The sequence below is a fragment of the Micromonospora sp. NPDC048843 genome (assembly GCF_040649965.1).
In the GTDB taxonomy this organism is placed as follows: Bacteria; Actinomycetota; Actinomycetes; order Mycobacteriales; family Micromonosporaceae; genus Micromonospora; species Micromonospora hortensis.
In genome coordinates this window covers 1-44,679 of the sequence record NZ_JBEZGJ010000042.1, presented here as the reverse complement: position 1 = coordinate 44,679, position 44,679 = coordinate 1, and the positions used below count along the sequence as shown (strand labels likewise).

31 protein-coding genes and 5 pseudogenes are annotated in these 44,679 nt (G+C 70.3%); 13 read left to right on the top strand and 23 right to left on the bottom strand.

Features of this window, described 5'->3' with window-relative positions; genetic code table 11:
- Window positions 1-34 precede the first annotated feature (34 nt).
- Entirely contained in the window at window positions 35-2,833 is a 2,799-nt protein-coding gene (locus tag AB0C20_RS13190; protein ID WP_357568032.1) for an AAA family ATPase, read from the top strand.
- A 71-nt stretch (window positions 2,834-2,904) separates the two neighbouring features.
- Window positions 2,905-3,900, top strand: a complete 996-nt coding sequence (locus tag AB0C20_RS13185; protein WP_357568031.1) for a hypothetical protein — start codon at window positions 2,905-2,907, stop codon at window positions 3,898-3,900.
- A 159-nt stretch (window positions 3,901-4,059) separates the two neighbouring features.
- On the opposite strand, the gene AB0C20_RS13180 is transcribed toward AB0C20_RS13185, so the two are convergent.
- Together AB0C20_RS13180 and AB0C20_RS13175 are read right to left on the bottom strand one after the other, a co-directional pair.
- Window positions 4,060-5,433: a caspase family protein gene (locus AB0C20_RS13180; protein WP_357568030.1), complete on the bottom strand. Its 1,374-nt coding sequence runs from the start codon at window positions 5,431-5,433 to the stop codon at window positions 4,060-4,062.
- Window positions 5,430-5,576: a hypothetical protein gene (locus tag AB0C20_RS13175; RefSeq protein WP_357568029.1), complete on the bottom strand. Its 147-nt coding sequence runs from the start codon at window positions 5,574-5,576 to the stop codon at window positions 5,430-5,432. The genes AB0C20_RS13180 and AB0C20_RS13175 overlap by 4 nt, the downstream gene beginning before the upstream one ends.
- Window positions 5,577-6,447: 871 nt before the next feature.
- Between AB0C20_RS13175 and AB0C20_RS13170 the strand changes: the two genes are divergently transcribed.
- Entirely contained in the window at window positions 6,448-7,488 is a 1,041-nt protein-coding gene (locus AB0C20_RS13170; RefSeq protein ID WP_357568028.1) for a hypothetical protein, read from the top strand.
- Window positions 7,489-7,706: 218 nt separating this feature from the next.
- Here AB0C20_RS13170 and AB0C20_RS13165 read toward each other — a convergent pair whose 3' ends face one another.
- Complete coding sequence (locus tag AB0C20_RS13165; RefSeq protein WP_357568027.1) at window positions 7,707-8,594, bottom strand: pentapeptide repeat-containing protein; 888 nt, start codon at window positions 8,592-8,594, stop codon at window positions 7,707-7,709.
- Window positions 8,595-8,967: 373 nt separating this feature from the next.
- Window positions 8,968-9,180 (bottom strand): annotated as a pseudogene (locus tag AB0C20_RS13160) (pentapeptide repeat-containing protein); the annotation flags it as partial.
- A gap of 302 nt (window positions 9,181-9,482) precedes the next feature.
- Between AB0C20_RS13160 and AB0C20_RS13155 the strand changes: the two are divergent.
- The gene (locus AB0C20_RS13155) at window positions 9,483-12,053 is read left to right on the top strand and encodes a DEAD/DEAH box helicase (RefSeq protein ID WP_357568025.1); all 2,571 of its coding nucleotides are present in this window, start codon (window positions 9,483-9,485) and stop codon (window positions 12,051-12,053) included.
- A 397-nt stretch (window positions 12,054-12,450) separates the two neighbouring features.
- Here AB0C20_RS13155 and AB0C20_RS13150 read toward each other — a convergent pair whose 3' ends face one another.
- A complete protein-coding gene (locus tag AB0C20_RS13150) occupies window positions 12,451-13,530 on the bottom strand; it encodes an IS110 family transposase (protein WP_357568024.1) in 1,080 nt (359 codons plus the stop codon).
- 319 nt (window positions 13,531-13,849) lie between these two features.
- On the opposite strand from AB0C20_RS13150, the gene AB0C20_RS13145 reads away from it, so the two are divergent.
- Window positions 13,850-14,741, top strand: a protein-coding gene (locus AB0C20_RS13145) for an IS5 family transposase (RefSeq protein WP_357568022.1) whose coding sequence is annotated in 2 segments (ribosomal slippage) — window positions 13,850-14,217 and window positions 14,216-14,741 — 894 coding nt in all. Because the reading frame shifts where the segments join, the coding sequence is not laid out codon by codon here.
- Window positions 14,742-14,756: 15 nt separating this feature from the next.
- Here the strand turns inward: AB0C20_RS13145 and AB0C20_RS13140 are convergent.
- The 6 genes and pseudogenes from AB0C20_RS13140 to AB0C20_RS13115 form a co-directional block, all read right to left on the bottom strand.
- The gene (locus tag AB0C20_RS13140; protein ID WP_357568021.1) at window positions 14,757-14,999 is read right to left on the bottom strand and encodes a hypothetical protein; all 243 of its coding nucleotides are present in this window, start codon (window positions 14,997-14,999) and stop codon (window positions 14,757-14,759) included.
- Window positions 15,000-15,069: 70 nt separating this feature from the next.
- The gene (locus AB0C20_RS13135) at window positions 15,070-16,467 is read right to left on the bottom strand and encodes a hypothetical protein (protein WP_357568020.1); all 1,398 of its coding nucleotides are present in this window, start codon (window positions 16,465-16,467) and stop codon (window positions 15,070-15,072) included.
- Between the two features lie 386 nt (window positions 16,468-16,853).
- A complete protein-coding gene (locus tag AB0C20_RS13130; RefSeq protein WP_357568018.1) occupies window positions 16,854-17,054 on the bottom strand; it encodes a hypothetical protein in 201 nt (66 codons plus the stop codon).
- Between the two features lie 79 nt (window positions 17,055-17,133).
- Window positions 17,134-18,447 carry an MFS transporter gene (locus AB0C20_RS13125; protein WP_357568017.1) on the bottom strand — a complete coding sequence of 438 codons (1,314 nt, stop codon included), beginning with the start codon at window positions 18,445-18,447 and terminating at the stop codon, window positions 17,134-17,136.
- Window positions 18,448-18,514: 67 nt separating this feature from the next.
- Window positions 18,515-19,954 (bottom strand): annotated as a pseudogene (locus AB0C20_RS13120) (aminotransferase class V-fold PLP-dependent enzyme); the annotation flags it as partial.
- Between the two features lie 26 nt (window positions 19,955-19,980).
- Window positions 19,981-21,366, bottom strand: coding sequence for an MFS transporter (locus AB0C20_RS13115; protein WP_357191191.1), 1,386 nt, complete (start codon window positions 21,364-21,366; stop codon window positions 19,981-19,983).
- A 98-nt stretch (window positions 21,367-21,464) separates the two neighbouring features.
- Here AB0C20_RS13115 and AB0C20_RS13110 point away from each other — a divergent pair.
- Window positions 21,465-21,650 (top strand): annotated as a pseudogene (locus AB0C20_RS13110) (sigma-70 region 4 domain-containing protein); the annotation flags it as partial.
- 925 nt (window positions 21,651-22,575) lie between these two features.
- On the opposite strand, the gene AB0C20_RS13105 reads toward AB0C20_RS13110, so the two are convergent.
- Window positions 22,576-22,890, bottom strand: coding sequence for an MGMT family protein (locus tag AB0C20_RS13105; RefSeq protein ID WP_357568015.1), 315 nt, complete (start codon window positions 22,888-22,890; stop codon window positions 22,576-22,578).
- A 13-nt stretch (window positions 22,891-22,903) separates the two neighbouring features.
- On the opposite strand from AB0C20_RS13105, the gene proB reads away from it, so the two are divergent.
- Window positions 22,904-24,061, top strand: a complete 1,158-nt coding sequence (gene proB / locus AB0C20_RS13100) for a glutamate 5-kinase (protein ID WP_357191186.1) — start codon at window positions 22,904-22,906, stop codon at window positions 24,059-24,061.
- A gap of 171 nt (window positions 24,062-24,232) precedes the next feature.
- Complete coding sequence (locus AB0C20_RS13095) at window positions 24,233-25,474, top strand: glutamate-5-semialdehyde dehydrogenase (RefSeq protein WP_357191183.1); 1,242 nt, start codon at window positions 24,233-24,235, stop codon at window positions 25,472-25,474.
- 158 nt (window positions 25,475-25,632) lie between these two features.
- On the opposite strand, the gene AB0C20_RS13090 is transcribed toward AB0C20_RS13095, so the two are convergent.
- The 6 genes and pseudogenes from AB0C20_RS13090 to AB0C20_RS13065 form a co-directional block, all read right to left on the bottom strand.
- Window positions 25,633-26,520 carry a prenyltransferase/squalene oxidase repeat-containing protein gene (locus AB0C20_RS13090; RefSeq protein WP_357568035.1) on the bottom strand — a complete coding sequence of 296 codons (888 nt, stop codon included), beginning with the start codon at window positions 26,518-26,520 and terminating at the stop codon, window positions 25,633-25,635.
- Window positions 26,521-26,655: 135 nt separating this feature from the next.
- Window positions 26,656-27,904: pseudogene (moeZ, locus tag AB0C20_RS13085) on the bottom strand (adenylyltransferase/sulfurtransferase MoeZ).
- 56 nt (window positions 27,905-27,960) lie between these two features.
- Window positions 27,961-28,782 (bottom strand): DUF3152 domain-containing protein, encoded by an 822-nt coding sequence (locus tag AB0C20_RS13080; protein WP_357191180.1) that lies wholly within the window; start codon window positions 28,780-28,782, stop codon window positions 27,961-27,963.
- 104 nt (window positions 28,783-28,886) lie between these two features.
- On the bottom strand, window positions 28,887-29,732 hold the full coding sequence (locus tag AB0C20_RS13075) for a DUF3152 domain-containing protein (RefSeq protein ID WP_357191177.1): 846 nt from the start codon (window positions 29,730-29,732) through the stop codon (window positions 28,887-28,889).
- Window positions 29,733-29,737: 5 nt separating this feature from the next.
- Window positions 29,738-30,712 (bottom strand): alpha/beta hydrolase, encoded by a 975-nt coding sequence (locus AB0C20_RS13070; protein ID WP_357191174.1) that lies wholly within the window; start codon window positions 30,710-30,712, stop codon window positions 29,738-29,740.
- 23 nt (window positions 30,713-30,735) lie between these two features.
- Window positions 30,736-33,150 (bottom strand): hypothetical protein, encoded by a 2,415-nt coding sequence (locus AB0C20_RS13065; protein WP_357568033.1) that lies wholly within the window; start codon window positions 33,148-33,150, stop codon window positions 30,736-30,738.
- A 1,034-nt stretch (window positions 33,151-34,184) separates the two neighbouring features.
- Here AB0C20_RS13065 and AB0C20_RS13060 point away from each other — a divergent pair.
- Both AB0C20_RS13060 and AB0C20_RS13055 read left to right on the top strand, forming a co-directional pair.
- Window positions 34,185-34,823: a TetR/AcrR family transcriptional regulator gene (locus AB0C20_RS13060; RefSeq protein WP_030489514.1), complete on the top strand. Its 639-nt coding sequence runs from the start codon at window positions 34,185-34,187 to the stop codon at window positions 34,821-34,823.
- A 64-nt stretch (window positions 34,824-34,887) separates the two neighbouring features.
- On the top strand, window positions 34,888-35,115 hold the full coding sequence (locus AB0C20_RS13055) for a DUF3107 domain-containing protein (RefSeq protein ID WP_088950288.1): 228 nt from the start codon (window positions 34,888-34,890) through the stop codon (window positions 35,113-35,115).
- Window positions 35,116-35,181: 66 nt separating this feature from the next.
- Here the strand turns inward: AB0C20_RS13055 and AB0C20_RS13050 are convergent, their stop codons facing one another.
- A complete protein-coding gene (locus tag AB0C20_RS13050; protein WP_357568014.1) occupies window positions 35,182-35,823 on the bottom strand; it encodes a ferritin-like fold-containing protein in 642 nt (213 codons plus the stop codon).
- Between the two features lie 340 nt (window positions 35,824-36,163).
- Between AB0C20_RS13050 and AB0C20_RS13045 the strand changes: the two genes are divergently transcribed.
- Window positions 36,164-37,852, top strand: coding sequence for a DEAD/DEAH box helicase (locus tag AB0C20_RS13045; protein ID WP_357568013.1), 1,689 nt, complete (start codon window positions 36,164-36,166; stop codon window positions 37,850-37,852).
- An 88-nt stretch (window positions 37,853-37,940) separates the two neighbouring features.
- A complete protein-coding gene (locus AB0C20_RS13040; protein ID WP_357568012.1) occupies window positions 37,941-39,113 on the top strand; it encodes an SAM-dependent methyltransferase in 1,173 nt (390 codons plus the stop codon).
- Here AB0C20_RS13040 and AB0C20_RS13035 read toward each other — a convergent pair.
- Entirely contained in the window at window positions 39,110-39,550 is a 441-nt protein-coding gene (locus AB0C20_RS13035; protein WP_357191162.1) for a hypothetical protein, read from the bottom strand. The genes AB0C20_RS13040 and AB0C20_RS13035 overlap by 4 nt on opposite strands.
- Window positions 39,551-39,798: 248 nt before the next feature.
- On the opposite strand from AB0C20_RS13035, the gene AB0C20_RS13030 reads away from it, so the two are divergent.
- On the top strand, window positions 39,799-40,215 hold the full coding sequence (locus AB0C20_RS13030) for a helix-turn-helix domain-containing protein (protein WP_357191159.1): 417 nt from the start codon (window positions 39,799-39,801) through the stop codon (window positions 40,213-40,215).
- Window positions 40,216-40,325: 110 nt separating this feature from the next.
- Here the strand turns inward: AB0C20_RS13030 and AB0C20_RS13025 are convergent, their stop codons facing one another.
- The 3 genes and pseudogenes from AB0C20_RS13025 to AB0C20_RS13015 all read right to left on the bottom strand — a co-directional run.
- Entirely contained in the window at window positions 40,326-41,252 is a 927-nt protein-coding gene (locus tag AB0C20_RS13025; protein ID WP_357191156.1) for a hypothetical protein, read from the bottom strand.
- A gap of 297 nt (window positions 41,253-41,549) precedes the next feature.
- On the bottom strand, window positions 41,550-43,682 hold the full coding sequence (locus AB0C20_RS13020; protein ID WP_357191153.1) for a DEAD/DEAH box helicase: 2,133 nt from the start codon (window positions 43,680-43,682) through the stop codon (window positions 41,550-41,552).
- Between the two features lie 56 nt (window positions 43,683-43,738).
- A pseudogene (locus tag AB0C20_RS13015) lies at window positions 43,739-44,679 on the bottom strand (transcriptional regulator); the annotation flags it as partial.

Sequence of the window (44,679 nt, the reverse complement as noted above, 5' to 3'; positions counted from 1 at the left end):
GTGACCGAAGATGCTCACCATCGGGCCGAACGGCATGGCCGGGCTGCGCGTTCTCACTCCGCCAGCGCTCGTGCAGTGGGGGCCCAGCCTGCTGCGGGGCAGCGACCGGCACAGCGAATACACCCGGCACCGCGACCTGCAGATGACCACCCACACGGTCCTCGCCGCCGAGAAGGAAGTCCTCACCTACGCCGGCCTCCGCGGAGCCATGCCCGCCCCAGCGGCAGCGGTCACCTCCGCATCGGCGGCGCTACGGTTGTCTCCCGAGAAGGAGGCGGCGCTGCGCTGGCTCGTCGGCGACGACCGGCGGGTCACCGGCGTTGTCGGGCCCGCCGGCACCGGTAAGACCTACCTGCAACGCGCCGTCGTGACCGCCGCCCGCGAGACCGGTGTGCCGGTGCTCGGCCTCACCGTCGGACAGTCCGCAGCGCAGCTGCTTGCCGACGCCACCGCCGCGCCCGGCGGGCAGGTGCTGCGGACCGAGAACATCGCCCGGTGGCTGCACGCCCAACACCGGCCGCCACCCGGCACCACCGCTGCCGACTGGCAGTTCCGCCCCGGGCAATGGGTCATCATCGACGAGGCATCGCAGGTCTCCAGCCACGACCTCGCCCGCCTCGTCACCCACCTCGACAAGGTCAACGGAAAACTCATCCTCGTCGGTGACCCCGAGCAGATCTCCGCGATCGGGCCCGGCGGGCTGTTCCGCTACCTCGACAGCCTCGGCACCACCACCCACCTCTCCCAGGTCTACCGGTTCACCCAACCGTGGGAAGGAGCGGCGTCGCTGCGGCTGCGCGGCGGCGACCTCACCGTCCTCGCCGAGTACGACCGCCGGGGCCGGCTCGTTGGTGGGCACCGGGCGCAGCTCGTCGGCCAGATGCTGGACCGGTGGGCAGGCGACATGGCCAGCGGTCTGCGCAGCATGATGCTCGCCGAGACCGGTGACGAAGCCGCTGACATCGCCCGTCGAGCCCGCGACATCCTCATCCAGGCCGGCCTCGTCCGAGCTGGCCCCGCCGTGCGGCTGCGCGACGGCAACCACGCCAGCGTCGGCGACATCATCGTCACCCGCCGAAACGACCGCCGCATCAGCGCCGGCAGCACCTACGTCGCGAACCGCGACCAATGGCGCGTCGACGCCATCACCCGCGCCGGACAGGTGCAGGTCACCAACCTCCGCACCACCGCGACCGCCATGCTGCCCGCCGCGTACGCCGCACAGCACGTCCAGCTCGCCTACGCCCTCACCGTCGACTCCGTCCAAGGCCAGACCGTGCACACCGCCCGCGCGCTCGTCGACGACAACACCTCGCTGGCCCGCCTCTACGTCATGCTCACCCGCGGAACCACCCTCAACGAGGCGTACGTCGTCACCGACGACCACCCCCGCGAAGGAACCCCACCGCAGCCGCCCACCGCCCGGCTAGCCGTCCTGGCCGACATCATGCGCCGCGCCACACCCGACCGCTCCGCCACCGAAACCGAACAGCAACTCTGGGCCGACGTCGACGCCCTGCACGCCTGGACACCCATCTACGACGACCTGTCCGCCCGCGCCCGCATCCCCGAATACCTCGCCATCGTCCGGCAGATCAGCGGACGGCAGCTGGCCGACCGGCTCGCCCGGGACCTCGCGCTGCCCGCGCTGATTGCCCGCCTCACCACCCTGCGCGACGCCGGCCACGACCCCACCGACGTGCTGCGCCGCGCCATCCGACCCCGCGAAATTAACTCCGCCGACGACATCGCCGCGGTGCTGTCCTGGCGCATCGACCGCATCATCGGCCGCGCCACCGCCGACCCCACCATCGCCACCACACCAGAGCTCGCCGCGACCTACACCGACCGCATGCCCGCCGACCTCACCGGCGACATCGGAGACGCCCTGCGCCAGGTCGCCGGCATCTGCGACCGCCGCGTCCGCGCCCTGGCCGACCTCGCCGCCGAGCAGGAGCCCGCCTGGACCCGCGCCCTGGGCGACGTCCCCAACGACCCCGCGGGCCGCCACCAGTGGCTAGCCCGCGCCGAGGTCGTTGTCACCTACCGCGACCACTACCAGCTCACCAGCGAGCACCCCATCGGACCCGAACCCTCCACCAGTGACATCGCCCGGTGGAACGCCTGGCACCGCGCCCGCGTCGTCGTCGGCGCCGCCACCCTCGCCGGCCACCTCACTACCACCGACGACCCAGAACTCACACGACTGATCACCGCGCAACGCACCGCCGACGCCGCAGCGCCGCCCTACGTCGCCGACCAGCTACGCGACGCGCACCTCACCCTCACCGACGCCGAGCAGCGCCACCACGACCTCGCCCTCCTCCTCACCGCCGTCGACGGAGCCGGCCAACGCGCCACCGCCCACGCACAACAGCTGCGCCCCCGCTGGTGGCAACGCGGGCCATCGCGCACCCGGATCCTCACCGCCCAGCGCGAAACCCAACAGCGGATCGACGCCGCCACCGGCCGGGCTGCCAGTCTGCGCGCGAAGTTGACCAGCTTGCGCGAGGTCATCGACCAGCGCCAGGCGCGGGTCACCGACCTCGAGTCCCAGCACCGTACGTGGAGCCGCTGGTACACCAGCGCCCTGCCCACCCGCTACGCCGGACTCGCCGCCGCAGCCGAACAAGCCCGCCGCACCACAACCCGCCGCACCACCCTGGCCGACGCCATCGCCACCACCACCGCACGAGTCCGAGCGATCGACGAAACCCGCCCGCAGCCTCACACCACACCCATCACCGGGAGCCTGCCCCAGCACGCCAACGCCGCCCGGGAACGCACTACCGCCCGCGACCTGGGGACCTCAGAGGGAGCGGAGATTGACTAATGGCCACTCACCCGAGCGCGTTCGTCGACGAGTCCTGGTTCCAGCATCGCAACTCACCTGGCGCCTACCTGATGGCCGCCGTCATCATCGACCACGACAGCCTCCCCGCCGCCGAGACCGCCGCGACAGAAGCCGCCGGCATCCACGATGGCTACCACTCCACCGCGCTCTACCACCGCGGACACGTCGGCACCATCGAAGCGATGCTCGACGTCGTCGCCGAACACGCCGGCTGGTCCGTCGTCTCCGCCCAAGTACCCATCAACCCAGGCAACATGGCCGCCGTACCGAACAACCCACGCCACGTACACGCACACCTGGAAGGCCAGCGCGAGCAGGCCCGACAACTCAGCATGGAACGGCTCCTGCGCTACCTCAACGGCCAACGAGTCCGCAACGTGTACCTGGAAACCCGGGGCAGTCCTGCAGAGTGGCGCAACGCTCGGGAAACCGGCAGCCGACTGCCCAGCATCGACCGCAACGACATCAGGGCCTACCGCCGACTCCTCGAACAAAGAGCCATCAGCCACCGCATGCGACTCATCCACGTCGAAGGCCGCAACGACCCCGGACTCTGGATGGCTGACGCCGTCGCCTGGTCCGCAGGCCGCGCCATCCGCACCGACGAACCGCAATGGTGGAACCGGATTGCCGACGTCGCCACCATCCTCGAAGCGAACACCGGCACCGAACTTAGCCTCAACGCGAGTGGGGCCGCTCCACCAGATGGCGAACGCGACCCCCACAACCTGAGCCAAAGAGCCCAGACCATGTCCTCACCCGTATTGTACTCCGCGTCGCCAGAGGGCCACCAGGTCGGCGCCATCCTCACAAGCCTCGTTGCACAGGCCGTACACGCGCGAACGCCGTCTACGAATCAGCTCACCCGCGAAGTCCTCGGCTACGTGCAGCAGATCGCCGAACGTGTCGAGCGGTTGACCAACACCGTCAACAACATCATCCCGCAGCCGGCTGGCGAGGCAGTCCCACGGGACACCGCACCTCATCCCCGTAGCACCAAGCACGAGGACCTCACCCCACAACGCTTTCGCGAAGTCGACGATTGACGCCAGCGGCGGCTAATGCACCCAGGACAAAATGCGGAACCGCTTGCTCCGCCGCCCCCGCGCGAGAACAAGCGAACCGCAGTCGCCCCGAAGTTCCCGGCAACGTAGACACCACATCGGCGAGGCCGCGGCCGGTTCAGCAGCCATCGTCGTGACGTTCTACTTACGGTGATTCACGTAGAGCACTCGGCCGATGGCCAGGACAGCGGCCCCAGAAAGCAGATTTGCAGTTACCGCGGTTCCGACGCTGTGGTCGTCCCAGCTGTCCGTAACGGTCACAGCGACCACGACGACTTCAAGTAGCCCGGCTAGGACCCCGAGGGCCCATAGCAGGCCACGCCCGAAAGCCGCCCAGCCGCTGCCCTGAGTCGCCGATGCCTGGAGGACGGGTGGCGGAATTCCGATGGCTGCCTCGATCGCCTCCCGCATCTGCTGCATCTCGCCGTTGGCGGATCTAGCGAAGGAAACTGACGCACCGTCCTCCATCGCAGGTCGTCCCGCGCCCGGCCCGAATCGACTGATCGGTGCTGGCTGCACGCCCTTCTGGATCACTTGTAGGTAGCCAAAGTGCAGGGAGGTCGCCGGTTTGAACGAAACCCCAGCGACGTCGCTGATGTGTAGTCGGCGTTCACCCTTCAGGACAGGGCCGAAGCCATCCTTGCCGATGACGACCGATTGGCCATCGAACGCCGCATAGGCGAGGACACCTCGCACTCGAAGGACCGGTGCGGCGGCTCGGCGTACCGGGGGTGCTGCCTGGAGTGCAGGCACCAGGCCCTTCCGTGCTTCAGCAACAACCATCGTCCCCTCGCCCAGTCCGAGTTTGCGTGGGCGTTGTGGCGATGGCCCGTTCATGACGTGGTAGTAAACGTACTCATAGAGCTCATCGACCGTGATCCGGCCGTCGCGGTCCAAGTCCGCAGCGCCGGTAGCGATGCCGGCCACGACTGCTTCCGTGAAGTAGGAGGCTCGTGGCACGGCTGATTCGATGTCTTCGAAGCTGACCTCGCGCTCGCCAGAAGCGGTCAGCACCGCGACCCCGCTGCCCTCCGGCAACCCGCGGACGAGTACGTCGACGTCAGCCTCGCCGCTGGACCGGGCCTGCATCCCCGTGATGAAACTGCCGCTGAAACAACAGTCGACAAGAACCAGCGTGGACTTCGAGCGGCTGTCGTAGATCCGGTCCCGTACCCACCCAGCGCCCACCGCAGTCGCGCTCAGGTACTGCTTCTCGGTGTCGGTGAACGCGAAGTGCAGCTTGCCTTGTCTGTCCTGTAGGCCGTGCGAGGAAAAGTAGATCAAGTTGAGGGCATCATCAACCCGGGCTCCCTCCAGGAATGCGTCGACAGCCCGTTGCGCCGCGCGGCTGGTGCAGTCAATGTCAGCGAACACCTGCACGTACCCGGCCTCGTACAGCACGCGAGACATCTCCTCGACATCACGACGAGGCGACCTGAGCTGCGCCAGCGACGAGTCGACGAACGTCCCGCAGCCGATCAGCAACGCTCTACGTCGGCGGGGCGCCTCTGTCATGACCCGTTACTCACCCGGGTGAGGTAAGCGGCGACGAGTTCGTCGCGCTGTGCCTTCGATACGCGCCCCTTGAACCGGCGGCCGTCAATCTCAATCTCGACGTCGGTCGGCTGCCGGCTCAACCACGATGCGATGACGCCCATCAGGCTCTCCATCACGATTGGGGCCAGGGTGACAGCCAACGCACCAGCCCCAACCAAGACCCCAGACTTGGCCCCAGCGGGCGCCTCCCCAGCTCCAGCCCACTCGGCGCCGGCTACGTCGGTGGTGAGAACTTCTCGGCGAAGCTCAGCAGCCAGGTCCGCCAAACCATCCGCGTCCAACCCAGAGCAGTGCACTTGCAGGAAGAGTTGAATCTCATTCATCAAAGCGCCAATCCCGCTGACGAGCGTCGGCTTAGGACGACCACGGCCCAATGACCTCCGCGGCGCACACCACCTCTACCAACCGGCGAATACTCCGGCCCCAGTCGCAGCTCGGGGCTACGCGATCGGGAGCAAGCTGACGTAGGCAATTCTCGATGCAGGATACGCAGCATCGCACCGCAGAGCCGCCTTCCCGGAGATCGACATGGCAGCACTCGGGCTCGGAGCACACGATGCACACCCATGCGGTCGCTTCCGCAATCAACACACCGTCCTCCTCTATGATCGGTGATCATCCACCACCACCTCGGCAGGGCTGCGCAAGCCGAGTCCGTTCCGGTGCACTGCGGACTGGATCGCAATCGCCGTCCACGCGGCACCTCCGGTAGAGCAGGCTGGCGCGTCCTGACGATCGGGCAAGAGCGCGGTGCGGCACCCCTGCAACCGCTCTCGGGTAGGTCCCGCGCCTGCCCCTCCGCCTACACCTGGGGTTGGCTGAGCGAAGGTCCGCGAGGTCACTCGCAGATGCGCGGCGTCCGCCGCTCGACAAACAAATAGCAGAAGCCCGGCGGCGCCTGAGCGGAGTATCTTCCCATCAACATGGCATGCCCGGTGGCTTCAACGAGAGGTGCGCGGTGAGGAGATCGACATGGAGGTGAAGGCGATCTTCGAGCTGCCGGTGCACATTTGGGTGACGTGCGCCGCGCTCGATGCGACGTACCTGACCGGTTACGACAAGCTCCGGTTCAACGTCGTGATGCCAGATGCACGGCCACCGGTAGGCGGCCCCCCTCCCGTGCTCGGCGCGGAGTCACGCCTCGAGCTGACCGGCGATCAGCCCATATGGGCGCAGGAGTACAGCGCCCACATTCCCGAGTCGCTTCGGCCAGCCACCGCGCTTCATCGCGTGGTCGTGACCGACGTCGAGGGCCCGACCTACGACCACAAGTCGTGGTTCACCCCCGAGCATCAGCTCGCCGAATACATCAACAGGTGGTTTGACGAGGTGCGCACCTGGACCGAGATCGTGACCGGCCAGGACCTCGATCCCAATCACCGTGTCTACGACGCAGAGTCAGTCGGTGCGGGGCTCTCGTTCATCGAACCACCTCACGACGGCGCCCTGGGAATCAAGATCACAACACCTCACGTCCGTCCATTGCGCGTTGAGGAATGGGCTTACATCCTGGGGCTCGTCCGCGACGGCAACGAACCGCCCCTCGAAGAGGTGCTCAGCCGTGACGCACGCGCCGCGCACAGACGCCACGCAAACCGGCGCGCAATCATCGACGCAGCTACCGCCGTCGAAATTGTCCTTGGCCGGCACGTCCGCAACCACGCCGACCGGCTGCCCGAAAGGCAACAACGACGCATCAACGAGCGGACAGCTCTCGGTGACTACATTTCGATCGCCGAGCACAACCGCCTTCCGCTCGCTGTGCCTGCCGAGCGCCTGCGCACACTAAACAACCTTCGCAACGACGCCGCTCATCGTGGTGCCGCCCCAGGGCACTGGGAAGCGGGCAACGCGGTGCAGGTGATGATCGACTTCCTCAGTGTTCACGGACTACTTCGCAGGAAAGGCACGACTGAGCCTGACGGCGGGGAGTGGGTGCTGGCCATCCCTGAGAGCCGCGATGCCGACGAAACGCGGCCTGTCGAGGAGAGATCAGAGGCTGACGGCGGCTAGTCGATGACCCTGGCGTTCCGCACCAACGACGGGACCATCTGATTCTTGCACCGGCAACAGCGGCTGGCGGCGGCCCCACCTATATGCGGTTCCGCGCGCCTTGAGACTACGGTCGCGTCGATGTAGCTGACCCAATCTTGAGCACCGAATTCATCCTGAGCGGGTGATCCGAGAGGAAGTACACGGGGGAATTTTCGAAGGTCGCCGGCGCGGCGGGATCACAACGGCTCGCAGCGTGGAGGCCGGGTGATGCCGGCGGGCAGTGTGGTCTCGCCGTCGATGTTCATGCATGCCAGAGGCGCGAAGTTCCTCGCATCCGCCAGCTTCACTTTCCTCAAGTCGGCACCGACGAGGTCAACACGGAGCAGGTTGGTGTCCTTAAATTCGGCTCCCATTAGAGATGCTCCGTTGAGGCTGGCGCCGGTCAGGTCTGCGCCCCGAGAGTTAGCGCCATCCGCGTGTACCCAGAGAGCCGCCTGGGTGAGATCAGTTTCGTTCAGCCACGCGTCGTCGAGGCGGCAATCTGTGAACTTCGCGCCTACGGCCTTCGCGGCCGAGATGTTCGACTGGGCCAGGTCTGTGCTGTAGAAGATCGAGCCGGTCAGATTCGCGTGCAGGAACGTTGCGCCGACGAGACTGCTTCGCTGGAAGTTGGCGAACGCAAAGTTCCCCCTCGACAGGTCGGCGGAGGACAGGTCGGTGTCGGAGAGATCCAGCGGTTCCTTCGCTCGAGTGTCGGGTAGGGGGCGTCGGCCCAGCACCGTCACCGCCGCCTGGACGTCGGTCGCTGGCTTTGGCCACGTCGCTCGGTTGCCTTGATCGGGGCGGGGCCACTCGGCAGCGCTTTCATGGCCGAAGGGTGGGCGCCTGTTCTTGGCACGCTCTCGCACAAAACCGCACAGCACCTGTGCGATCGTCGAGCGATCTTGCGGAGAGTCGTGCATCAGGCGCTCAAGGCTGTAGATGCCGCCCAGGCGGACGTTGACCTGATCCGAACCGAGCTGCTCCACCGCCCTCGCGAAGCGGTCGGTGATCTGGCCTTGTTCTTGTAGCCGGACCTGGTTACGAGTCGCATCCACTGAGCGCCCGGTGTAGTAGATCGACATGGTGCTGACGATCAGGGCACGACCGCGGCGACGGCCGTCGCCTGGGCCGCCAGTCGCTGCCAGCGGGACTCGGGCACCGCTCGATTGGTCGCGCCGTAGCTGCGGCGGCGAGGAGGAGGCATTGCTTGATTGGACCTCATCCAGGCAAGGGGCGCTGCTAGACCAATCGTCGCTTTAGGGACACTAATAGGGGCTTCCTGGGTAGACCCCCCCCGTGGGCGGGAGACCCCTGGATTTCCCTACTGCCGCGCGACGGAATTCAGCGGTGTCAGCGTGCAGAACATCGTCGAAGGCCGCCTCAGTGAGGTCCCCGCGGGCGAACCTAGCTCTGCTCACGTCGACATCCCAAACCTGAAGGCCAGTTAGCCGAGCATCACGGAGGCAGGCAGGAGACAGCTGCGTGTCTCTGATCACCGCACCTACGAAGGACGGGCGACGGGGCATTGACCCATGCCAGGTCTGTCGCAGCGAAGACGGCCCCGTCGAAGTACCCTCCACGGAGGTACGCACCGACCAAAATGGCCGAGTTGGAACTCGCCCCGTCGAAGTTGAGCTCGGTGAGGTCTGCTCCTTGAAGGTTCGCCCCGGCTGGTCGATGAGGTGGCCGATGTTATTCGGATCTGCGCGTCGGCCGAGATCCGTCAGGGCTGCATAGATGTCGGTGCCCAGCAGGGGGAACTTCGGCCTGGCCTTCGGAAGCGGTGGCCCTGCCCGTGACGACGGACACTACCCGGCATGCGGTCGTCGTTGACCAAGCCGACCCCGAGCACCCGCACCGGATCCCTCGGCAGTTCGGACCCACTAGCCAGACGCGGTTTAGTGCGGCCGGGCGTTGCCCAGTCCACCGGTAGAATCTCCCGAGGGCAACCAAGAGAATCAGGGGCAAGCGTGGCGTTCAAGGGCGGGGCGAAGAAGGCGGTAGCGGTGGCCAGCCCTGAAGTCATGTACCGCGACCTCCCACGCAGGCCCAACGCCGTGCAGGGGCTCTGGACTCACCAAGGGGATCTTCTACGGCGATATGCCACCGACCACACCACGGACCCTGACCTCGCGCTGGAACTACCGACGGGTACTGGCAAGACGCTGCCCGGACTCGTCATCGCCAACTGGGTCAGAGTCACCCGAAGGAGCCGAGTTGCCTACGCCTGCCCTACTCAACAACTCGCTTCCCAGGTCGCGAAAGTGGCCGCTCGGGAGGGCGTCCCTGCTGTAACCCTGATGGGTAGCCACGCAAGCTGGCCCACGGCAGACCGCGCGGCCTATGAGGCTGCGGATGCAGTCGCGGTGACCACCTACAACACAATCTTCAACAGCAATCCGCACCTAGCGACACCAGATCTCCTCCTGTTCGACGACGCGCACGCTGGAGAGCAGTACGTCAGCGAGCAGTACGCCATCCACCTTCGACGCTCGACGAACCAGCAGGCGTACACCCAACTTCTCGACGTCCTCGCGCCGGCGATCGACGGCATCCCCTTGCAACGGTTGCGCGACTATACGCCTGACCCCGGCATGTACCGCAGCGCCCGTCTGGTCGTCCCGCTGCGTCAGCCCGAGATGGTCAGCAAGATCGACGCGGTTCTCGCCCAGCTCCCGGCACCCTGGACGTACCGATACTCCATGATCAGAGACGCCATTCCGAGCTGCCTGGCGTACGTCTCCTACAGTGCTATCTTGATCCGGCCGGTCATCCCGCCGACGAGTAAGAACCTGGTCTTCACGCAGGCCGCACAGCGTATCTACCTGTCCGCGACGCTGGGCAGCGGCGGGGAACTCGAACGGGCCTTTGGTCGCCCGGCGATCACGCGGGTAGCACTGCCTAATACGGCACCTACACCAAGGTCTGGCCGTAGGTTCTTCGTTTTCCCCGAGCTGGCTGAAGTCACTGATGCCCAACAACTTGCCCGGTCCGTCGTAGCAGCAGCAGGAAAAGCTCTGGTCCTCGCCCCGGATACCAATACCGCCCTCAGCACCGCGAGTGACCTTGCCCAACCCGGCTGGCCCGTGCTCGGCATCAACGACGTTGAAAGCGGCATGGAACAGTTTGCTGCGCTACCGAACGCCGTCTGCGGGCTCGCCGCTCGGTACGACGGGCTCGATCTTCCCGGCGACGACTGTCGCGTCGTCGTCCTGAACGGCAAACCGGACACGGACAGCCTCCAAGAACGCTTCCTGTCGCAGAACGTCCGTGCAGGCGCCGCCCTGGCTGAGCGTGTTCGTACGCGCGTCGTGCAAGGAGTTGGCCGATGCACGCGCGGCCCGAATGACTGGGCGGTCGTGATCGTATTGGGCGCCGACCTGACGACATACATGGTCAGACCCGAGATCCGACAGGCTCTCGATCCCGAGCTCCAAGCGGAGATCGACTTCGGTATCCAAAACAGCCGACGGACCTCGGCCACCGACATCCTCGACAACGTCACCACGTTCCTACGCCAGGACGACGCGTGGCGCACCGATGCCGAGCCGATCATCACTGAGCTGCGTAATGAGGCCACGTTAACGCCTCCGCCAGCTAGTGACGCGCTGGCCGCCGCCGTCAAATCCGAGGTCGAAGCATCGTCGCTGGCCGGCATGGGCGAATGGCAAGAGGCCAGCGCCCGCGCCAACGAAGCCGCATTGGAACTGGGCAAGGGCGGCGACGCCCTACGCGGCTACCGCTCATTCTGGCTCTACCTGGCGGCTACCTGGGCCGACCAGGCCGGAGTCACCACCGCCAACCAGGCACATCGACAGAACGCGGTCGCTCTTGCCGCTCAGGCCGAAGCCGCAGCCAAACCGTCGATGTGGATTCGGGAACTAGCGCCCATACCGACCCTTCAGCCGTCGGCGCTCTCGTCAGCTTCCGCAACGGCGGTTGCAGCGGTGGCAGCCCGGTTGAGAAGCACCTCCATCCCCAAGGCTGCGGCGGCGGCTGAGGAGATGCTCGCTGCCCTCAAGGAGCGCAAGCCGACCGTGTATGAGCCTGCCTTGACCAAGCTTGGCTATGTCTTGGGGGCTGATGCGCAAAAGCCGCCGGGCTCCGGTCGCTGCGATTCCACGTGGTGCTGGGACCACCACCTCTGGCTGGCCATCGACGCGAAAAGTGACCACGAGCCGTCCGGCCTCGTTCCGCAGAAGGACATTCGTCAGGCCGGCGATCAGCTCCGTCTACTTAGGTCCGATCGTGTAGCCGCCGACATCCCACCGGATAGCGCCACCGTGATCGTGTCCCCCAAACCGGCCGTAGACCCCACCGGCGCGGCAGGCGCCGAGCCTCACGTCCATGTCGTCCACCCAGACGTCGTACTAGGGCTCGCCGAAGCGGCGGCACGCGCATGGGGCGAACTGATGGCTCAACGTCCAGGCCTCGATGACAACCAACTCCGAGCGTTGGTCGCCGGGCATCTCGGTCAAGAGGGCCTGCTGCCTGAACAGGTACGCGAGCGGCTCACGGTCGACCCGGTCGCACCTCAATGATCGGATCCTGCGCTCACCTATCAGCTTCTCAAGCGAGCGTTGTTCAGTCCGTTCCGGGAGACCGAGTTTGCGAGCGCACTGGGCGCCGAGGGCGGACGTTCCGGATGCCCTTGAGATGAAATGAGTACGACAGCGAGCCTCTGCACCGCGCCCGCAGGAACCCAGAACGGCCACAACATAATCGGCTGCGTTTTGATCCGACGACCAGACCTTGCGATGACCGAGAGCCACCCGCGCAGCCTGACCAGGGCTAGCGAACCAGGGACCTGGTCATCGACTCGGTTACGGGCCGGCTCTCCCGGGTCGGACCCGGCCGGGTGGCCAGCTTCGTCTGGGGGCGCCTCGTGGTCCCGTCCTCGGTCTAGGGCGTGTCCTGCCGATCTGTGAGTGGGGGTTGTCAAGGGGTGCGGTGGTGGGTGGTGATGGTGCGGTAGAGCTGTCGGGCGATGTAGCGCTTGAGGCAGCGGGTGATTTCTCTGGTGGTGCGGCCTTCGGCGCGGCGGCGGGTGATGTAGTCGCGGGTGTCGGGGTCGATGCGGCGGCGGGTCAGGGCGATGGTGTGTAGGGCGCTGTTGAGGGTTCTGTCGCCGCCGCGGTTGAGGCGGTGTCGGTCGGTGCGGCCGCTGGCGACGGGTATAGGGGCGGCGCCGGCGAGGGTGGCGTAGGCGGCTTCTGATCGGACGCGGCCGGGGTGGGACCAGGCGGTGAGGGCGATCGCGGCGGTGACGGGTCCGACTCCGGGTTGGTCGAGCAGGGGTGGGCACAGGTCAGTGACGAGGGCGCGTAGGCGCCGGTGGTTGTCTGCTAGTGCGGCGTCGAGGGTGTGGATGTGACGGGCGAGGGTGCCCAGTTCTCGGCGGCGGGTGTGTTCCTCGGTGGGTAGGTGGGTGCTCTCGGGTAGGTCGAGGGCGGCTAGGCGGGCGATCTGGTTGGTGGTGGATAGTCCGCGTAGGGCGTGGCGCAGAGTGTCGTCGGCGGTCAGGATCAGCGCTTTGGCCAGGTTGACCGCGGCGGTGCGCGCGTCGCTGTGGTGGCGGCGGCAGACCAGCAGCAGGCGCAGCGCTTCGCGCGGTCCGTCGCTGCGGGGCACGGCGACACGGTCGGCGGGTAGGGCGAGCACGGCGTGAGCGGCGGCGACCGCGTCGAGTTGGTCAGACTTGCCGCCTCGGCGGCGGGCCGCAGCGGCGGGTTTGGGCGCCTCGCAGAGCGGTTCACCGGCGGCGCTCAGCAGTCGACACAGTCCCTGACCGTGCGCCCGGGTGCCCTCCACCGCCCACAACCGGTGCCCGTTCGGCGGGGTGTGCGCGGCGGCGAAGGCCAACAGCTGACTCAACCCGTCCGCGTCCGTGGACACAGTGACCTGCGCCAGCACCGCCCCGAGCCGGTCGAGCACGGCAGCGGTGTGCGTGTCGGTGTGGGTATCCACCCCCACCACCACCTCATAGCGATCCGTGACCCGCTCTACGATCCTTGTCATCTCGGATTGTTGCTCCTTTGCCAGTGACGACCGGGACAGTCGGCGTCGGCTCGGGAAGCAGTCACCTCGGCGGCAAATCTGTGATGGGCCACGTGTGCTCGCACGGGCAGGCTTCTGATCAGGCCAGCAAGGTGGGCCGGGCCGACGCCGACGACCACCTGGGGACAGGTCTTGCACAAGGCACACCCGCACTCCGAGCGGCCGGATCGGCAATGAGTCACCCACGTGATCATCGACGCCGAACCTAGCGGCAACCAGCCGAACCGATCACCACCGACATAGAAGCGTCTTGTAGTGGTTGATCGCCGACGATGTGCCGGTGGTACGTCGTGGTGAATTGACCGACGAGGCGTGGGCGGTGATCTCGTCGCTGCTACCCGAGCCTGGCGGTGCGCGGGGGCGGTGGCGGTGGCGGTGGCGGTGGCGGTGGCGGGATCATCGCCAGGTCATCAACGGGATCCTGTGGAAGCTGCGCACGGGCGCGCCGTGGCGTGACCTGCCCGAACGCTTCGGGCCGTGGAAGACCTGCCACGAACGGCTGCGCTGCTGGACGGCCGACGGGACGTGGGATCGGATCCTCGCCGCCGCGGAGGTGTATGACGACGGCGCACCGGTGCAGTGGACGATCAGCATCGACTCGTCGATCGTGCGGGCGCACCAGCATGCTGCTGGCGCCCGCAAAAAGGGGCTCCCCGACAAGTGCCGCGACGTCTGGTGCGCAAGATGGCGAGGCCATCGGCCGATCCCGCGGCGGGCTGAGCACGAAGATCCACCTCGCCGTCGACGGACGTGGCCGGCCGTTGTCCATCCTGCTCACCCCAGGCCAGGCCGGCGACAACCCTCAACTGTTGGCGCTGCTGGACGCGATCCGCGTCAACGAGCCCGGCCCCGGTCGACCCCGCAAGCGACCCGATGTGCTGATCGCCGACAAGGGCTACGCGCACGACTCCACCAGACGTGCGTTGCGGCAAAGGGGAATCCGACACGTCATCCCGGAACTCTCGGACCAGGTCGCCCGCCGGGCCGCCAAGGGCAGCACCGGTGGGCGGCCACCGGCCTTTGACAAGGCGATCTACCGCAAGCGCAACGTCGTGGAGCGCTGCTTCAACCGGCTCAAGCAGTGGCGTGACCTGGCCACCCGCTACGCCAAACGCGCATCCCTTTACCGGGCCGGCCTCGTCCTCATCGCCGCCATCATCTGGCTCCGATGACCACGACGACTCGCCTTAAGTAGCGACATGGGCAGAGCTGACGAACCAGGAACCCGACTCGACATCGATGGGCTCATCAACCCAAGGCTGCACGATGACGGCGAGCTGCGTCGTCATGGGCCACACGTCAACGACCCACCCGTCGGGCGTCACCTCGACATGCGCGCGCAGCAGCTCGACGACCTCTGACGGCAGTTCCCATGAGCGTTCGAGGACATCGCCCACGCCGAACTTCTCAACCATGTTGACCACAACCACGGCGAGACTCTAGCCAAATTGCCCTGCCGCACCGTTCCATGATCGACAGGACAGGCCCTAGTTGCTCCCGCTACTGCCGTACGGCCTTGACCCGGTGCCGGAGAAAGAGTTCGGAGAAAAACGCGGCGAGCAGAGGGCGGGCCTGTCGATCGTTTCGCAGCTCATGGGCCCCGAACCGATATACCTCGTAACCGGTGAGGGTGAGCCTGCGGCTACCAGCCGTGGTGCGGGCGTAGCTGGATGGATCAGCGATCCAGACCTTCTGACCCGGACTGACCTCCTTCTCTATGCCGTAGTGGGTGCGGCCGTCGACCTCGAGGACAATCCTGCCACCGCCTGGGACGAGTAGGAGAAAGTCCATGCGCAGGTTCAGCAGAGCCGCGACCCCACGTGCTTTGACGGTCAGGGGGTCCCAGTAAAGCCAAACCTCCGGCAGCAGTGCAGGGAGCTCGTAAACGGCAGTGCCGTGAATCTCGTGATAGAGATCGAAAAGCAGGCGCTGTGGTGGTGAGCTATCGGGGAGGCTTTGGCGCAGGCGGCGGTACAGCTGAGTTTTGGCCTCGCGCTCGCTGGCGAGCCGCCGCGTGTCCTGGAACCATGCTTGGAGGTCGCGCCACCGGATCCCGCTGGTGGTGATCGGCCGGTCATAGACGAGTACGTCGTCCGGGTCACTCAGAATCTCGATCTCGTTGTCGATGGCATCGTTCAATCGCAGGTCCGGCTTCGTAGACGAGGCGAAGATCAGATTCTTCGGTCGGCCCCGGTGCGCGCGGGCCGACACCACCTCGAATGCGGGGTAGCCGTCCAGGGTCCCAATCTCGCGAAGCTCAAGGCCTGCCGCCTCAATGGGCGCACTGATCGAGGTGGCGATACGGCGTTGCGCCCCCTCGTCAGGGATCGTGTTCCCGGAGACGATGCCTTCGATCAGGAGCCCGAAGCGTCGGTCGGAGCTTGCGTCGATCGCCCCCACGGCATCGAATACTTCCTCCACCGACCAGTCCGGATTGTGGTGGAAGTGCCGGTCGATCTCACCTCCTACGCTGTAGTCGCGACCGCCCCAGAGAACACCGCCCCCGAGGTCGAAGAGCGCGTCTAGTAGAGCTCGAAAGCGCGAGTAGTGCTCGATCAACTCGTCGCCTCCAAGCGCTCGGGCGATGTCACGTCTCGTCCGCTTTGATATGTGGGGGTGGTGCTCACCCATCCAGACGAGGTCTTGCATACGGCGTCCGTCGGAGCCGAGCCACTCGTGCTTGGCAACCATCTTTCGCGCTACCTCGGCAAGCTGGTCATCCGGCAGCGCTAGCAAACTACTCTCGGTGCGATCTGCCTTGCTTGGTCCACTGGTTGACGGCGGCAATCCGATTCGGCGTAAGTCATCGTCGAGAGTCTTGTGGGTGGCACTTTGCCCGACATGATGGGCGATCTTGCTAACGAGGTCACGGAGCTCCTGGACGTCGTCGCTGGTCATCGTCGGATTTTGACAGATCGAGTGGGAGATGCCGATGGCTGGCCGACGAGGGTGTGCGTGGACGTTCTTCCGGGATGAGGACATGGCTCTTCTAGCAATCCGGTCGCTTTGGGTCATCCGGAGTTTCAGCAGGTCACGGGGCATAAAAGTCGCCAGTCCGCGCAGGTACCCGACGGTCAACGTCGATGCGGCTCGGCGCCGTGGCCTGGTGGTCGCATCGTCTGCCCTGATGTGGCTCGTGAGTGGACGCGCAGGTTCCCGTGCCTGTAACGGCTACGGGCAAGGTAAAGAGCGCACAGGTTGCTTCGCTGCCGCCGCTGGTGATGTAACCCCACCAGCATTCGTGTGCGCGGAACAGGCTGGCGAGGAAGGCGAGCACTTCGCGTTCAAATCTTTGCTGTGGTTGGGTCGGCGTCAGGGTCGCCGACGTTGTTGAGCAGGTTTGCGAACAGCGGCGCCATGTTGCGGCAGTCGATGTCGACGGCTGCGGGGAAACCGATGTTCCTGGCTTGCGTGGCAGCGAGCTGGTGCAGGAAGGCGTCGAGTCGAGGGTCTCGGGCAGGTCCGTTGAGGGGAGTTGCTGTCATTGTTCGCTCCCGTCGAGGCCAAGAGTAGGAGGTGTCGGGCTATTGCGTAGGGGTGCTGGGTGATGTCGTGGGGCGTCTGTCAGAGGCGGCATCTCCACGCGACCGCAGTGGCTATTGCTGGCAGCGCTGCCGTGGCGGCGAGCGCGGTGGGTAGCCCGAGCGGGTGCCACAGGGCCGCGCAGCCTGCTGACCCGAGCGCTCCTCCGATGAAGAAGATGAGGTTGAGCAGGCCTATAGCGCCGGCCTGTGCCCGAAGGGCTGTGTGCGCTGAGACAGCCGTGGTCAGGGTCATCTGGGCGATAGCGAAGGCTGCGAAGCCGGCCGTGGCCGTGCAGGCCAGCACCGCTGGCCGCTGGTTGACGGCGGCGAGCAGCACAGTGGCGCTGAGAAGTGCGGCTGCGCCGGCCAGTACGCGCTGCGGTGGCAGGGTACGTATGGCGGTAGCGGCGAGACGGGCCATCAGCGCCGCGGCGACTGCGCCGGGTAGGAGCAGTAGGCCGACGCCCTGGGCGCTGTAGCCGAGGCGGGTCAGCATTTGCGGTACGGCGTAGACGCAGGCGAACAGTCCGCCGTACACGCCGGCTCCGACGAGGCCAGCGAGGCAAAACCGTCGGCTCTCGATGACGGCGGCTGGTAGGAATCCGGCGCGGTGGCGCCTGCTGTGAGTGATCAGCAAGATTCCGAGCGTGCAAGTGCCGGCCAACAGGGCGATGACGGCGGGCTGTGGGATGTGCAGCGTGGCGGATTGAATCGTCAGCAGCAGCCCGGCTGCCACGAGCACCAGCAGGCCGGCACCCACCCCATCGACCCGCTCTGGGTGGCATCTTCGGGAGTGAGCTTTCGGCCAGCACAGCGGCAGCGCCAACAGCGAGAGCGCGGGCAGCACCAGTGTTGCTCGCCACGACGCGGCGCTGGCGAGCGCACCGGCCAACGGCGCGGTGGCCGAGAACAGGGCCATCATCGCGCCGAGTCGCGCCAGCACCATCGGCCGCTGCGGTCCCGGTTGACCGGCTGCGAGCGTGAGTGCAGTGGCGGTCATCGTCCCGGACCCGGCGGCGAGCAATGCGCGACCGGCGACGGCGACGATGAGGGTGGGCGCGGTCGCGCAGAGAATCGTGCCGGCGACGAGGAGAGCAGCCCCGAGGGTAAGTACGCGGCGGTGCCCCCAGATGTCGGTGGCTCGTCCGGCCACGGCGGCGCCGATGCCGAGTCCGAGAGCGTGGATGGTCAGGATCCACACCGCCGCCGATCCGGTGGCGTGCAGTCCGGTGGCGGCGGCCGGAAGCGCTACGGCAGCGGCGCTGACGCCGTAGATGGCTGGCCCGTACAGGGCGCCCAGGCGCCAGCCCAATCCTGCTGGAGCGGGCGTGGTTGGCGCAGCGGTCACAGTCACGAGACGGCTCCTTTGCCGATCGTTCGGGCAGCAGCAGCTGGAGGCGGCGGTCGCCGGCCCGGGAAGTCAGCGCCGGCGGCGCGGCGTCGAGCAGCGTGTTCACCACCGCCATCCGCTCCGGCAGCGGCGCACCATCGGGCTCGCCGCCCATGCCCAGCCCGGCGGCCAGGCCCGCGACCAGCTCCGGGGTCAGCGCGTCCGGGATCAGCGACGTCGCCAGCGCCGTCAGTTCCGGCGGAAGGGCGACCGGACCGGCCGCCTGGGCCGCTGCCACCGCGTCGGTCAGGTCCGGCCCGAACTCGGCGACCCGGGGCGCGACCGCGGCGGTCACCGTGAGGTGCACGCTGGCGGGCAGGCCGTCGTACGACAGCTGGGGTTGGGTGTGCCAGCCCCGCGCGGTCAGCTCGTCGACCAGGACGAACAGGTCGGGGCCACCCTCGGTGGCGGTGAAGCAGACGACTGTCGACTCCGGCTCGGCCATCAGCCGCAGCCCGTCGACGGCGCGGACCGCATCGGCCAGGCCGGCGACCGCGTCCCGGGTGATGGCGGTCAGCCGCAGGTAGCCCTCGTCGCCGAGGTGCCGCAGCGTTGCGTACGCGGCGGCGATCGGCCCGCCCGAGCGGGTGGACGCGATCACCGGATTGATCATGGTGTAGCCGGGCCAGTCGGCGTACGCGAAGTACTGCGGGGCGCGCAGCGTGGCGTCGCGGTGCAGCAGCACGGACACGCCCTTCGGCGCGTACGCGTACTTGTGCAGGTCGACCGAGATGGAGGTGACCCCGGGCACCGCGAAGTCGAACGGCGGCACCGGCTGTCCGATCCGGCGCAGGTACGGCAGGGTCCAGCCGCCGAAGCAGGCGTCCACGTGGCAGCGCACCCCGGCCTCGGCCGCGGCGGCCGCGATCTGCGTGACCGGGTCCACCACCCCGTGCGCGTACGAGGGCGCGGAGCAGGCGACCAGCACCGTCTCCGGGCGGATCGCGGCGGCCATCGCGGCCGGGTCGGGACGTAGCGTCTCCGGGGAGACGGGCACGACGTCCAGCGCCACCCGCAGGTAGTGCGCCGCCTTGGCGAATGCCGCGTGCGCGCTCGACGGCACCACGATCCGAGGCGCGGTGATCTCCGGGTGGGCGTCCCGAGCGGTCTTGACGGCGAGGATCAGTGACTCGGTGCCGCCGCTGGTGACGCTGCCGACGACGTCCGGAGCTGTGGTTCCGGGGCCGGCGCCCAGCACCCCGCCAGCGGCGCCGACCAGCGCGTTCTCCATGGCCAGCAGGGACGGGAACGCGGTCGGGTCCAACCCGTTGACGTGCGCGCTCTCCCGGTGGGCGGCGGCGGCCAGCTCGTCCAGCCCCGGCACCGCCGGGTCGTAGACGTACGCGAACAGCCGTCCCCCGTGGGTGGGCGCGTCACCCGCCCGCAGCTCCCGCACCTCTTCAAGAACCCGTTCCGCGGGAACCCCGGCGGCGGAAAGCGCCCCGGCCTCGACCCTGCTCTCGTCGATCATGGAGTCATGGTGCCCTTCTCGTGACGTCAACGGCTTTCGTCCCCCACCACAACTCCGTGATCGACTCTGTCGCTCTGGGCGGTGAGGGTGTACTGGCGGAGCAGGAGGATCGGAGGGGCGATCAGCAGGGCCGGAATCAGCGTGAAGCCGAGGAGGACACCCAGTCTCGCCGTGTCGGACTGGGCCGCCGCCGAGCCGGTGTCGGAGGACACGTAGCCGGAGAGCTGGAGCACCAGTCCGTAGATACCCGGGCCGAGCGCCAGGCCGAAGGTCTCCCCGGCGGTCCACAACCCGGTGAAGACGCCCGCCTGCCGTCGGCCGGTGCGCGCCGTCTCGTGCGCGATGCAGTCCGGCAACATGGCCAGCGCGAAGACCTGCTGCCCGGCGTACCCCACGCCGATCAGCGCGACCACGAGATAGACGGCCACCGCCGGCAGCACCGGGGCGGCGACCAGGGCGAACGCGCCGACGGCGAGGATCAGCGAGGCGACGACAAGCGCGGTGCGCTTGCCCAGCCGAGCACCGATCCGGCTCCAGATCGGCATCACCAGCAGCGCCGGCCCGACGAAGCAGACGAAGAGCAGTGTCGGCCCGCTCTCCGCGTCGCGCAGGATCTGCCCCGCGAAGTAGTTGACCCCGGCCAGGATCGTCGCCACCCCTGCGGACTGCACCACGAAGCAGATCAGCAGCGCCCGGAACGGACGGTTGGCACCGGCCACGGCGAGCTGGGCGCGCAGCGTCGGCTCGCTCTCCCCCACAGTGCCGGTCGGCGCGGACCGGGTGCCCAGGAACGCGCCGAGGGCGCCGAGGGCGATCAGCACCGCCACGAACAGACCCATCCAGCGGTGCCCGGCCACGCCGTCACCACCGGCGCTGACCACCAGCGGCGCGACAGCGCCGGAGACCAGGATGGCCAGCGCCAGCACCGCGATCCGCCAGGTCATCAACCGGGTGCGCTCGGCGTAGTCGCCGGTCAGCTCCGCCGGCATCGCCACGTACGGCACCTGGAAGAAGGCGAACGCGGTGGCGGTGGCGAGGAACGCGAACGCCACGTACGCCACGGCGGCCGGGCCGTTACCGAAGGGCGCGGCGAAGATCGATGCGAACAGGACGGCGAGCGCGAGGCCGGCGACGAGCAGGTACGGCCGGCGGGCGCCCCACCGCGACCGGGTGCGGTCGGAGATCCGCCCGGCAACCGGGTTGACCAGCACGTCCCAGGCTTTGGGTAGCAACACCAGCAGGGCCGCCAGCCCGGCGGCCACGCCCAGGGTGTCGGTCAGGTACGGCAGCAGCAGCAGGCCGGGCACTGTGCCGAACGCTCCGGTCGCCAGCGAACCGAGCGCGTAGCCGGCGTGCACCGAGCGGGGCAGCGAGCCGTTGGCTGACGAGCCGGCGCCCGGCGGCGTTTTCATGGGGCCGAATGTTACTCACGTTATCTCGAGGGCTGACCACCCTGCCGGCCCTGGCGGGACAGCCGAACAGTCAGGGTGACGGCCGCACCGAGGCGGAGGTGGCCGGTCCGACCCCCGACCGGGTGGCGATCGACGCGGCGCTGGCGCAGTTACCGGCCAACCATCGCCGAGCGGTCATCCTGCACTACCTGGCTGACCTCTCCATCAGTCAGATCGCCGCGCAGGAAGGGGTGGCCGAGGGCACCGTGAAGTCATGGTTGCACCGTGGCCGGACGGCCCTGGCCGGGCTGCTCGACGAGAACACCGAGGGGGTGGCGGAATCCGTCGAACCCACCACCCCGTCGACCTCGGCACCGCCGACGCCCACACCGTCCACGTCGCCGCCGGCGACCACGAGCACCCCGAACGGCGCCGTCGAGACCATCGCCGTCGTCGCCTGCCGGTACGGCGAGGCGTCGGCGAAGCAGGTGGTGGCCTTCGACCGGAACCCGGACGGTCGAATCGTGACGGTCGGCAGGGTGGTCCGGACCGGCGACGGGTTCGACGACATTCGCGGTGTGGAAACCAACCGGAACGGGTCGGTCGAGGTGCGCGTGGCCGACATCGTGCCGTGCTGTGGCACACCGAGTTACCCGCGGCGAGAGCAGGTACGGACGTACCAGTGGGACGGGCAGCGATTCGGTCAGACCGACGGCCCGACGGCATTCGGCAAGGACCCCCGACTCACCGATCTACGGATGACCATGACCCACGAGCTCGTCGATGTTCCGGGAGCGGACACCCGACGCAAACTCACCACGGTCTTCACGGTCACCAACGCCGGGCCAGTCGACGCGGCCCAGGTCGCGTTCCACTCCATTGAGGCCGGCGAGCGGGCCGGCGGACACTGGTCCCGGTGCGATCCGAAACCCGGGCCAGACGCCGATCATGCGTCGTGCCTGCTGCCCGGGGTGCCGGTCGGTGAATCGCGCCGCTACACGTTCGTCCAGTTGGTGCCGAACAAGCCGGGACCCGACGCGACCACCCGGAGATTCCTCGTCCTCCACTGCGACGCGCAGGACCGCCAATGGCCCGACCTGACACGGGACGACAACGAGGTGCCGTCCCCGCTGCGATTCTGAACGACCCGCACGGTGCCTCGCCCCCGCCGGGGCGGGGCACCGTCGGTGTATGGCAAGTCCCGGCCGCCGCAACCACGCACGCCAGTGATCACATGCCCGCATCCGGCGACCAACCCGCCGTCGCGATGTCCACACCCTCGCCACGCAGCGGCACACCCTCAGCCCGCAGTCGGGCGCGGGCCTCCCGCTCGTGCCCTGGCGGCAGTCGACCACTAGCGGTCACCACCCGATGCCAGGGCACCGAGCCCCCGTGCCGGGCCATGATGTTGCCGACCAACCGGGCCGAGGCACGCCCCGAGCGCTCGGACAGCGCGTCGGCCACCCCGCCGTACGACATGACCCGGCCCTCCGGGATCCGCTCGACCAGGTCGAGCACCGCCTCGACGTACTCGTCTGGAGTCACAATCCGCCACCATATGGGAACGCCGCCGGGCGGTGCGGCCGTGACCACGCAGAATGGTCGGGTGCGCGACGCAGTCACGACGGCCCGGCGGGTCGTTGTCAAGATCGGATCCTCCTCGTTGACCACCGCCACCGGCGGGTTGGCCGACGAGCGCGTCGACACGCTGGTCGACACCCTCGGTCGACTCACCGCCGAGGGGCGCGAGGTGGTGCTGGTCTCCTCCGGCGCCATCGCCGCCGGGCTCGCCCCGCTCGGGCTGTCCCGACGCCCGCGCGACCTGGCCACCCAGCAGGCCGCCGCCAGTGTCGGGCAGGGGCTACTGATCGGCCGGTACGCGGCCAGCTTCGCCCGGCACGGCCGCACCGTCGGGCAGGTGCTGCTCACCGTCGACGACGTGACCCGGCGAGCGCACTACCGCAACGCGTACCGGACCCTGCGCAAGCTGCTCGACCTGCGGGCGGTGCCGATCGTCAACGAGAACGACACGGTGGCCACCCAGGAGATCCGGTTCGGTGACAACGATCGGCTGGCCGCCCTGGTGGCCGCGCTGGTGCACGCCGACCTACTGGTGCTCCTCTCCGACGTGGACGCGCTCTGGACCGGTGACCCCACCAACCCGCGCTCGACCCGGATCGCCGAGGTGCGCGACGACGCGGACCTCGCCGGCATCACCATCGGCGGGGCCGGCCGGTCCGGCGTCGGCACCGGTGGCATGGTGACCAAGGTCGAGGCCGCCCGGATCGCCACCGGCTTCGGCATCCCGGTGGTACTCACTGCCGCCGACCTGGCCACTCCGGCGCTGGCCGGCGAACCGGTCGGCACGCTCTTCCACCCGCAGCGGCGACGCCCGACGGCCCGGCTGTTCTGGCTGGCCCACGCCACCTCACCCCGGGGGCGGCTGCACCTCGACCCCGGCGCGGTCGCCGCCGTCGTCGGGCGGCGCAAGTCGCTGCTCCCGGCCGGCATCACCGCCGTGGACGGCACGTTCACGGCCGGCGACCCGGTGGACCTGGTGGACACCGCCGGCGCATCGGTCGCCCGAGGGCTGGTCAACTACGACGCGGTGGAGCTACCCGGGCTGCTCGGCCGTTCCACGTCCGAACTCGCCGCGGCGCTCGGCCCGGCGTACGAACGAGAGGTCGTCCACCGCGACGACCTGGTCCTGCTGTGAGGAGTGCTGGCATGAGCGAGCTTCAGCGAGCGAATCATCAACTCAGGGCGCTGGTGCCTCAGGGCAGCACGGAGCGAAGCGGAGTGCTGGCATGAGCGAGCTTCAGCGAGCGAATCATCAACTCAGGGCGCTGGTGCCTCAGGGCAGCACGGAGCGAAGCGGAGTGGCGGCATGAGCGTCGTTGAGCAGGCGCGACGGGCGAGGGACGCCGCCGCGGAGTTGGCAGTGGCCACGCGTACGGTCAAGGACGCCGCGCTGGTGGCGATGGCCGACGCGCTGGTGACGCGTACCCCGGAGATCCTGACCGCGAACGAGACGGACCTGGCAGCCGGCCGGGAGGCCGGGCTGAGCGCGGCCGTGCTGGACCGGCTCGCGCTCGACGCGGGTCGGGTGGCCGGCATCGCCGACGCGCTGCGTGAGATGGCCGCGTTGCCCGACCCGGTCGGCGAGGTGGTCCGCGGGTCCACCCTGCCCAACGGCCTTGAGCTGCGCCAGATCCGGGTGCCGTTCGGTGTGGTCGGCATCATCTACGAGGCGCGGCCCAACGTGACAGTGGATGCCGCCGGGATCTGCCTGAAGTCCGGCAACGCGGCGCTGCTGCGCGGGTCGTCGTCGGCCGCGCACTCGAACGCCGCGCTGGTCGCGGTGCTGCGCGACGCGGTCGCCGGGGCCGGTCTGCCCGCCGACGCGGTGCAGTTGCTCGACGCCAGCTCCCGCGACTCGGTGAAGGAGCTGATGCGCGCCCGGGGTCTCGTCGACGTGCTCATTCCGCGCGGTGGCGCGTCGCTCATCCGCACAGTGGTCGAGGAGTCGACAGTGCCGGTGATCGAGACCGGGGTGGGCAACTGCCACGTCTACGTCGACGCCGCCGCCGACCTGGCGAAGGCCGTCGCGGTGACGCTGAACGCCAAGACGCAACGCCTCTCCACCTGCAACACCGCCGAGTCGCTGCTGGTGCACGCGGGCATCGCCGACGCGTTCCTGCCGCCGGTGCTGGCGGCGTTCGCCGAGGCGGGGGTGACGGTGCACGGCTCACCCGAGGTGGCCGCCCACTCCGCCGCCGTGGTCCCGGCGACCGATGAGGACTACGCCACCGAGTACCTGTCCGCCGACATCTCGGTGGCTGTGGTCGACTCGCTGGACGCGGCGGTCGCGCACATCCGCCGCTTCGGCACCGGGCACACCGAGGCGATCGTCACCGACTCGGCGAGCGCGGCCCGCGACTTCGTCGCGAGGGTGGACGCGGCGGCGGTGATGGTGAACGCTTCGACCCGGTTCACCGACGGGGGCGAGTTCGGCTTCGGTGCGGAGATCGGCATTTCCACCCAGAAGCTGCACGCTCGCGGCCCGATGGGCCTCCCCGAGCTGACCAGCACCAAGTACGTCGTCACCGGCGACGGACACGTGCGCTAAAGCCCCGCCGGCCGCCCCTTGCGTCGCCCCCCTACGTCGCCCCCCTACGGCGATCTTGCACTTGCTGCACCGACATAAGGTGCATCCCGCGCAGATCGGCGACAGAAACTGCAAGATCGCCGCGGGGGGTCGGGGGCGCGGGGGTCGGGGGCGCGGGGTCAGCCGGGCGGGGCGGGGCGGGCCGCCCGGATCGCGGCCAGCGTGGCGTGCACGTCGAACTGGTGGCCGTCGTCGCTCTCCCAGCCGCCGTCGCTGCGCTGGGTCTCGGTCAGCCGGCGCAGCGCCCGCACCATGATCCAGTCCTGCGGGTCGACGCCGGCGCGGCGCAACGTGGCCGCCAGCCATGCCACGTCCCCGGGGGACATCTTCGGCATCCGCTCGGCTAGCACCACCTGGATCCGGGCGGACTCCTGGAACATCTCCTGCCGGTGCAGCACGGCCGCGCTCAGCCAGCCGGCGGCGAGGTACGACGGCCAGCTACCGTCCGGGCGCAGCCGCGCGGCGAGGGAGTGGGCCGCCGCCTGCACCACCCCGGCGTACGCCCCACCGACCCGATGGTCGAGCGGGCCCGAGGCCCGGGCGTCCAGGCCAGCGACTGTGAGCCAGAAGCCGGCGTTGGCCGACACGAGGAACGCCGCCTCCGGGTCGCCGGGACGGGCCCACTCCGGTGCCGAGTCGGCCAGCGACGCGTCCTCTTCCCAACCGCCGTCGGCCTGCTGCCGGGACGCCAGCCAGTCCAGGGCGCGACGGGCGGCGGGACGGCCGAGCGCGCCCAGGTCGTCCAACTCGACGAGCCGGAAGCAGGTGGCGTCGATCGAGGCGACCCCGCCGCCCCAGGTGGCCGGCCAACCGCCGTCCGGTGACTGGCCGACCTCTGCCGTCTCCAGCAACTCGGCGGGCACGGCGGTGCCGTTGCGGAGCCAGGAGAGGCGGGCGCGTTCCACCGCATCCCCATGCGCCACGACGAACCCGATCGCGGCTTCCAAGTCGACCACGGCGGAGACGCTACCTGCGCAGACGCGATGCCGCCTCGGAGAATCGGCCAGCCCGGAATGGCTGCGTCGCTCCGGCCGGACGGCCGCTCGGCGTCATCTGCGTCGATTCGCCGGGACGGCGGCCTGGATGTTGGCGGGCGGCCGGTTCGGCCGGGGCGGCAGTGTGTGCCGCCCCGGCTCGATCGGTCAGTACGCGGGCAGCGACGGGTCGATCTGCTTGATCCAGGAGAGCACGCCGCCCTGCACGTGTACGGCGTCCTTGAATCCGGCCGCCTTGAGCGCGGCGAGCGCCTCCGCGGAGCGGACGCCGGACTTGCAGTGCAGCACGATCTGCCGGTCCTGCGGCAGCTTCGCGAGGGCCTCACCGGAGATGATGTCGCCCTTGGGGATCAGGGTGGCGCCGGGGATCCGGACGATCTCGTACTCGGCCGGCTCGCGTACGTCGACGAGGAAGATGTCCTTGCCGGCGTCCTGCCACTCCTTGAGTTCCAGGGCGGTGATGGTCGAGTCGAGCGTCGCCTCCTGGGCCTCCTCGGAGACCGCGCCGCAGAAGTCCTCGTAGTCTTCCAGCAGGTCGGTGACCGTCGGGTTGTCGCCGCAGAGCGCGCAGTTCGGGTCCTTGCGGACCTTGATCTTGCGGTATTCCATCTCCAGGGCGTCGTAGACCATCAGGCGGCCGACCAGCGGCTCACCGATGCCGGTGAGCAGCTTGATCGCCTCGTTCACCTGGATCGAACCGATCGACGCGCAGAGCACGCCGAGCACGCCACCCTCGGCGCAGGAGGGGACCATGCCGGGCGGCGGCGGCTCCGGGTAGAGGCAGCGGTAGCAGGGGCCGTGCTCGGCCCAGAACACCGACGCCTGGCCGTCGAAGCGGTAGATCGAGCCCCAGACGTACGGCTTACCCAGCAGCACCGCCGCGTCGTTCACCATGTAGCGGGTGGCGAAGTTGTCGGTGCCGTCGACGATCAGGTCGTACTGGGCGAAGATCTCGCGGACGTTCTCCCGGTCCAGAGCGGTGTTGTGGATCTCCACGTTGACCAGGGGGTTGATCTCGCGGATCGACGCGGCGGCGGACTCGGCCTTGGACCGGCCGATGTCCGAGACGCCGTGGATGATCTGGCGCTGGAGGTTCGACTCGTCGACGGTGTCGAAGTCGATGATGCCGAGCGTGCCGACCCCGGCCGCGGCGAGGTACATCAGCGCGGGTGACCCGAGGCCACCGGCGCCGACACAGAGCACGCGGGCGTTCTTCAGCCGCCTCTGGCCGGTCACCCCGACGTCCGGAATGATCAAGTGACGTGAGTAGCGGCGGATCTCGTCTACGGTCAGCTCGGCGGCGGGCTCGACGAGCGGGGGCAACGACACGGTGGACTCCCCGGGATCGGCGGTGTGAACCGCGCCATTGTTGCTCGCGGGAGCCCTCCTCGGCCATGAGGGATGACACGTGGTCCGGTATGCGGGAGCGGGAATAACCGACGACCCGGTCGATCAGGGGACGATGTCCCCCGCGTAACGACGTCCGTCGAGGTACGGCCAGGCGTTGGCGACGCAACCCTGCAGCCCGTACGTCTGCTGCTGCATCACCGGGGCGGGCTCCCCCGGCCCGGGGCACGCCTCGTGCTCCGCGCCGAACTCGTGGCCCACCTCGTGGTTGATGACGTAGGTCCGGTAGGTGTCCAGCGGAGCGCCGTAGTCGGGGACCGCCTCCATCCAGCGGGCCAGGTTGATGATGACCTGACCGGGCAGGCGACAGGAGGTGTAGCGCTCGGTGGTCAACCCGCCCTCGGCGCACATCCGCTCGGACGTGACAGGGGTGGCCAGGTAGATGGTGAAGTCGGCGGCCCCGGCATCGGCCACCCGTTGCACCCGCAACTCATCGGACGCGATCCAACTTCGCGGGTCGGCCAGCACCTCGTCCACCCTTGCGGCGAACGCGTCGGCGTCCTGGCCGGCGCCTCTTTCGACGACGACCCGGTACCGGTGCAGCGGCCCGTCCGTGCCATGCACTGGTGTCTCGCCGTCGGCCGCAGTGAAGCGTCCCGCTCCGACCGACGGATAGCCGGTTGGCGCCGGGTGCGCGGCCACCCCACCTCCGTGGCCCATTCCGCCCTGCGTGGTGGTCGGAGGCTCGACCGACGGCTCGCCGCCCCGGCTCACCGTGACCCCGATGGCGGCCGCGAGCACGAGCAGGCCGAGGAGCACGCTGCGACGACGACGCCGGTGCATCCGGGCGAACGCGGGACGCACACCCCGCAACGCCGGCCGGGGCTCGGGTGGCCGGGGCGGGCCGTAAGGGGACGACGGCGTCATAGGATCAAGCCTGACAGATTATTCGGGCATTTCTCCGTTTTTATCGCTATTGCCATAAGACGCCTGATGGAGGGGTCAATGGTCGGCGTGTCGGTCCGATCGACTCACAGGGCGGGACCGGTGTATCGACGCCCGTTCAGATACGGCCACGGGTTGACGCGGCAGCCGTTGAGGAAGAGCGTCTGCTGCATCATCACCGGCGCCGGCCGGCCCGCGCCGGGGCAGCGCTCGTGCCGATGCCCGAGCTGGTGACCCACCTCGTGGTTGACCACGTACGTCCGGTAGACAGTCAACGGCACGCCGGCCGAGACGAAGTGCGGCACCGACAACCGCCACCGATCCAGGTTGATGATCACCTGGCCGGGCGCCCGGCAGGACGTGTACGGGCGACCGCCGATCCGGATGTCCACCCCACCCCTCGCGCACATCCGACCCGCGGTGCGGGCGGTGACCAGGTAGACGGTGAAGTCCCGAGGCGCAGCGCCCGGCACCTGCTGTAGCCGCAGCCTGCCGCTGTCGACCCAACTGCCCGGCCCGGCGAGCGCCGCCTCAACCGCCTGGGCGAACTCGGTGACGTCCTCGGCACTGCCAGACTCCACAGCGACCCGGTAACGCCGCAGCTCACCCGCCCGGCCCAGCACCGGGCCGGAGCGGGTGTCGTAGCCGAACCCACCAGTACCGGCGCTCGGGACCACGCCGGGCACCCGCAACACCGGCGGCGGGCTGGACGGAACCGCGGCAGAGGGCGACGGATCGGGCGGCAGCGGCCCGGCCACCAGCGGCGGCGGGCCGATCTCCTCGGCGGCCAACCGGTCAGCGCTGGGACGCCCACCCGGCCCCTCGGCGATCACTGTCACCACCGCGCCGACGGCCACCACCACCGCCACCAGTTGGGCGAACAAGGCGAAACGTCGCCGACGGCGAGCGGGATGGCGGGCTGAGCTGGGCATCCTGGTCAGCCTGCCAGATCAGACCGCCCCGCGGTGTCCTCCGTTTCGGCGAGCAGGCCGACCACCGCGCGGGCAACCAGCCGGGGAACCTCCAACTGCGCCACATGGCCGACGCCCTCGAGCATCATCAATCGGCTGTCCGGAATGAGCCGGGCGGTCTGCGGCCCGACTCGCACGTCGACCAGACGGTCCTGCAGACCGCCCACCACCAGGGTCGGTGCGCGTACCGCCTCGGCGAGGCGCCACAGCGACCCCGGCCCCGGCAGGTACGCCCGCAGGAAGCTGGAGACCAGCCCACGGAACGTCCGGACGTACGCGGCGGCGTAGTGCTCGGCCTCGTACCGCACCCGGATCTCCTCCAGCGCCTCGGCCCGGCGCTGATCGCAGATCCGGCTGAGATCGGCGACGCACGCCTCCAGCACCTGCTGGGCCATCACCTCGGGAGCGAGCTGGGTGAGGTGCCGGGCGACCAGCCGCTCACCTCGGGGAATGGCGAGCACCGGCAGCATCCGCCCCTGCAACGAGCGCCGGAAATCCAGGAACGGCAGCGCCGGGGAGATCAGGGTGAGGGTGCGGACCAGATCCGGCCGGAGCCCGGCGACCTGGACCGCGACCGCCCCACCCAGCGAGTTGCCGAACAGGTGCACCGGCCCTCGACCGGACTGCTCGATCCAGCGGACGACCAGATCCGCGAAGGCCGGAATCGTGTAGCTCGGGCCCGGCTCGCTACGGCCGAAGCCGGGCAGGTCGATGGCCTGACCGTCCAGCCGGTCGGCGAGCAGCCCGGCCAGGTCGGTCCAGTTCTGCGACGACCCGCCCAACCCGTGCACGTAGAGCGCAGGCTCCGCGCCGGCGGCGGTGGCCGGGGTGTCCCGCACGTACGTGACCCGTCCGTCGAGGCGGACTTCCCGGCCCGGCCAGGGCGGCGGAACGCTGTCGTCGGGGAGCAGGTGGTCCGGCCAGAGGGAGGCGCGTCTCATTGCTCCAGTCTGCCTCGGACCACTCAGGACAGCAGCGCCTCCAGCCGACGGTTGACCGCCGCCAGCGTCGCCCGGACCACCGCCTGACGCGGATCACCAGCGACCAGGGCCGACCCGGCGAGTTGCTCGACCCAGCCCTCACAGACCAGCAGCGCCACCACTGTGGCCACCTCGCAATTGCCGAACGGCACCACGGCAGCGTGTTCGACGAAACAGCGCCCGCGCTCGGCGTTCTCGGTACCGCGCAGCAACTCGTCCACCGCTGCTGCCGCCGCCACCGCGCAGAGCCGCAACACGTAGCCGTCCACCGCCGGCCCGGTGGCGTACCCGGAGGCGCTGTCGCCCCCGGCCAGCAGCCGGACCTCCACGTTCGCGTCCAGGCCGAAGGTGCTGACCTGCACGTGGTCGATCACCACTCGGGGCCCCGGCGTACCGCCGGTCTCCAGCGGCCGGGACGGCGCCGACTCCGTCGTGGTCACCTGACCACCGGAGTACGACGTGCCCAAGGTCGCCGGGCTACCGGTCGCGGCGCCGGTCGGCGCGGACGAGACGGACCCGGGTTCCTCCACGGTGGCGCGCCCCCGGTGCGGGGCGTTCGACCGACGGCGGCGCGTCGGGTCGGTGCCGGTCCGCTGCTCCGGGCCGGCCGGCGGGGACTCGACCCGAGCGCCGGACGGGCGGGCGACAGTCGGCGACTCGGCCGACCGAACCTCGCCGGGGTCGCGCGAAGCCGCGTTTCGCGTCTCCGGGGCACGCCGCTCGGCGGGCTCGGCCGCGCGACGGCGAACCGGTGGTGGTGGCGTGCTGGGCAGGCCGGGCACGTTCTGCGGGGCCGCGGCCAACCCCATCCGCTCCTGGAGCAGCCGGGCCACCTGCCGGCTCACCTCGGCCGGGTCGGCACCGTCGGCCAGGTCCAGTCGCAGACTGTGCGCCCCCGCCGGCGTACGGCGCAGGGCCGCGTCACGGACACCGGCCACCTCCCGGACGGCGTCCAGGATGGCATTGACATCGAACCCCTCCGGGCGCTCGCGCAGTGGGGCTGGCTCGTCGTCCCGGCGCAGGTGAGTGGCGATGCGGGCGAGTTCCGGGGTTTCGGCGGGTGGCTCCACGGCTGGCGGCTCCGGCACGACGGGCACGTCCGGTTCCGCGGGGACGCGCTGCGGCAGCACCACCGCGCTCGCAGCCGACTGCCGGCCATCGTCCGCCGGTGACGTCGGGTCGGGAGCGGATCGGCGCGCCGCGTAGGCGGAGGCGGAGGCCGGTGCGGGCTGATCGCGGCGGCCGGAACCCGTTGTGGCGGTGGGCGGGACCGCTGCGGTGGAGGACGGGGTGGCGTCAGTCGATGGCGAGCCGTTGACAGGCGCGGCCGGCGGGGGCGGCTCGACGGGTGACGGACCGGGCTCGGGTGTCGCCGGCCGGAGCCGGAACGGCGCGGTCGGTCGGACGTCGGGCCGGAACCGGCCGGGCGTCTCGCCTCCGTCGCCCCCACCGGCGCTGGCCGACCGGCTGGCCGGCCACGACGGGCGCTCGACAGGGGTGGCCGGGAGCCTGCCCTCGGACCAGTCCGGCCGCTCGGCCCGCGAACTGCTCGCCGTCGGCGAACCGCCGGTCCAGGACGAGCGCTCCGCGACCAGCGACGGGCCTGCCGGAGCCGGTGGCGCGTCGGTGAGCGTGGGAGGTGGCCCGGCCGGAGCCGGAGGCGGTCCGGCGGGTGCCGGAGGTATCGCCTCGGCCGGTACGGGCGGGTCGGCCGACGCCGGGCTGGAGGCCCAGGACGGTCGCGTCGGCGGGGAACTGGCCGGTGCCGGATCGGCACCGCCGGCCCAGGACGGCCGCGTCGACGCCGCGCCGGTCGCGGGCGGTTCGGCCCCGCCAGCCCAGGACGGTCGTACCGGCGGCACGCTGGTCGCCGTCTCGGACCCGCCGGCCCAGGACGGCCGCACCGGCGGCACGCTGGTCGGCGTCGGATCGGACCCCCCAGCCCAGGAGGGCCGCGCGGGCGACGCGCTGGTGGGGTCGGGATCGGCCCCTCCAGCCCAGGACGGAAGGTCGGCTCGCGGTCCGTCGATCGCCCCGGACCCCGCCCAGGACGGACGGTCGGCCGGCGGACCACTGGTCGGCGTCGCGCCACCCGCCCACGACGGACGGTCAGCCGGTGGTGCGCCGGTCGGTTTGGTGGGGCGTTCCGGGGTGGACTCGGATTCGACCCGGGCGGGTTCGTACGCCCGGGGCGGATCGGCGCGCACCGGCTCGTACGGACGGGGCACCTCGGCGCGCACCGGCTCGTACGGCTGGTGGGGCTCGCCGACCCAGTCCGGCGCCGGCTCGTCCCGTGCTGCCGGGCCAGCCGGCTCGTCGTCCTGACGGGACCAGGGCGGGGCCCACCCGCCACCCCAGCTCGGACGGTTCCAGCTCGGACCCGACCAGTCGGGCTCGATGGCCGACGACTCCCCGGCCCGGTGCGTTTCGCCGGGACGGTGCGCGTCCCCGGCGCGATGCGCCTCTCCGGCGCGATGCGCCTCTGCCGGCCGGGAACCCTCCGCAGCGCGACCAGGCTCGCCCTCGTCGGCGGACGCGGTCGGGCCCGGGGTGCGTCCCGGGATCGCCGCAGGCTCGGATGCGAGCGGGTCCCGCCAGTCGCGTGGCGCGGTCGGACTCTCGTCGGCGGCCAGCCGCTCGCCGGTCGGCGCGTGGAAGCCGGGCGGCACCTCGAAACCCGACGCCGCGGTGCCGACGGGCGGCACCTGGACGGCCGGCGGGGCCGAGGTGGGCAATCCGGGCTCGGCCCAGCGGGCACGGTGCGCGGCAGTCGGATCGACGGTGGAGTGTGGGGCGGGGCCCGGGTCGGGCTCGACGGCACCCTGCTCCGTCGGCGGTGCGGGACGTTGGGCGGGCACCACGAGCCGGTCGCTGGCCGCCCCGGGGCGACCCTCGGCGGGCAGCCCGGGTGGGGCGCTCACCGGCGTGGGGCGTCCCGCGGGCGGTTCGAGGCCGGGGTGGTGGACGCCGTTGGCGTCGTCCGAGTGGTGCGTGCCGTTGACGTGGTGGCCGTTGGCGCGGGCCGGCGACTCGGGGTCGCCCGACCGCCCGACCAGCGGCGATGGCAGGTCGCCGTGCCGTGTCGAGGAGGTCCGCCAGCCCGACGCGGGGTCGGGCTGCCAGCGCGGCGCCTCATCCCGGGCGTCCTCGCGGTCGGCGGCTCGGGGCCACCCACCCGCCGGAGGCGCCCACCCACTGACGGAACGGCTCGGGTCGTCGTGCTGACCCGCTCCGTCGCCGTGCTCTCCCGGGGTGGCGGCTCCGGGTTGCCCTGTTTCACTCACCGCGCGCTCCTTGGTCGCCCCCGCTGAGGCTACCGTGTGCCGAGAGTGGCGATAAGTTACAGCGGCGGGCCATTTCCACGACCGAGGTCACGGGCCTCGCCCGGTCTGGGGGGAAAATGCCGGCTCGTACGGAGAACTCGGAGGATCCCATGACCGCTGCGGGGAACGGTGCACAGACCGCTGGCCGGCCCACCCGCCTGCCCCGCTCCGCGCGTCGTAAGCAGCTTCTCGCTGCGGCGCAGGAGGTGTTCGTCGCGCAGGGCTACCACGCCGCCGCGATGGACGACATCGCCGAGCGGGCCGGGGTCTCGAAGCCGGTGCTCTACCAACACTTTCCCGGAAAGATGGATCTCTACCTGGCGCTGCTCGACACGCACTGTGACGCCATCGTCGCTCAGGTGCAGGACGCGATGCGCGGTACCAGCGACAACAAGGAGCGGGTCAGCGCTTCGGTACGGGCGTACTTCGACTTCGTCGACCACGAGAGCGAGGCGTTCCGGCTCGTCTTCGAGTCGGATCTGCGCAACGACCCGGCCGTGCGGCAGCGGGTGGAGCGGGTCGAGCAGGGCTGCATCGCGGCGATCACCGACACCATCATCTCCGACACCGGTGTGAGCCGGGCGCACGCCGAGCTGCTCGCCTCCGGGCTGGTCGGCGCGGCGGAGACGGCAGCGCAGTTCTGGCTGGCCGGCGGTCGGCAGGTGCCGAAGGCCGAGGCCGAGGCGCTGGTGGCCGCGCTGTCGTGGCGGGGCATCGCGAGCTTCCCGCTGCAAGGTGAGTCAGCCTGACCGGCGGCCCCGTGATCGGATAGCCTTCGCAGGGCGGTTCTCTCGCCCCAGTTGAGGAGGCACAGTGGAGGTCAAGATCGGCGTGCAGTACGCGCCACGCGAGCTGGTAGTGGACAGCGCGCAGTCGCCGGCCGAGATCGAGCAGATCGTGACCGACGCCTTCGCCGGCAACGGCGGCACGCTCTCCCTGACCGACGAGAAGGGCCGGCGCGTCATCGTTCCGGTCGAGAAGGTCGCCTACGTCGAGATCGCCGAGGCGTCGTCGCGGGCGGTCGGGTTCACCGTCCGCTGACCGGTCCGGCCATCGCGGCAGGTCGGCACTCGGCCCACCTGCCGCAGGCCGGCGCCGGCCGGGTGGTCAGTTGTTCAGCCCGGCGGCGGCCATTCGCGCCGTGTGCGCGGTGGTGAGCCTGCCGAACAGCCCCGGCACGTCGACCCGGCCGTCTCGTGCGATCAGCGCGGTGAGGGTGGCCCGCTCGACGGCGACGCGGCTGGCCTGGGACAACGCCTCGCCGACCAGCCGCCGGGCCCACATCGAGAGCCGACCGGCCACCCGGGGGTCGTCGGCGACGGCCACCCGGATCTCCGCTGCGGCGAAGTCCGCGTACCGGGAGTCGTGCAGGACGTCCAGCACCAGCGCCCGGTCCGGCTCCTCCAGCGCGTCGGCGACCTCGCGAACGAAGTCGTCGGTGATCGCGTCGCCCACGTACGCCTTGGTGACCACCTCCGCCCAGTCCCGTGGCTCGGTCGAGTCGTGGTACGCCTGCAACGGCTCGACGTAGGGCGCCATCACCTCCTCGGGCGGTACGCCCAACGCGGTGAGCCGGTCGGCGAGGCGCCGATAGTTGGCGATCTCGGCTGCGGCCATCTCGTTCAGCGCGGCCCGGCGGCGCAGGTCAGGAGCGAGCCGGGCATCGCCCGCCATCCGCTCGAAGGCGAGCAGCTCACCGAAGGCGACCAGACCCAGCAGGTCGGCGTACGCGGAACCGGAGGCGGACACGAGCGGCAGGCTATCGCGTACCGGCCCTCGCGCGCGCCCCACGCACCTCGCACTGCAGCCCCACGTCACGGTCGAGGCCGACGGGACATTTTATGTGGCGTAGGTCACATTTGCTTGCCCCGCGTGGCGAGTGGCCGACGGGGAATCGGGACGGGGGCATGCCTGTTCAGGTAACATGGAGCAGTTGCCGTGGGCGCCGATCTGATCGAAGCTCAGCCCGCGGCGCGCGTGCGGCCCGGTCCGGCTCGGCAATCTGCCGCCGACCGTGTGGCCCGCGTCATACCGAACGCGCCCTGAGGACATGACGGGCGCACCCACGAGAGGGCACCCCCACATCCACATGAGCGACCTGACTCAAGATTTGCTGGACGGCCAGGAACTGGCCCCCACCGCCCCGGTTCGACCGGAGGCCCCCACGTTCGCCGCACTCGGCGCGCGCGCCGAGACGGTCGAGGCCCTGGCCTCGGCCGGCATCACCCGCGCCTTCGCCATCCAGGAGTACGCGATCCCGATCGCGCTGCGCGGCGTCGACCTGATCGGTCAGGCGCCCACCGGCACCGGCAAGACCCTCGGCTTCGGCGTACCGCTGCTCGACCGGGTCTTCGCCCCGGGCGAGGGCAGCGACGGTGTCCCCCAGGCGCTGGTCGTCGTCCCCACCCGTGAGCTGGGCATCCAGGTCGCCAAGGATCTGGCCGCCGCCGGCCGGACGCGTGGCGTCCGGGTGCTGCCGATCTACGGTGGCGTGGCCTACGAGCCGCAGATCGACGCGCTGCGCAAGGGCGTCGAGATCCTGGTCGGCACGCCCGGCCGTCTGATGGACCTGCAGAAGCAGAAGCACCTCCGGCTCGACCGGGTGCACGCACTCGTCCTCGACGAGGCCGACCGGATGCTCGACCTGGGCTTCCTCGACGACGTCGAGAAGATCCTGGCGATGCTTCCGGAAGACCGACAGACGATGCTCTTCTCGGCCACCATGCCGGACCCGATCGTCACCCTGTCGCGGCGCTTCCTGCGCCAGCCGATGACGATCCACGCCGGGCACACCGCTGAGACGGGCCCGTCGCCGCAGACCCAGCAGTTGGTCTACCGCACCCACTCGATGAACAAGGTCGAGGTGGTGGCGCGCATCCTCCAGGCGGAGGGGCGTGGGCTGACCATGATCTTCACGCGTACCAAGCGGGCCGCCGACCGGGTCGCCGAGGATCTCGACTTCCGCGGGTTCGCGGTCGCCGCGGTGCATGGTGACCTCGGCCAGGGCGCTCGCGAGCGGGCTCTGCGGGCCTTCCGGGCCGGCAAGATCGACATCCTGGTCGCCACCGACGTGGCAGCCCGTGGGCTGGACGTCACCGGCGTCACCCACGTCATCAACTACGACTGCCCGGAAGACCAGGACACCTACACCCACCGGATCGGTCGTACCGGCCGGGCCGGCGCGACTGGTGTCGCGGTGACCTTCGTCGACTGGGACGACATGCCGCGCTGGCGGATCATCGACAAGACCCTCGGTCTGGAGATGCCGGAGCCGCCGGAGACGTACCACACGTCCCCGCACCTCTACACCGACCTGCACATCTCCACCGAGGTCAGCGGCACGCTGCCCACTGCCGAGCGCACCCGGGCCGGGCTGTCCGCCGAGATCGAAGAGGATCTGGGTGGGACGACCCGCTCCCGTCGGGGCGACAGCGGCGGTCGGGGCCCCCGACGCGGCGAGAGCCGTGGTGAGGGTCGCGGCGAGCGCCGTGGTCGGGGCGATGGCCGCCGCGACCGTTCCGACGCCGGCACACCGGCCGTCGCCGAGGCACCTGCGGCCGACGCCGCCGACGAAGGCACCCGTACCCCCCGCCGCCGGCGTCGTCGCCGGGCCGGCGAGGTGGTCGCGGCCGAGGCGACCGCGGTGATCTCCGCCGACGCCGGCCCCTCCGAGCCGGCCGCCGCGTCCGACGGCGAGGCGTCCAAGCCGCGCCGCCGACGCCGACGCCGTGGTGGCGGTTCCGGTGCGGATGCGCCGGCCGAGGCGACAGCGGACTGATCACCAGCCACACCTGACATCCCCCGCACCGCCTCGCGCGGTACGGGGGATGTTCCCTTCTCCCACCCCACCTGCCGAAAATGGAACGATGCCGCAACCACTGGACGCCGCCCTGACCGAGGTTCGGGCGCTGCTGCTCGACCCCGCGTTGACTCGGGCGGTCGCCGCCGGACGTCGACGCGGTCGCCGCCCCACAGTTGAGCGGGCCGAGCTGCGGCCGGTGCGGCTCAAGGCCGGGCCCCGAATGCAGATCACCACGTCCGACGGTGCTCGCCCCTACACCCGCAACCTCGCCTCCGGTCCGGAGGCCGCCGCGGCCATCGACGAACTGCTCGCCGAGCCGTTCGGCAACTGGCACGTCGAGACGGCCGACGCGACCCTCCAACTGCGGGTGACCAAGTCCGGCGAGGCGCAGGTGCACCGCGCCGCGACGTCCCGCCCGGCGGCGACGCCCACCGGGAACGACCGGACGAAGGAATACCTGCTCGACCCCGGTGACCCGATCTTCGCGGAGATCGGCGGTTCGGCGGCCAAGCGCCGCCAGGTGGACGCGTTCCTTCGGGCCCTGGCCGCGACCCTGCCCGACGACCTGACCGGTCCGCTACGGGTGGTCGACCTGGGCTGCGGCAACGCCTACCTGACGTTCGCCGCGTACCGCTACCTGACGAGTCGGGGGCTCGACGTCCAGCTGGTCGGTGTGGACGTCCGGGAGGACCAGCGGCGGCGCAACACCGAGCTGGCGCAGCGGCTGGGCTGGGCCGACCAGGTCAGCTTCGTGTCCGGGACGATCGCCGAGGCCGTCGTCGACCCCGCCCCCGACCTGGTGCTGGCGCTGCACGCCTGCGACACCGCCACCGACGAGGCACTGGCCCGCGCGGTGCGCTGGGAGGCCCGCTGGGTGCTGGCTGCGCCGTGCTGCCACCACGATCTGGCGAAGCAGCTCCGCGCCCACCCCGCTCCGGCCCCGTACGAGCTGCTGACCCGACAGGGCATCCTGCGCGAGCGCTTCGCCGACGTGCTCACCGACTCGCTGCGCGCCGGGCTGCTGCGGGTGCACGGGTACCGGACCGAGGTGGTGGAGTTCGTGGACTCGCAGCACACCCCGCGCAACCTGCTGATCCGCGCCCGTCGTACCGGCGCCGAGGCAACCGAGCCGCAGCGCGCGGAGTACCGCGAGCTGGTGGACCAGTGGCAGGTCACTCCCCGGCTGGAGACGCTGCTGGCCGCCGGAGAGACACCCGCTCAGCCCCTGGGCGGCTAGCGTCGGCGGTCCCGGCCACCGTTGCGCTCGCTGGCACCACGGTCGAGGACCGACACCCGGTCGGCGGCGGGCCGCTGGGCGGCCCACTCACCGTCGCCCGCGGCGGTCGGGAATGGCACCACCTTGCCCTCGGTCTCGGCGTTGCCGGCCGCCGCGAAGGCGTTCCAGGAGATGTCGACCAGCAGCTTCTTCACCTCGGCGTGCCGGATGGCGGCGTTGTGTTGCAACGCCATCCGGGCGCCGAGCAGCACCGCGACGAGCGTGGTGGTGATGGCGCCGGTGGCGGCCAGCACCTGGAGGCCGGTCGCGGAGTCCGTGCGGAGCACCAGGACCAGCAACCAGATCCAGAACGCGGCGGCGAAGACGCCGGCCTTGGCAACGAAGAAGAGGCTCACCGCACCGGGCTGGTACGGCTGGGGGCGGCTCGATTCGGCCATGGTGCTCCTCGGCGGTGGTCCGGTCGGCGGCGGCAGACGACAGACGCGATGTCGGGACGGGCACCGAGCTTAATAGAAGAACGATGAAGATCGCTCGATGCAATTTTCGTTCTGCACACACGCTTCCAGAGAAAAGTCTCGTCCACGGGACAGTTTGTGCGGTCAGTCAATTGTTTCCGCCTCCTGGCGTACTACCCTCGGAAGGCGCATCGTCCCGGTGCTCCGGCAGGAGGGGAAGACACACAGGGATGGGATCAGCCGACGTATCACCGCAGATGGCCTTCGCCCGCTTCGTCCGGCGCGCCATCGATGACGCTCGCGACGAACGTGGCTGGACCGTGACTGATCTTGCCTCGCACACGGGCGTGGGCCGCTCCACCGTGTTCCGCTGGCTGGCCGGCGACTGGCAGGACTATCCCGAGTTGGCCAAGGTGCGCGGCTTCTGTTCCGCGCTGGATCTGCCGGTCGCCGCCGCGTTCCGCGCGCTCGGGCTACCCGACGCCGGTCCCGCGCCGCGCCGCCGCCACGACGAGGGCCCGGTCGAAGCCGACGTCCGGGCCATCCTGGACCGGCTGGCCGACCCGACGGTCCCCGCCGAGGAGAAGCACCACATCCGCGACCTGCTCCGCTACCTGGCCCGCCGCCCCATCCGCCGAGCCAGCTAACCACCCCACCCACCCCGCGCTGTTGATCATGAAGTCATTGTCCCGACACGCCGTGGCGAGTGGCAATAACTTCATGACCAACGAGAGGGGCGGGGCGGAGCGGAGCGGGCCTAGGGGACGGTGAGGGTGAATTCGGCGGTTCGGACTTCGGCTTTCACCTGGAAGTCGAGGTAGAGGCGGTAGCGGCCCGGGCCGGGGGTGGTCAACCAGAACTTGATCTGACCGTCCACCAACTCGGTCTCCGGGTGCACGTGCAGGTAGCCGAGGTCGCCCTCACGCAACGCCACGAGGTGCCCGTACGCCCCGAGGTACCGCTCCAGCCGGGCGGCGCCGCCAGCGCCATCCACCCGGAAGGTCAGCGGCACTGTCGCCCCGGCCTGCGGAGTGCCCTGGTAGCCGACAGTGAAGCCGTCCGCTGTCGTCGAGGTGGCCGGCTCCGGCAGCGGACGGGGTCGGTAGTCGCCGGGCGCCACCAGGTCCGTACCGAGGGTCACAGCGGTCTGTGCTCCGTTGTCGGCGACGACTGTGAAGTCGGCGTACGCGCGCCAGAGGCCCGGCTGCGCGAGGGTCAACGGCACCGACCAGGTGCCGTCCGCCGCCATGGTCGGGTGCAGATGCTGGTAACCGGTCAGGTCCCGCCGGACGACGATGAGGTGCATCGGCTTGTCGTGCACGATGGCGAACCGGGTCACCGGCCGGCGCTGCGCGTCGCGCACCTGGAAGCGGAGCTGACCGGGGCGACCCGCCGCGAACTCGGTGGCCAGCGGCGCCAGTGTGAACCCGGCCGAGCTGACCGCGAGACCGCCCGGCTCGGTGGCCGCGCCCTGATCGGTGGTCGTGGCGGAGCCGTGGTTGTGCGGCGCGACACCCGGCGGGTCGGTGTGCTCGGCGGCCAACGACGGGCTGCCGGTGGCGGCACCGTTGGCGTTCAGCCGGCCGAGGCCGAAGCCGAGCAGCACCGCCAGCACCAGCCCGCCGACGACAAGCGCCAGCCGGAGAGTGCTCCGGTCCGGCTCGGCTGGGCCCTGGTCAGCCACGACCGACGCCCCGCGCCTGGCCGGCCTCACCGCCAGCGCTCCTGCCCGCATCGGTGCGCGCACGGGTGACGAGCTGCTGGTCGGTCATGCCGCCCACGGTACCGCCGTGCCCTGCCGGGTCAGGCCGACGCCCGGACAGCGTGGCGACTGTCGCACTCGACACCGCCCGGGAACTTTCCCACCCGACCGGTGCGGACCGCGCCGCAGCACCGGACAACGCCCCGACCAGGCACGACCGGCGGCGCAGACCCGATCATCGCCGAGGACTCGCCTCACCACCGACGCGAGCGCAGCCTGTCAGCCGGCCACGGCGAGGGCGAGCGGGAGCACGTCGGTCGCACCGGCTCGGCGTAGGGCCCTGGCCACCAGCGTCATCGTCCAGCCCGAGTCGATCAGGTCGTCGACGAGCAGCACCGGGCCGTCCAGCTCGGCCAGGGCCTCGGCCAGGTCGGTCGGCACGGTGAAGGTGTCGTGCAGTGCGCGTACCCGTTGGGCGCTGTTGCCGCGCGGCCCAGCCGGGCCGTCGGGGCCGGCCGCGGTGACCACGCCGAGCAGCGGCAGCCGGCCCACCGTGGCGATCCGATCGGCCAGCGAGCCGAGCAGCCGGGGCCGCCGTCGGGAACCGACAGCGACCACCGCCACCGGCCGGCGGGGCCACGGGTTGTCGCCGTGCGCCCACGCCTTCAGCACCTCCACGACGGCGCCGGCGACGTCGTCGGGCACCGGTGCGTCCGGCGCTTCCGGGCCGACGAGAGCGCGCAGCCGGCCACCCCAGCCCAGGTCGGAGAGGCGCCCGACGGCCCGGCCCGGCAGCGCCTGCTCCGCGGGGGCGATCCGGCCCTTGAGGGGTACGCCCACCGCGTCGAGCCCGGTAGGCCAGAGCTTCTTCGGCGCGATCTCCACGCCGGGTCGCCCCAGGAAGGTCTGCGCGGCGGCGAGCGCGGCAGTCGACACGTCAGCGGCGAAGAGTGGGTCGGCGCACCTGTCGCATCGGCCGCAGTCGGCCGCCCCGGTGTCGTCCAGGCGTTCCCGTAGATACCGCATCCGGCAGTCGGACGTGGTCGCGTACTCCCGCATGGCCTGTTGCTCGACGGTGCGCGCCTCGGCGACGCGGCGCAACCGGGCCTCGTCGTAGACCCACGACTCGCCGGTGGCGAGCCAACCACCGCGCACCCGGCGGACCGCGCCGTCCACGTCGAGCACCTTGAGCATCAGCTCCAACCGGGCCCGGCGCAGGTCGACGAGGGGTTCGAGCGCCTGGGTGGAGAGCGGGCGGTCGGTGTGCAGGGCGGCCAGCACGGCCCGGACCTGCTGCTCCGGTGGGAACGCCAGCGAGGCGAAGTAACGCCAGATCGCGGCGTCCTCGACGCCGGGCAGCAGCAGCACCTCGGCGTGCTCGACGGCGCGGCCCGCGCGGCCGACCTGCTGGTAGTACGCGATCGGCGAGGGTGGCGCGCCGAGGTGGACGACGAAGCCCAGGTCGGGCTTGTCGAAGCCCATGCCGAGGGCGCTGGTGGCGACCAACGCCTTGATCTTGTTGTCGAGCAGGTCCTGTTCGGCGGCGCGCCGGTCGGCGTCGTCGGACTGCCCGCTGTACGAGGCGACCGGGTAGCCCCGGGAGCGCAGGAACTCGGCAGTCTCCCCCGCTGCCGCCACTGTCAGCGTGTAGACGATGCCCGAGCCGGGCAGCTGGTCCAGGTGGTCGGCGAGCCAGGCCAACCGGTGCGCCGGGCTGGGCAGGTCGAGCACCCCGAGGCGCAGCGACTCGCGGTCCAGGGTGCCGCGCAGGATGAGGGCGTCGCCCAGCTGCTCGGCGACGTCCTGGGTGACCCGGGCGTTGGCGGTGGCGGTGGTCGCCAGCACGGGGGTGCGCTCGGGCAGCTCGGCGAGGAAGGTCCGCAGCCGCCGGTAGTCCGGCCGGAAGTCGTGCCCCCAGTCGGAGACGCAGTGCGCCTCGTCGACAACCAGCAGGCCGGTGGTCGCCGCCAACTTCGGCAGGACGCCGTCGCGGAAGTCCGGGTTGTTGAGGCGTTCCGGGCTGATCAGCAGCACGTCGACCGCGCCGCTCTGGATCTCGGCGGTGATCTCGTCCCACTCGTCGAGGTTCGCCGAGTTGATCGTGCGGGCCCGGATGCCGGCCCGAGCGGCGGCCTCGACCTGGTTGCGCATCAACGCCAGCAGCGGCGAGACGATGACTGTCGGGCCGGCCTGGTGGCCCTGCTCGCGGTCCCGGAGCAGGGCGGTGGCCACGAAGTAGACCGCCGACTTGCCCCAACCGGTGCGCTGGACGCAGAGCACCCGCCGCCGGTCGACGACCAGCGCCTCGATGGCGCGCCACTGATCCTCGCGCAGCCGGGCGTGGTCACCGGCCAGCCGGCGCAGCACCGCCTCGGCCCGCTCGCGTACCGCTGCCCGCTCTGCTGTCTCCACCCGGCATTTCTACCAGCGCTGGGCGCCTACGCCCCGGTGCGCGCGAGAGGTTCCGGTCACGATCCGACCGGTGGCGGCTGCTCCGCAACGGGCACCGGCATCGGGGGCAGGAAGACCAACAGCTCGCGGAGAGGTTCGGTGGTGGTCGGAGGCAGCAGACAGCGGCCCGCGAACTCCTCCATCGAGGCGTACGGCCCGCGCATCCACCGGTCCACCACGATCTGCCGGCACTGGTGCTCGGTCAGGCCGGGCAGCATGGCGAGCACCTGCTCCGGGACGGCGTTGACATCGATCAGGCCGCCGTCGTCGAAGCTCCGGGCCAGGTCGGGTCGGCCGAGGCTCAGCTCACCGCGCGCCGCCGGGTAGTGGTGAAGCAGGTAGCGGGCGTGCTCCCGACGGACGCGCCGCTCGACGTCGACCCGGTCGTCCGCGTTCATCCGCTGACTGCCGGTGATCGCCGCCCAGAGGCCTCGACTGAGCAGGATCACGTGCACCGCCCCGACAACCCAGGTGATCAGCGCCAAGCCGAAGAAGGAGAACGCGGTGACGTCGGCAACCTCGGCCTCCGGGTCCTCGATGTTGAGCAGGTTCACCTCGACGGTGATCAGGACCAGGTAGCCGACGCCGGCGATGCCGAGGCGCCAGCTACGCCGCCAGGCCGCGTACGCGAGGATCACGACCCAGGTGAGGCAGCCGCCGGAGAGCAGGACGAGTGCCGTACCGACGATCGTGGCAACCCTGCTCGCCCAGCGCGGCGGCGACATCCTGGCGCGCTTTGCGCCATCCAGGGGTGGCGGCGCGGTCACCAGGGTCGACAGGTTCGGCGGGGGGCCGTACACCGGGAACGGCTCCGGGACGTGAGTCGACAACGGCGGCGAGCTGACGGGTGGTGGGCCGGCCTGCGGTGGCACGGCCGCAGCTTCCGCTGTCAGCCGCGGTGGTAGTGCCCTGCTCGACGGATCATCCGGTCGCGTCGGCACTGTCGTCGGCAACCCGG

Excerpts from the sequence above, each read along its gene's own strand:
- AB0C20_RS13180 (WP_357568030.1), bottom strand. The coding sequence starts at position 5,433 with ATGACAGAGGCGCCCCGCCGACGTAGAGCGTTGCTGATCGGCTGCGGG.
- AB0C20_RS13130 (WP_357568018.1), bottom strand. The coding sequence starts at position 17,054 with ATGACAGCAACTCCCCTCAACGGACCTGCCCGAGACCCTCGACTCGAC.
- AB0C20_RS13190 (WP_357568032.1), top strand. The coding sequence starts at position 35 with ATGGCCGGGCTGCGCGTTCTCACTCCGCCAGCGCTCGTGCAGTGGGGG.
- AB0C20_RS13185 (WP_357568031.1), top strand. The coding sequence starts at position 2,905 with ATGGCCGCCGTCATCATCGACCACGACAGCCTCCCCGCCGCCGAGACC.
- AB0C20_RS13115 (WP_357191191.1), bottom strand. The coding sequence starts at position 21,366 with ATGAAAACGCCGCCGGGCGCCGGCTCGTCAGCCAACGGCTCGCTGCCC.
- AB0C20_RS13060 (WP_030489514.1), top strand. The coding sequence starts at position 34,185 with ATGACCGCTGCGGGGAACGGTGCACAGACCGCTGGCCGGCCCACCCGC.
- AB0C20_RS13035 (WP_357191162.1), bottom strand. The coding sequence starts at position 39,550 with ATGGCCGAATCGAGCCGCCCCCAGCCGTACCAGCCCGGTGCGGTGAGC.
- AB0C20_RS13175 (WP_357568029.1), bottom strand. The coding sequence starts at position 5,576 with ATGGGCGTCATCGCATCGTGGTTGAGCCGGCAGCCGACCGACGTCGAG.
- AB0C20_RS13075 (WP_357191177.1), bottom strand. The coding sequence starts at position 29,732 with ATGCCCAGCTCAGCCCGCCATCCCGCTCGCCGTCGGCGACGTTTCGCC.
- proB (WP_357191186.1), top strand. The coding sequence starts at position 22,904 with ATGGGAACGCCGCCGGGCGGTGCGGCCGTGACCACGCAGAATGGTCGG.
- AB0C20_RS13165 (WP_357568027.1), bottom strand. The coding sequence starts at position 8,594 with ATGTCGATCTACTACACCGGGCGCTCAGTGGATGCGACTCGTAACCAG.
- AB0C20_RS13030 (WP_357191159.1), top strand. The coding sequence starts at position 39,799 with ATGGGATCAGCCGACGTATCACCGCAGATGGCCTTCGCCCGCTTCGTC.
- AB0C20_RS13150 (WP_357568024.1), bottom strand. The coding sequence starts at position 13,530 with ATGACAAGGATCGTAGAGCGGGTCACGGATCGCTATGAGGTGGTGGTG.
- AB0C20_RS13135 (WP_357568020.1), bottom strand. The coding sequence starts at position 16,467 with ATGACCAGCGACGACGTCCAGGAGCTCCGTGACCTCGTTAGCAAGATC.
- AB0C20_RS13080 (WP_357191180.1), bottom strand. The coding sequence starts at position 28,782 with ATGACGCCGTCGTCCCCTTACGGCCCGCCCCGGCCACCCGAGCCCCGG.
- AB0C20_RS13095 (WP_357191183.1), top strand. The coding sequence starts at position 24,233 with ATGAGCGTCGTTGAGCAGGCGCGACGGGCGAGGGACGCCGCCGCGGAG.
- AB0C20_RS13040 (WP_357568012.1), top strand. The coding sequence starts at position 37,941 with ATGCCGCAACCACTGGACGCCGCCCTGACCGAGGTTCGGGCGCTGCTG.
- AB0C20_RS13170 (WP_357568028.1), top strand. The coding sequence starts at position 6,448 with ATGGAGGTGAAGGCGATCTTCGAGCTGCCGGTGCACATTTGGGTGACG.
- AB0C20_RS13045 (WP_357568013.1), top strand. The coding sequence starts at position 36,164 with ATGAGCGACCTGACTCAAGATTTGCTGGACGGCCAGGAACTGGCCCCC.
- AB0C20_RS13070 (WP_357191174.1), bottom strand. The coding sequence starts at position 30,712 with ATGAGACGCGCCTCCCTCTGGCCGGACCACCTGCTCCCCGACGACAGC.